The 57,671-nt window shown below is 54.1% G+C and carries 52 protein-coding genes, 5 tRNA genes, 2 pseudogenes and 2 riboswitches (2 of these 61 cut by a window edge); of the genes and pseudogenes, 36 read left to right on the forward strand and 23 right to left on the reverse strand.

Annotated elements, in window-relative coordinates; all coding sequences use genetic code 11:
* The 4 genes from CGL_RS06270 to mgrA all read left to right on the forward strand — a co-directional run.
* Positions 1-422 carry the end of a bile acid:sodium symporter family protein gene (locus CGL_RS06270; RefSeq protein ID WP_003854741.1) on the forward strand. Its footprint begins 586 nt before the window's first position, so the window shows 422 of its 1,008 coding nt (coding positions 587-1,008); its start codon lies beyond the left edge, outside the window; the stop codon is at positions 420-422.
* 213 nt (positions 423-635) lie between these two features.
* Complete coding sequence (gene gatB / locus CGL_RS06275) at positions 636-2,141, forward strand: Asp-tRNA(Asn)/Glu-tRNA(Gln) amidotransferase subunit GatB (protein ID WP_011014238.1); 1,506 nt, start codon at positions 636-638, stop codon at positions 2,139-2,141.
* A gap of 214 nt (positions 2,142-2,355) precedes the next feature.
* Complete coding sequence (locus CGL_RS06280) at positions 2,356-2,934, forward strand: NADPH-dependent F420 reductase (protein ID WP_006285040.1); 579 nt, start codon at positions 2,356-2,358, stop codon at positions 2,932-2,934.
* 108 nt (positions 2,935-3,042) lie between these two features.
* Positions 3,043-4,128 carry an L-glyceraldehyde 3-phosphate reductase gene (gene mgrA, locus CGL_RS06285; RefSeq protein WP_011014239.1) on the forward strand — a complete coding sequence of 362 codons (1,086 nt, stop codon included), beginning with the start codon at positions 3,043-3,045 and terminating at the stop codon, positions 4,126-4,128.
* Here the strand turns inward: mgrA and lysE are convergent.
* Entirely contained in the window at positions 4,125-4,835 is a 711-nt protein-coding gene (lysE, locus tag CGL_RS06290) for an L-lysine exporter (RefSeq protein WP_003854734.1), read from the reverse strand. The genes mgrA and lysE overlap by 4 nt on opposite strands.
* Before the next feature lie 61 nt (positions 4,836-4,896).
* Between lysE and CGL_RS06295 the strand changes: the two genes are divergently transcribed.
* Positions 4,897-5,769, forward strand: a complete 873-nt coding sequence (locus CGL_RS06295; protein WP_011014240.1) for an ArgP/LysG family DNA-binding transcriptional regulator — start codon at positions 4,897-4,899, stop codon at positions 5,767-5,769.
* Here CGL_RS06295 and CGL_RS06300 read toward each other — a convergent pair whose 3' ends face one another.
* Positions 5,770-6,849 (reverse strand): glutathione S-transferase family protein, encoded by a 1,080-nt coding sequence (locus CGL_RS06300; protein ID WP_011014241.1) that lies wholly within the window; start codon positions 6,847-6,849, stop codon positions 5,770-5,772.
* Between the two features lie 134 nt (positions 6,850-6,983).
* Between CGL_RS06300 and CGL_RS06305 the strand changes: the two genes are divergently transcribed.
* Positions 6,984-7,760 (forward strand): HNH endonuclease family protein, encoded by a 777-nt coding sequence (locus CGL_RS06305; RefSeq protein ID WP_011265710.1) that lies wholly within the window; start codon positions 6,984-6,986, stop codon positions 7,758-7,760.
* A gap of 74 nt (positions 7,761-7,834) precedes the next feature.
* Entirely contained in the window at positions 7,835-8,893 is a 1,059-nt protein-coding gene (locus tag CGL_RS06310; protein WP_011014243.1) for a DoxX family protein, read from the forward strand.
* A 427-nt stretch (positions 8,894-9,320) separates the two neighbouring features.
* On the opposite strand, the gene ilvD is transcribed toward CGL_RS06310, so the two are convergent.
* The 3 genes from ilvD to CGL_RS06325 form a co-directional block, all read right to left on the reverse strand.
* Entirely contained in the window at positions 9,321-11,162 is a 1,842-nt protein-coding gene (gene ilvD, locus CGL_RS06315) for a dihydroxy-acid dehydratase (RefSeq protein ID WP_003854128.1), read from the reverse strand.
* Between the two features lie 128 nt (positions 11,163-11,290).
* Complete coding sequence (locus CGL_RS06320) at positions 11,291-11,926, reverse strand: PH domain-containing protein (protein WP_011014244.1); 636 nt, start codon at positions 11,924-11,926, stop codon at positions 11,291-11,293.
* Between the two features lie 47 nt (positions 11,927-11,973).
* The gene (locus CGL_RS06325; protein WP_011014245.1) at positions 11,974-13,575 is read right to left on the reverse strand and encodes a mechanosensitive ion channel family protein; all 1,602 of its coding nucleotides are present in this window, start codon (positions 13,573-13,575) and stop codon (positions 11,974-11,976) included.
* Positions 13,576-14,012: 437 nt separating this feature from the next.
* Between CGL_RS06325 and CGL_RS06330 the strand changes: the two genes are divergently transcribed.
* From CGL_RS06330 to ilvC, 3 genes are all read left to right on the forward strand, one after another.
* Complete coding sequence (locus tag CGL_RS06330) at positions 14,013-15,893, forward strand: acetolactate synthase large subunit (RefSeq protein WP_011014246.1); 1,881 nt, start codon at positions 14,013-14,015, stop codon at positions 15,891-15,893.
* Positions 15,894-15,906: 13 nt separating this feature from the next.
* A complete protein-coding gene (gene ilvN / locus CGL_RS06335; RefSeq protein WP_006286979.1) occupies positions 15,907-16,425 on the forward strand; it encodes an acetolactate synthase small subunit in 519 nt (172 codons plus the stop codon).
* Between the two features lie 180 nt (positions 16,426-16,605).
* Positions 16,606-17,622, forward strand: coding sequence for a ketol-acid reductoisomerase (ilvC, locus tag CGL_RS06340; RefSeq protein WP_003854117.1), 1,017 nt, complete (start codon positions 16,606-16,608; stop codon positions 17,620-17,622).
* Positions 17,623-17,838: 216 nt separating this feature from the next.
* Here the strand turns inward: ilvC and CGL_RS06345 are convergent.
* Both CGL_RS06345 and CGL_RS06350 read right to left on the reverse strand, forming a co-directional pair.
* Positions 17,839-18,609 (reverse strand): annotated as a pseudogene (locus CGL_RS06345) (ABC transporter ATP-binding protein).
* A gap of 69 nt (positions 18,610-18,678) precedes the next feature.
* Positions 18,679-19,557, reverse strand: a pseudogene (locus CGL_RS06350) (ABC transporter substrate-binding protein); the annotation flags it as partial.
* A 97-nt stretch (positions 19,558-19,654) separates the two neighbouring features.
* Here CGL_RS06350 and CGL_RS06355 point away from each other — a divergent pair.
* From CGL_RS06355 to CGL_RS06400, 10 genes are all read left to right on the forward strand, one after another.
* Positions 19,655-19,918, forward strand: a complete 264-nt coding sequence (locus CGL_RS06355; RefSeq protein ID WP_041625433.1) for a hypothetical protein — start codon at positions 19,655-19,657, stop codon at positions 19,916-19,918.
* Positions 19,915-20,349 (forward strand): acyl-CoA/acyl-ACP dehydrogenase, encoded by a 435-nt coding sequence (locus CGL_RS06360; protein ID WP_011014251.1) that lies wholly within the window; start codon positions 19,915-19,917, stop codon positions 20,347-20,349. The genes CGL_RS06355 and CGL_RS06360 overlap by 4 nt, the downstream gene beginning before the upstream one ends.
* The gene (locus tag CGL_RS06365; RefSeq protein ID WP_041625658.1) at positions 20,346-20,693 is read left to right on the forward strand and encodes a hypothetical protein; all 348 of its coding nucleotides are present in this window, start codon (positions 20,346-20,348) and stop codon (positions 20,691-20,693) included. Before CGL_RS06360 ends, CGL_RS06365 begins: the two co-directional genes overlap by 4 nt.
* A 123-nt stretch (positions 20,694-20,816) precedes the next feature.
* On the forward strand, positions 20,817-21,305 hold the full coding sequence (locus CGL_RS06370; RefSeq protein ID WP_011014253.1) for a flavin reductase family protein: 489 nt from the start codon (positions 20,817-20,819) through the stop codon (positions 21,303-21,305).
* Between the two features lie 62 nt (positions 21,306-21,367).
* Positions 21,368-22,324: a cation diffusion facilitator family transporter gene (locus CGL_RS06375; protein WP_011014254.1), complete on the forward strand. Its 957-nt coding sequence runs from the start codon at positions 21,368-21,370 to the stop codon at positions 22,322-22,324.
* A 15-nt stretch (positions 22,325-22,339) separates the two neighbouring features.
* On the forward strand, positions 22,340-24,157 hold the full coding sequence (locus tag CGL_RS06380) for a GmrSD restriction endonuclease domain-containing protein (RefSeq protein ID WP_011014255.1): 1,818 nt from the start codon (positions 22,340-22,342) through the stop codon (positions 24,155-24,157).
* Between the two features lie 58 nt (positions 24,158-24,215).
* Positions 24,216-25,961 carry a hypothetical protein gene (locus CGL_RS06385; RefSeq protein WP_011014256.1) on the forward strand — a complete coding sequence of 582 codons (1,746 nt, stop codon included), beginning with the start codon at positions 24,216-24,218 and terminating at the stop codon, positions 25,959-25,961.
* A gap of 775 nt (positions 25,962-26,736) precedes the next feature.
* A complete protein-coding gene (gene serA, locus CGL_RS06390; protein ID WP_003854094.1) occupies positions 26,737-28,329 on the forward strand; it encodes a phosphoglycerate dehydrogenase in 1,593 nt (530 codons plus the stop codon).
* 137 nt (positions 28,330-28,466) lie between these two features.
* Entirely contained in the window at positions 28,467-29,336 is an 870-nt protein-coding gene (locus tag CGL_RS06395) for a YbjN domain-containing protein (RefSeq protein ID WP_011014257.1), read from the forward strand.
* Between the two features lie 34 nt (positions 29,337-29,370).
* Positions 29,371-30,393, forward strand: a complete 1,023-nt coding sequence (locus tag CGL_RS06400) for a 3-isopropylmalate dehydrogenase (RefSeq protein ID WP_011014258.1) — start codon at positions 29,371-29,373, stop codon at positions 30,391-30,393.
* Between the two features lie 25 nt (positions 30,394-30,418).
* On the opposite strand, the gene CGL_RS06405 is transcribed toward CGL_RS06400, so the two are convergent.
* Positions 30,419-31,435 carry an ABC transporter substrate-binding protein gene (locus tag CGL_RS06405; RefSeq protein ID WP_003861456.1) on the reverse strand — a complete coding sequence of 339 codons (1,017 nt, stop codon included), beginning with the start codon at positions 31,433-31,435 and terminating at the stop codon, positions 30,419-30,421.
* Between the two features lie 135 nt (positions 31,436-31,570).
* Between CGL_RS06405 and CGL_RS06410 the strand changes: the two genes are divergently transcribed.
* The 4 genes from CGL_RS06410 to CGL_RS06425 are packed head-to-tail and all read left to right on the forward strand — an operon-like array spanning position 31,571 to position 35,554.
* A complete protein-coding gene (locus CGL_RS06410) occupies positions 31,571-33,439 on the forward strand; it encodes a CBS domain-containing protein (protein ID WP_011014260.1) in 1,869 nt (622 codons plus the stop codon).
* Complete coding sequence (locus CGL_RS06415; RefSeq protein WP_011014261.1) at positions 33,439-34,095, forward strand: exonuclease domain-containing protein; 657 nt, start codon at positions 33,439-33,441, stop codon at positions 34,093-34,095. Before CGL_RS06410 ends, CGL_RS06415 begins: the two co-directional genes overlap by 1 nt.
* Positions 34,096-34,140: 45 nt before the next feature.
* A complete protein-coding gene (locus tag CGL_RS06420) occupies positions 34,141-34,947 on the forward strand; it encodes a fumarylacetoacetate hydrolase family protein (RefSeq protein ID WP_003861462.1) in 807 nt (268 codons plus the stop codon).
* A 1-nt stretch (position 34,948) separates the two neighbouring features.
* A complete protein-coding gene (locus CGL_RS06425) occupies positions 34,949-35,554 on the forward strand; it encodes a class I SAM-dependent methyltransferase (RefSeq protein ID WP_011014262.1) in 606 nt (201 codons plus the stop codon).
* 492 nt (positions 35,555-36,046) lie between these two features.
* Here CGL_RS06425 and CGL_RS06430 read toward each other — a convergent pair whose 3' ends face one another.
* Positions 36,047-37,177: an isochorismate synthase gene (locus CGL_RS06430; protein WP_011014263.1), complete on the reverse strand. Its 1,131-nt coding sequence runs from the start codon at positions 37,175-37,177 to the stop codon at positions 36,047-36,049.
* A 65-nt stretch (positions 37,178-37,242) separates the two neighbouring features.
* Here CGL_RS06430 and gltX point away from each other — a divergent pair, with 65 nt between their 5' ends.
* The gene (gltX, locus tag CGL_RS06435; protein ID WP_011265718.1) at positions 37,243-38,733 is read left to right on the forward strand and encodes a glutamate--tRNA ligase; all 1,491 of its coding nucleotides are present in this window, start codon (positions 37,243-37,245) and stop codon (positions 38,731-38,733) included.
* Between the two features lie 71 nt (positions 38,734-38,804).
* On the opposite strand, the gene CGL_RS06440 is transcribed toward gltX, so the two are convergent.
* From CGL_RS06440 to CGL_RS06465, 6 genes are all read right to left on the reverse strand, one after another.
* Positions 38,805-39,020 carry a helix-turn-helix domain-containing protein gene (locus CGL_RS06440; RefSeq protein WP_011014265.1) on the reverse strand — a complete coding sequence of 72 codons (216 nt, stop codon included), beginning with the start codon at positions 39,018-39,020 and terminating at the stop codon, positions 38,805-38,807.
* Positions 39,021-39,494 carry a DUF2975 domain-containing protein gene (locus CGL_RS06445; protein ID WP_011014266.1) on the reverse strand — a complete coding sequence of 158 codons (474 nt, stop codon included), beginning with the start codon at positions 39,492-39,494 and terminating at the stop codon, positions 39,021-39,023.
* Between the two features lie 116 nt (positions 39,495-39,610).
* Positions 39,611-40,135 (reverse strand): SRPBCC family protein, encoded by a 525-nt coding sequence (locus tag CGL_RS06450; protein WP_011014267.1) that lies wholly within the window; start codon positions 40,133-40,135, stop codon positions 39,611-39,613.
* Between the two features lie 83 nt (positions 40,136-40,218).
* On the reverse strand, positions 40,219-40,668 hold the full coding sequence (locus CGL_RS06455; protein WP_011014268.1) for a TetR/AcrR family transcriptional regulator: 450 nt from the start codon (positions 40,666-40,668) through the stop codon (positions 40,219-40,221).
* Between the two features lie 88 nt (positions 40,669-40,756).
* The gene (locus CGL_RS06460; protein WP_227747761.1) at positions 40,757-41,047 is read right to left on the reverse strand and encodes a hypothetical protein; all 291 of its coding nucleotides are present in this window, start codon (positions 41,045-41,047) and stop codon (positions 40,757-40,759) included.
* Between the two features lie 48 nt (positions 41,048-41,095).
* Positions 41,096-41,278, reverse strand: coding sequence for an SRPBCC family protein (locus CGL_RS06465; protein WP_011014270.1), 183 nt, complete (start codon positions 41,276-41,278; stop codon positions 41,096-41,098).
* Positions 41,279-41,474: 196 nt separating this feature from the next.
* Here CGL_RS06465 and CGL_RS06470 point away from each other — a divergent pair.
* The 6 genes from CGL_RS06470 to CGL_RS06490 all read left to right on the forward strand — a co-directional run bounded on the left by CGL_RS06470 (position 41,475) and on the right by CGL_RS06490 (position 43,527).
* Positions 41,475-41,546 (forward strand) — tRNA-Gln (locus CGL_RS06470).
* A 38-nt stretch (positions 41,547-41,584) separates the two neighbouring features.
* Positions 41,585-41,657: transfer RNA gene (locus tag CGL_RS06475), tRNA-Glu, on the forward strand.
* Positions 41,658-41,723: 66 nt separating this feature from the next.
* Positions 41,724-41,795, forward strand: a tRNA-Gln gene (locus CGL_RS06480).
* Positions 41,796-41,832: 37 nt separating this feature from the next.
* Positions 41,833-41,905, forward strand: a tRNA-Glu gene (locus tag CGL_RS06485).
* A 1,143-nt stretch (positions 41,906-43,048) separates the two neighbouring features.
* Positions 43,049-43,171, forward strand: coding sequence for a hypothetical protein (locus tag CGL_RS15815; RefSeq protein WP_011265720.1), 123 nt, complete (start codon positions 43,049-43,051; stop codon positions 43,169-43,171).
* A gap of 283 nt (positions 43,172-43,454) precedes the next feature.
* Positions 43,455-43,527, forward strand: a tRNA-Glu gene (locus CGL_RS06490).
* Positions 43,528-43,766: 239 nt separating this feature from the next.
* Here the strand turns inward: CGL_RS06490 and CGL_RS15855 are convergent.
* Positions 43,767-43,952 carry a DoxX family protein gene (locus CGL_RS15855; RefSeq protein ID WP_020948564.1) on the reverse strand — a complete coding sequence of 62 codons (186 nt, stop codon included), beginning with the start codon at positions 43,950-43,952 and terminating at the stop codon, positions 43,767-43,769.
* A gap of 329 nt (positions 43,953-44,281) precedes the next feature.
* Between CGL_RS15855 and CGL_RS06500 the strand changes: the two genes are divergently transcribed.
* Both CGL_RS06500 and CGL_RS06505 read left to right on the forward strand, forming a co-directional pair.
* Positions 44,282-45,436 carry a TRAFAC clade GTPase domain-containing protein gene (locus CGL_RS06500; RefSeq protein ID WP_011014271.1) on the forward strand — a complete coding sequence of 385 codons (1,155 nt, stop codon included), beginning with the start codon at positions 44,282-44,284 and terminating at the stop codon, positions 45,434-45,436.
* Positions 45,433-45,759 (forward strand): hypothetical protein, encoded by a 327-nt coding sequence (locus CGL_RS06505; protein ID WP_011014272.1) that lies wholly within the window; start codon positions 45,433-45,435, stop codon positions 45,757-45,759. Before CGL_RS06500 ends, CGL_RS06505 begins: the two co-directional genes overlap by 4 nt.
* On the opposite strand, the gene thiC is transcribed toward CGL_RS06505, so the two are convergent.
* Both thiC and CGL_RS06515 read right to left on the reverse strand, forming a co-directional pair.
* Positions 45,756-47,519: a phosphomethylpyrimidine synthase ThiC gene (gene thiC, locus CGL_RS06510; RefSeq protein ID WP_011014273.1), complete on the reverse strand. Its 1,764-nt coding sequence runs from the start codon at positions 47,517-47,519 to the stop codon at positions 45,756-45,758. The two genes, CGL_RS06505 and thiC, sit on opposite strands and share 4 nt — an antisense overlap.
* A riboswitch (TPP riboswitch) is annotated at positions 47,516-47,628 on the reverse strand. Its footprint overlaps the gene before it by 4 nt.
* Before the next feature lie 229 nt (positions 47,629-47,857).
* Positions 47,858-48,208 (reverse strand): Abi family protein, encoded by a 351-nt coding sequence (locus CGL_RS06515; RefSeq protein ID WP_197526093.1) that lies wholly within the window; start codon positions 48,206-48,208, stop codon positions 47,858-47,860.
* Between the two features lie 213 nt (positions 48,209-48,421).
* Positions 48,422-48,538, forward strand: a riboswitch (SAM riboswitch).
* Between the two features lie 16 nt (positions 48,539-48,554).
* Between CGL_RS06515 and CGL_RS06520 the strand changes: the two genes are divergently transcribed.
* Complete coding sequence (locus tag CGL_RS06520) at positions 48,555-49,016, forward strand: hypothetical protein (RefSeq protein ID WP_011265721.1); 462 nt, start codon at positions 48,555-48,557, stop codon at positions 49,014-49,016.
* Between the two features lie 212 nt (positions 49,017-49,228).
* On the opposite strand, the gene malP is transcribed toward CGL_RS06520, so the two are convergent.
* The 4 genes from malP to CGL_RS06540 form a co-directional block, all read right to left on the reverse strand.
* Positions 49,229-51,616, reverse strand: a complete 2,388-nt coding sequence (gene malP / locus CGL_RS06525) for a maltodextrin phosphorylase MalP (RefSeq protein ID WP_011014275.1) — start codon at positions 51,614-51,616, stop codon at positions 49,229-49,231.
* Between the two features lie 411 nt (positions 51,617-52,027).
* Positions 52,028-53,437, reverse strand: coding sequence for an MBL fold metallo-hydrolase (locus tag CGL_RS06530; RefSeq protein ID WP_011014277.1), 1,410 nt, complete (start codon positions 53,435-53,437; stop codon positions 52,028-52,030).
* Between the two features lie 107 nt (positions 53,438-53,544).
* Complete coding sequence (locus CGL_RS06535) at positions 53,545-54,249, reverse strand: sulfite exporter TauE/SafE family protein (protein WP_208400692.1); 705 nt, start codon at positions 54,247-54,249, stop codon at positions 53,545-53,547.
* 95 nt (positions 54,250-54,344) lie between these two features.
* Entirely contained in the window at positions 54,345-54,824 is a 480-nt protein-coding gene (locus CGL_RS06540; RefSeq protein ID WP_003858864.1) for a hypothetical protein, read from the reverse strand.
* Between the two features lie 60 nt (positions 54,825-54,884).
* Between CGL_RS06540 and CGL_RS06545 the strand changes: the two genes are divergently transcribed.
* Entirely contained in the window at positions 54,885-55,451 is a 567-nt protein-coding gene (locus CGL_RS06545) for an HD domain-containing protein (RefSeq protein WP_011014279.1), read from the forward strand.
* On the opposite strand, the gene CGL_RS06550 is transcribed toward CGL_RS06545, so the two are convergent.
* Positions 55,434-56,141, reverse strand: a complete 708-nt coding sequence (locus CGL_RS06550) for an IclR family transcriptional regulator (RefSeq protein WP_011014280.1) — start codon at positions 56,139-56,141, stop codon at positions 55,434-55,436. The two genes, CGL_RS06545 and CGL_RS06550, sit on opposite strands and share 18 nt — an antisense overlap.
* 180 nt (positions 56,142-56,321) lie before the next feature.
* Between CGL_RS06550 and leuC the strand changes: the two genes are divergently transcribed.
* Positions 56,322-57,671: the 5' portion of a 3-isopropylmalate dehydratase large subunit gene (leuC, locus tag CGL_RS06555; RefSeq protein ID WP_011014281.1), read on the forward strand. Its footprint extends 96 nt past the window's final position; 1,350 of the gene's 1,446 nt are visible here — the first part of the coding sequence; it begins with the start codon at positions 56,322-56,324; the stop codon falls past the right edge of the window.

The raw sequence follows: 57,671 nt of genomic DNA on the forward strand, positions 1-57,671 counted from the left end.
TCATTGGCAAGGTTTTGCCTCTTTTGCCATGGATTTCAGTCATTGCGATTTCATTGATCGTTGCCATCGTGGTCGCTGGTTCAAGGGATAAAATCCTCGAAGCAGGACTGCTCGTGCTGGCTGCCGTGATTATTCACAACACCCTCGGCTACTCCCTGGGATACCTCGCTGCGAAATTCACTGGGCAGCCTGCTGCAGCTCGACGCACTACCGCGATTGAGGTCGGTATGCAAAACTCCGGCCTCGCAGCTGGACTCGCATCCCAGTACATGTCACCAATGTCTGCTCTGCCAGGCGCTATCTTCTCTGTCTGGCACAACCTTTCCGGAGCACTTCTTGCTGCATTGTGCAGGGCGTCCGATAAGAGGGCTGCGGAGAAGGTGGCTTCAGAAAAGGCTGCCTCGGAGAAGGCCGCTTCCTAAAAGGCTTCGCTCCTAAAACTCTTTAAGAGTCAGGCCAACTAGCCCGCCCGGTTTTCTCGTGAAAATCAGGCGGTCTTTGGCTTTTCTAAAGTGTTTCTAAAGCCACCTTCGACCTCAATTAAGCAGCAATCCGAGCCGGGGGAGCGCTGTCAGAAATGGACCGTGCCACCCCATGACAACATGCTTGCACAATGATGACTAGAATAATGACCCATGACTGCAGCCTTTTATGATCTGATGGACTTCGATGAAGTTCTAGAGAAATATGACCCGGTGATGGGACTTGAGGTCCACGTCGAACTGGGCACTGAGACCAAGATGTTCTCTGCATCTTCTGCACACTTTGGCGCTGAACCCAATAGCAATGTTGACCCAGTTTCTTTGGGTCTCCCAGGCGCACTTCCTGTGGTTAACGCCAAGGGCGTGGAGTGGGCAATTAAGATTGGACTGGCGCTGAACTGCAGCATCGCTGAGTCCTCACGCTTTGCACGTAAGAACTACTTCTACCCGGATCAGCCTAAGAACTACCAGATCTCCCAGTATGACGAGCCAATCGCATACGACGGCTACCTGGATGTTGTTCTGGAGGACGGCACCGAGTGGCGTGTGGAAATCGAACGCGCTCACATGGAGGAAGACACCGGAAAGCTCACCCACCTGGGTGGTACTTCTGGTCGTATTCACGGCGCAACCGCTTCTTTGGTGGACTGCAACCGTGCAGGCGTCCCTTTGATTGAGGTTGTCACCAAGCCAATCGAAGGCGCTGGCGCTCGCGCTCCAGAGATCGCTAAGGCTTATGTCTCCGCACTGCGCGATCTGGTTAAGGCGCTCGGTGTGTCCGACGGCCGCTTGGATCAGGGTTCTATGCGTGTCGACGCCAACCTGTCCCTGCGCCCGATCGGCCAGGAGGAATTCGGCACCCGTACCGAAACCAAGAACATCAACTCCCTGAAGTCCGTTGAGCAGGCCATCACCTTTGAGATGCAGCGCCAGGCTCAGGTACTGGACGACGGTGGTGTGATTGATCAGGAAACCCGCCACTACCAGGAGGCAGACGGAAGTACCTCCAAGGGTCGTCCAAAGGAAACCGCTGAGGATTACCGTTACTTCAACGATCCTGACCTGCCTCCAGTGATTGCGCCTCGTGAGTGGGTGGAAGAAATCCGCGCAACTCTTCCAGAGCTGCCTTGGGTTCGCCGTGCACGTATCCAGGAAGAGTGGAAGCTTTCCGACGCCGAGATGCGCGACCTCATCAACGCCAACGCGCTCGACCTCATCATCGAGACCGTGGAAGCGGGTACCACTCCTGATGAAGCTCGTGCTTGGTGGGTTTCTTACATCTCTCAGAAGGCTAACGAGTCTGGTGTCGAGCTCGATGCTCTCGGTGTTGCGCCAGCTCACGTTGCTCGCGTCGTTGCGCTTGTTTCTGAAGGCAAGCTGACCAATAAGCTGGCACGTCAGGCTATCGACGGCGTTATTGCTGGCGAAGGCGATGTGGACGCGGTTGTTGCTGCTCGTGGACTGGAAGTTGTTCGCGATGACGGCGCAATTGAAAAGGCTGTCGATGATGCCTTGGCTGCAAACCCAGACATCGTGGAGAAGTACCGCGCTGGCAACACCAAGGTCACCGGCGCCATCGTTGGTGCTGTCATGAAGGCGACCCGCGGTAAGGCTGACCCAGCTCAGGTGAACCAGCTGATCGCAAAGAAGTTGGCTTAAGCTTTTTGCCGTTGAGCTGCTAAAAGTCTCGCATTAAAGGACTGCTTCCCTTCGGGGGAGCATTTCTTTTTAACTAATTACTTGACACGTCAAGTAATTAGGGTCTAGTGTTGTGTTCATGATCAAAGAACTGCTCAACAAGCTCTTCGGAAACAAGAAGGCTTCCCCGGCAATGACACAATCTGAAACCATTTCACACAAGGAGAACAACACAATGACCACTTACACCATCTTCGGCCGCGGCAACATGGGCACCGCAATCGCAGGCGTCCTCACCAAGGGTGGTGCAACTGTAGAACACATCGGTTCTGCAGATTCTGACATCGCAACCATCAACGGTGACGTTGTTATCCTTGCTGTTCCTTACCCAGCAGTAGAGTCCATCATTGCAAGCCACAAGGATGCTCTCGCAGGCAAGACCGTTATCGATATCACCAACCCACTTAACTTCGAGACCTTCGATTCCCTCGTCGTTCCAGTTGGTTCTTCTGCAACCGCTGAGATCCAGGCTCAGCTTCCAACCTCCCGCGTTTTGAAGGCTTTCAACACCAACTTCGCAGCCACTTTGGCTACCGGAAAGGTTGGCGATATCACCACCACCGTTTTAGTTGCAGGCGATGATGAAGACGCAAAGAACGCTCTTATCACCGACGTCAACGCTGGCGGCCTCGACGCCCTTGACGCTGGTTCCCTCAAGCGTGCACACGAGCTTGAAGCAGTTGGTTTCCTGCAGCTCACCCTTGCAGGTTCCGAGAAGATTGGATGGACCGGCGGATTCGGCCTGGTCAAGTAACACCCAGCCTCAAAAGCACTGATAAAAGCAGTCAACCCACCTCGGGTTGGCTGCTTTTTTGCATCCAGATGCACAAAGCCGTGGCACAAACGAGACAAACTGAGCACAATGGCTGTCATGGCATATCAACCAGCAGACAATCGCTATGACGACATGATCTACCGCAGGGTGGGAAATTCTGGGCTGAAGCTTCCGGCAATTTCGCTTGGGCTGTGGCACAACTTCGGTGATGACAAGCCGCTTTCAACGCAGCGCAGCATTATTCACCGCGCGTTTGATAGGGGAGTCACTCACTTCGATTTGGCTAATAACTATGGACCTCCAGCAGGTTCCGCAGAGACCAACTTTGGCAGGATTTTGCGTGAGGATCTCAAAAGCCACCGCGATGAGTTGATCATTTCTTCCAAGGCGGGTTGGGATATGTGGCCTGGACCTTATGGTTTTGGTGGTTCCCGAAAGTATCTAGTGAGTTCCCTTGATCAGTCCCTGACTCGCCTCGGCTTGGATTACGTGGATATTTTCTATCATCACCGCCCGGATCCAGATACTCCTTTGGAAGAAACCATGTACGCATTGCGTGACATTGTTGCGTCTGGAAAGGCTCTTTACGTGGGTATTTCTTCCTACGGTCCAGAGCTCACAGCGGAGGCGGCTGAGTTCATGGCGGAGGAGGGCTGCCCGCTTCTGATTCATCAGCCAAGCTATTCCATCATTAATCGTTGGGTGGAGGAACCGGGCGATGACGGTGAGAACTTGTTGCAGTCAGCTGCCAACAATGGTCTTGGCGTCATTGCTTTCTCACCACTTGCGCAGGGCCTGCTCACGGACAAATATCTCGATGGAATTCCAGAGGGTTCCCGCGCCAGCCAGGGTAAGTCCCTGTCTGAGGGCATGTTGAACGTGAACAATATTGATATGGTCCGCAAGCTCAATGACATCGCCCAGGAACGCGGGCAGTCACTTGCGCAGATGGCGCTTGCATGGGTGCTGCGCGAGCAAGGAGAGTACGGCGCGGATACCGTGACCAGTGCATTGATTGGTGCTTCGTCAGTTGAGCAGCTGGACAACAGCCTTGATTCACTCAACAACTTGGAGTTTTCTGACGCCGAGTTGGAGGCGATCGATGAGATTTCCCACGACGCCGGCATCAACATTTGGGCGAAGGCCACCGATTCCAAAACCCGCGAAAACTAACCCATCAACATCAGTTTGATGGCCAATGCGGTCATCACAACTGCCACGACGACGTTGATCCAGCGCCACACCTTGGGGCTGGACAGCGGGCGTGACAATGCTGCTGCGCCGAAACCCACCAGCGGGAACCAGATCAGGCTTGCCGCGAACGCGCCAGCGGCGAAAATCCACCGTCCGGTGTCGCCGTATTGCGCGCCGACGCCGCCGATAAACACAAACGCGTCCAAATACGCATTCGGGTTCAACCAGGTCAGCACGATTGCCATCAACATGGGCTTTACCCAAACCCGCTGCTTATCGACGCTCACCTCCACCCGCACCCGGTTGCGCGTGTCAGTGGCCACCGCCGAACCGCCCAAAGGCGTGTCATCGGGCACGGTTGGTTCTGTTTCTTCAATGATCTGTGGCGCTTCCACCTTGTTTGTCATGGCGTCTTTCGCTGCCATGACGGCAAACCATAACAGGTAAGCGATGCCACCCCAGCGCATAATATCGAGCACGATCGGCGCGGCATTGGACAAAAGATCAACGCCCAAGGTGCCGGCGATGAACAAAAAGACGTCAGAAATTAAACACACGAGAAGAACCGCAATGAGTCCTTCGCGCTTAATTCCTTGTTTAATCACCAGTACATTCTGCGGTCCGATGGACAGTAAAAGACTGGCCCCCAAAAGCAGACCTGTAATGAAGATTTCCATGATCACCATCGTGACCTATGGAAGTACTTAAGTAAAATGATTGGTTCTTAACATGGTTTAATATAGCTTCATGAACCCCATTCAACTGGACACTTTGCTCTCAATCATTGATGAAGGCAGCTTCGAAGGCGCCTCCTTAGCCCTTTCCATTTCCCCCTCGGCGGTGAGTCAGCGCGTTAAAGCTCTCGAGCATCACGTGGGTCGAGTGTTGGTATCGCGCACCCAACCGGCCAAAGCAACCGAAGCGGGTGAAGTCCTTGTGCAAGCAGCGCGGAAAATGGTGTTGCTGCAAGCAGAAACTAAAGCGCAACTATCTGGACGCCTTGCTGAAATCCCGTTAACCATCGCCATCAACGCAGATTCGCTATCCACATGGTTTCCTCCCGTGTTCAACGAGGTAGCTTCTTGGGGTGGAGCAACGCTCACGCTGCGCTTGGAAGATGAAGCGCACACATTATCCTTGCTGCGGCGTGGAGATGTTTTAGGAGCGGTAACCCGTGAAGCTAATCCCGTGGCGGGATGTGAAGTAGTAGAACTTGGAACCATGCGCCACTTGGCCATTGCAACCCCCTCATTGCGGGATGCCTACATGGTTGATGGGAAACTAGATTGGGCTGCGATGCCCGTCTTACGCTTCGGTCCCAAAGATGTGCTTCAAGACCGTGACCTGGACGGGCGCGTCGATGGTCCTGTGGGGCGCAGGCGCGTATCCATTGTCCCGTCGGCGGAAGGTTTTGGTGAGGCAATTCGCCGAGGCCTTGGTTGGGGACTTCTTCCCGAAACCCAAGCTGCTCCCATGCTAAAAGCAGGAGAAGTGATCCTCCTCGATGAGATACCCATTGACACACCGATGTATTGGCAACGATGGCGCCTGGAATCTAGATCTCTAGCTAGACTCACAGACGCCGTCGTTGATGCAGCAATCGAGGGATTGCGGCCTTAGTTACTTCTGAAAAGGTTCAGGGTTTTTCACTTCTTCGCCCGCAGGAATTGGGCCAGGCAGAGTAACACCTTCAGCAAATGGGGATCCGCCGAGCTTTTCACGGCCGTGTGGTGTCGCGAAACCAGACAGATCTGGTCCGACTGGAACGATCCGGGTGGGGTTAATCTCCGCGTGGGTGATGTAGTAGTGCTGCTTGATTTCGGTGAAATCGGTGGTGTCGCCAAAGCCTGGGGTCTGGAAAAGATCCCGCAGGTAGCCCCATAGATTCGGCATTTCGGTGATCTTGTTGCGGCCACACTTGAAGTGTCCGTGGTAGACGGCATCGAAACGCACGAGGGTTGGGTAGAGGCGGATATCCGCCTCGGTGATGTGATCCCCCATGAGGTAACGTCGCGTCGATAAGCGATCTTCTAGCCAGTCCAACGCAACCCAAAGCCGCTTGTACGCCTCGTTGTGCGCTTCCTGGCTACCGGCAAAGCCGGTCCTGTATACGCCGTTGTTGACCTCAGTGAAGATGCGCTTCATCACCGGCGCCATCTCCTCGCGCAGCTCCGCGGGGTAGAGGTTAGGCGCACCCTCACGGTGGAACTGCTTCCACTCAAGATTGAAATCGATGGTGATGGAAGGGTAATCGTTGGTGACGACCTTCTTAGACGATTCCTCCACGAGCGCTGGGACAGTAATGCCGCGCGGGTAATCGGGGAAGCGGTTGAAATACGCGTCCTGTAGACGAGGAATCTGCAGCACGGGATCAAGATGGTTTGGATCTAAATCGAAAGTCCAGGAACGAACGTCGTGAGTCGGGCCGGTCAGACCAAGCGAGATCACGTTCTCCAGGCCGAGAAGACGACGGGTGATAACAGTGCGGTGTGCCCATGGACATGCGCGGGCAGCGACTAAACGGTAGCGACCAGCCTCGACAGGCCAATGGAAAGTGCCATCTTCCTGAGCAATTGGTTCGGATCCCGCTGGAACGTCTGCGACGATGCGGTCATCGATGTAGTTGGTATCGCGAACGAACTCGCCGTCTGCTGATGCATTTTGTGGGGCGCCTGCCCAATCGGATGACGTGTTAGCCACTGTGTGGTGTCCTCTCTTGGAAATTTAGATGATATGTCAACAATATTACGAAGTGGAATGAAAATCAACGATTGAACAAATGTTCGGGGTGATTGCAGACGTGTCCTGCACAGTTGATATGGTGTGAAACCATCATGGCTCGATCACAAAAAAGAACACCTGCTATCAGGTCAACCAAAAAAGTTAAAAGTGTAATATCCAGCATCATCACGATTGCCGTGGCTGCAGTCGCTTTTGCAGCTTACGTTATAGATGGTGGGGTAGAAGAGGCGTCTGGAACACCGACGTCTTCGGAAAGCTCGGTAGCGGCAACTGCTCCAGCGGCATCTAGCGAGACTGCGGCTGAATACCGTGCGATGCTCGCTTCCCTTGACGTTAAAGGTCGTGCGCCAGGAACAGGATATGACCGCGAATTATTCGGACCAGCATGGACCGACACTGTTTCCGTGGAATATGGACACAATGGCTGCGATACCCGCAACGACATCCTGCAACGCGACCTGGATGACATCCAACTTCGCGAAGGCACCAAGGATTGTATCGTCACGAGCGGCCTGCTCAGCGATCCATTTTCTGGCGAACTTATTGATTTCGTTCGCGGTGAACGTTCCGGCGACGTGCAGATCGATCACCTGGTCCCATTACATGACGCATGGGTCAAGGGAGCACAGCAGTGGGATGAGCAAACTCGAAAGAACTTTGCCAACGATCCCGACAACCTTCTCGCCGTTAAAGGTACGCTTAACCAGCAAAAAGGTGCAGGCGATGCAGCAACCTGGCTTCCACCAAACACAGCTTTTAGGTGCGATTACGCAAAGAAAATCATCACCGTTAAAGATCGCTACAACGTGTGGGTGACTGAGGCTGAAGCAAGCGCCCTGGAACGCCAATTAGATACGTGTGCTGCATAACAGTCACATAAGCATTTGGGGCGCGCCGAAGTTATATCCACATTGCGGAAGTTAATTCGCATATTCTGGGGCACATGACTGATAACTCGCGAAATTCAAATCAGAATTTTGATCAACCAGACCTGAACGATCTCGATGATGATTCGGCCATCCCTACTTACAAGGGACCATCGCCTTCCGCGAATTCCTCCAACGCTACCGAGCGCCTCGGCAGTGTTTACGACCGAACTGGCCGTGCAGCGCCCCAGAACATTCCGCCGGCATCAAATGCTGCTGAAACCACAGCATTTGAGCGTCCAGATAATCAATCTGCGAAGCCAGTGGCTTCCGAAGCTCCAACAACTATTACGCCGGCAAGCTCTGGTGCATTAGCATCCGATGCTCCGACGTCTTATGTTCAGGCGCAGCCTTCCCAGCAGCAGACTCCTCAGCAAGTTCCGCCAGCTCCGCCGACACAAGTTACTCGTCAGATTAGCCGTCCTGAAGAGCCTGGTTACCAGCCAGAACCGTCTTATTCGGAGCCTTACACTGACTCTGATTTCGCGCCAGCAGGTGCGGCCGCTGCGGCAGCTGCAGTAGCTCCACCAATGATTGCGGAACAGCCACAAATTGTTGAAGATGCCCGCCGAGGTACCCTCGATTTCGGCCTGTTGATTATCCGCGCAGTCATTGGTGTCTATTTGATCGTCCGTGGAGTCTTTACATTCTTCACCCTTGGAGGATCTGCCGGTCTTGCTGGCCTCGAGGCAGAGTTCGCTGGTTACCAGTGGCCTGAAATCCTCGCGATCCTGCTTCCATCTATTGAACTTGCGGCTGGTGTCTTCCTGCTCCTTGGTCTGATGACCCCAGTGGCAGCAGCGGTAGCCACGGTGGCGACATCCTTTACCACCCTTCACCAAGTCAACACTCATGAAGGTGGTTGGGGTGAACTTAGTGAGCCATTGATGCTGGCACTGATCCTCACTATCGTGGTTGTCGGACTTCAGTTCACCGGCCCCGGCAAGATTTCCCTTGACTCTGGCCGAGGTTGGGCAAAGCGTCCACTGGTGAGCTCGTGGATCTTCGTGGTCATCGGCATCGCAGCGGCAGTTCTGCTGTGGTGGTTCGGTGCGGGTGTGAACCCAATCGCGTAGCCAAAGTTTTAGAAAAAGACCCTCCTGGTGAGGGTCTTTTTCATGCCTGGGTTCGGTTTGGGGCATGGTGCTGTAGAAGGCTGTTTAAGGATTCGTAATTGCCTAATGGGTCAAGTGTGGGGAGAGGTGTTTGAGGCGCTTAAACGGAAGAATAGGGCCTATCCACTTTGGGGTCAGTGGGGTAGTTGTGGTTCCTGAAAGCTTCCAGGGCAAGGATCCACCACAAACAGGGCTTTGCCCTTTGGAATCGGTCCGAAAGTTGCACGCATAGGGCTATAAAGCGGGAAAATCCACCACAACCAGCAGAAATCCTGCAACTTGTGGTGAGTATTTGCAACGGGGAGCTCCACCACGCCCACACAGGCCAAGACATGAAAAAGCACCGGAACCCAAAGTAGGGAACCGGTGCTCAAACACTCACAAAGGGTTAGTCGACCTGACGGACTGCACCCTTATCAGCGGAGGTAGCCATCTTTGCGTATGCGCGCAGTGCCTTGGTGACAACGCGGTTACGGTTGACTGGCTGCCATGGCTTCTCGGAGGCGTTCATAGCGTCGCGGCGGCGCTGGAGTTCCTCGTCGGAGACCTGAACTTCGAGCTTGCGGTTGTGAACGTCGATGGAGACGATGTCGCCGTTTTCGATCAGACCAATGACTCCGCCGTGTGCTGCTTCTGGGGAGACGTGGCCGATGGACAGTCCTGAGGAACCTCCGGAGAAACGGCCGTCGGTGATCAGTGCACACTTCTTGCCCAGGCCGGATCCCTTGAGGAATGCGGTTGGGTGAAGCATTTCCTGCATGCCTGGTCCACCTGATGGGCCTTCGTAGCGGACGACCAGAACTTCGCCAGCTTGGATGGTCTTGGTCAGGATGACAGAGACTGCCTCTTCCTGGCTTTCGACAACTCGTGCTGGTCCGGTGAAGTTCCACAGCTCTTCTTCGATACCTGCGGACTTGATCACTGCGCCGTCAGGGGAGATGTTGCCGCGAAGAACAACCAGGCCGCCGTCGGCGGTGTAGGCGTGTTCAACGTCGCGGATGCAGCCCTTGGCAGCGTCGGTGTCGAGTTCGTCCCAGCGGTTCTCGGTGGAGAATGCTTCGGTGGTGCGGATGCCACCTGGGGCTGCGTGGAAGAGTTCGGTTGCTACTTCGGTGGTCTTGCCAGAGCGGATATCCCAGTCATCCAACCAACCTTCAAGGTCGTTGGAGTGAACGGAGTGGACGTCCTTGTTCAGCAGGCCACCGCGGTTGAGCTCGCCGAGCAGTGCTGGAATGCCACCGGCGCGGTGGACGTCTTCCATGTGGTAGTCGGAGTTTGGTGCAACCTTGGACAGGCAGGGGACGTTTTTGGACAGTTCGTCGATGTCTGCGAGGTCGAAGTCAACTTCGCCTTCCTGGGCAGCTGCGAGGATGTGGAGGATGGTGTTGGTGGATCCACCCATGGCCATATCCAGTGCCATTGCGTTTTCGAATGCCTTCTTGGTGGCAATGCCACGTGGCAGAACGGATTCGTCTTCTTCACCGTAGTAGCGGCGGCACAGTTCAACGACGGTTTCGCCGGCCTTTTCAAACAGTGCGCGACGTGCTGCGTGGGTTGCCAGAGTGGAGCCGTTGCCCGGGAGAGAAAGTCCCAGAGCTTCGGTGAGGCAGTTCATGGAGTTCGCGGTGAACATACCGGAGCAGGAGCCACAGGTTGGGCATGCGGATGCTTCAACGGCTGCAAGGCCTGCGTCGTCGACTGCATCGCTTGCGGATGCGGAGATCGCGGTGATGAGGTCGGTTGGTGCGTGTGCAACGCCGTCAACGACGACAGCCTTGCCAGCTTCCATTGGGCCACCGGAAACGAAGACCACTGGGATGTTCAGGCGCATTGCTGCGTTGAGCATGCCTGGGGTGATCTTGTCACAGTTGGAGATACACACCATGGCGTCGGCGGTGTGTGCGTTGACCATGTATTCGACGGAGTCGGCGATGATTTCACGGGATGGCAGGGAGTACAGCATGCCGCCGTGTCCCATGGCGATGCCGTCATCGACGGCGATGGTGTTGAATTCCTTTGGAACGCCACCGGCTTTGCGCACTGCATCTGCCACAATATCGCCGACGTTCTTAAGGTGAACGTGTCCGGGCACGAACTGGGTGTAGGAGTTTACGATGGCAACAATTGGCTTGCCGAACTCATTTTCCTTGGTGCCGGTGGCACGCCAAAGGGCGCGAGCGCCAGCTGCATTGCGACCGACGGTGGTGACTTTTGAACGAAGTGGGATCATGATGCGCTTTTCAAATCTGCTCTAAAGAGCGGCGGGTGGTTGTCAAGAATCAACGGCACTTTGAAAACTTGGGTGAGCTTCTACTCGTGCAGAGGTGTGGACCTTTGGTTCGGACGGCTTATTACACTCTAGTGCTGTGACGCAGGGTTATCACGATGTGAGGTTTCAGACGCGGCTTGTCCGGTCTCTTGGGATTCAACGCTTTCTGTTTGTGTTGTATTCCCATCGGTGTCGTCATCGAAGTTCAACTGAACTGGCTTGCCCAGTGCCTTTTGGCGCTCCAAGTACTCTTCCTTGGACATCATCACGGAGTAGCCGTCTTCTTGAACGACTACAACCTTGCCGTCGGCTGCTTCCTTGCTTGCGGTGATCGCATCGGGGATGCGGCCGTGGGAAGCAGCTTCAAGGCGGGGAAGGGAGTTGAAGGTGACGCCGGGGAGGGTGACTTCTGCATCGGAGGTGGTGCGAGCGAAAGTGCGGGCACCCTTGAATCCGATTCCTGCGAGGTCTTCCCAGGCCACAACCTTTTTGCCCTTGAAGGCGTAGTTTGCGGTGATGCCCTGTTCATCAACGATCGTGGATGATTTTAGAACCCAGTAACCGAAGATGACAGGGAGCGCGAGCAGCCAAAACAGGTACTGAGGGGCTGCGCCGATGACTAATAATGAGATCAGGCCAAAAACAACGGCGCCCAAAATATGGGTGCGTTCTGGGTGAAATTTTTCGGAAAGCTCCACGGATGCCTTTTCTGCGTCTGAACTCATAATTTCCAATAGTAGTAAAGAAATGGGACACGTCTGTAATCAGCGTCCTAAGGGGTGGACGTCGGCGCAACTGTCTCTTGGACCGCGGTTGGTGCTTCCACTGCTGGAGACTGCGTCTGCGACGCAGTCGTTTCCTCCTGCGACGTGGCTTCCTCGGTCGGTTCGATGGTGTCGGCTCGCTGGGGCGTTGCGGTTGCAGGGGTTGAGGTTTCCTGCTGCGTTTCGACGTTAGATTCCATCGTTGGGGTCTCCTCCACCGTAGTGGGCACTGTCATCGAAGGCGTGCTTACTGGCGCGGAAGTTTCGGAGGTGGTCACCGCAGTTGAGGTGGCAGTGCTTGGTGACAGCCATCCACTGGAGTTTTGCCAATTCTCACTTGGTTCCACAGTCATGACCTTAAATAGTGACAGCAAGAGCAGCGCACCCAACAACAGGGACGTGCTCATGCGGACACGTCCGCCAAACGACAGGATCTTCTGCCACCGATTTGGGTAGTAATCAGTGCGGAAGAAGCCTCGGAGAGAGTGATCTGGTTTTGCTGTTTCTTCCGGTTCTTCGCTGGAGAGTTCTTGTTCCAGCACATCGGAATCAAGTTCCTTCTCTGGATTGCCTGCATTGATCACCGAGGCGTCTGCATTGTCTGCATCGTCGTTAGAGGATGCAGCTAGCGATGCAACCGTCGCCGCAGCCTCCGGCTTCGGTTCCTTAAGAGCCTGGGGGGAGGCGTCGATAAGCGAGGTCTTTGGCTCTTCATGCTCAACGTGTAAGGAATCAATGAGGGTTCCCGATGTAGTGGTTGCGCTGCCGTATTCTTCCCAGAATTCGCTGATGATTTCTGTGCGGATGGCGCGTTCGACCAGCCATTGATTGCCGGCGGTGACTTGCACGAGGAAACGCATGGTGACCATCCACGGCATGCCGACCACCGTTGGCGGCGTGACTTCCGTGGCTGGGTGCACATCGAGTTCACCGAGGATTTCCGGTGCGATTTTCTCCTGGCCAAGTGCGCGACGAGTCGCAGCTTCAGAGCGCGCGATGACATCTGTGATGTTTTCAGAACCCAACATGGGGATCGGAATAACGACAACCGCACGCGACCAGTTATTAGAATTGTTGATGCACACTTTCGCCGTGGAGTTGGGGATGATCACGGTCTCTTGTGCAATCGTGCGAATTTTGGTCGCGCGCATGGTGATCTCAATGACGGTGCCTTCGACAACGATGCCGTTGCCCTCAAAACGCACCCAGTCACCCACGCCGAATTGCTTTTCCGTCAGGATGAAAAATCCGGCCAAGAAGTCCGCAACAATCGACTGCGCACCAAGGCCAATGGCAGCTGACGCAATGGTTGCCGGAATCGCAGCGCCCGCGAGAGAGAAACCAAAAGCCTGCATCGCGGAGACGGCAAGCATGAAAAACGCCACAATTTGCGCGATATAAACGCCAACGCCGGCGAACGCGAGCTGGTTCTTAGTGGTGTCCGCATCGGCTGCAGACTCCACTCGGCGCTTGATAATACGCATGGCCAGTCGGCCGATACGTGGAATCAAAAACGCCAAGACCAGGATAATTGCTACATCAAAACCGGTATCGACAATCCAATTCCACAATGAATAGAGCAAATATTGAATGGGTACGCCTAAAATCATGAGCCAAGATTAGCGCTGAAAAGTAGCGGGAGCCTGCCTGAACTTTGTGAGAATCCTGATTCCTTAACCGAAGTGGGGGAGTTTTGGGGGTGGGAATTTTCGTGCGTTGTGGAATTGGAAACTCGATGTGTGTAGCATGACACACCATGACCATTATTCGACTTGTAGTAGTAACCGCGCGGCGCCTGCCGTAACGGCCTTCCAAGTCGTCTCGTCAAGCGCCCTCGACAACACTCACCACAGTGTTGGAACGAGGGCTTTCTTGTTGGTTATGACCCAAGTAGCCAACTTTGCAACAGACATCTGTCGCACTGCGTGCACACGCATCCGCGTCGGAACAATTTTAAATGAGGGCTTTGTCTTTAGGCTGAGTTGAAATCGGCTTGGCTTGGACGGGTCCTGTGAAAATCCTTATTTAGTAAAGGAGCCAGAAAGTCGTGAATGTGGCAGCTTCTCAACAGCCCACTCCCGCCACGGTTGCAAGCCGTGGTCGATCCGCCGCCCCTGAGCGGATGACAGGTGCAAAGGCAATTGTTCGATCGCTCGAGGAGCTTAACGCCGACATCGTGTTCGGTATTCCTGGTGGTGCGGTGCTACCGGTGTATGACCCGCTCTATTCCTCCACAAAGGTGCGCCACGTCTTGGTGCGCCACGAGCAGGGCGCAGGCCACGCAGCAACCGGCTACGCGCAGGTTACTGGACGCGTTGGCGTCTGCATTGCAACCTCTGGCCCAGGAGCAACCAACTTGGTTACCCCAATCGCTGATGCAAACTTGGACTCCGTTCCCATGGTTGCCATCACCGGCCAGGTCGGAAGTGGCCTGCTGGGTACCGACGCTTTCCAGGAAGCCGATATCCGCGGCATCACCATGCCAGTGACCAAGCACAACTTCATGGTCACCAACCCTAACGACATTCCACAGGCATTGGCTGAGGCATTCCACCTCGCGATTACTGGTCGCCCTGGCCCTGTTCTGGTGGATATTCCTAAGGATGTCCAGAACGCTGAATTGGATTTCGTCTGGCCACCAAAGATCGACCTGCCAGGCTACCGCCCAGTTTCAACACCACATGCTCGCCAGATCGAGCAGGCAGTCAAGCTGATCGGTGAGGCCAAGAAGCCCGTCCTTTACGTTGGTGGTGGCGTAATCAAGGCTGACGCACACGAAGAGCTTCGTGCGTTCGCTGAGTACACCGGCATCCCAGTTGTCACCACCTTGATGGCTTTGGGTACTTTCCCAGAGTCTCACGAGCTGCACATGGGTATGCCAGGCATGCATGGCACTGTGTCCGCTGTTGGTGCACTGCAGCGCAGCGACCTGCTGATTGCTATCGGCTCCCGCTTTGATGACCGCGTCACCGGTGACGTTGACACCTTCGCGCCTGACGCCAAGATCATTCACGCCGACATTGATCCTGCCGAAATCGGCAAGATCAAGCAGGTTGAGGTTCCAATCGTGGGCGATGCCCGCGAAGTTCTTGCTCGTCTGCTGGAAACCACCAAGGCAAGCAAGGCAGAGACCGAGGACATCTCCGAGTGGGTTGACTACCTCAAGGGCCTCAAGGCACGTTTCCCGCGTGGCTACGACGAGCAGCCAGGCGATCTGCTGGCACCACAGTTTGTCATTGAAACCCTGTCCAAGGAAGTTGGCCCCGACGCAATTTACTGCGCCGGCGTTGGCCAGCACCAAATGTGGGCAGCTCAGTTCGTTGACTTTGAAAAGCCACGCACCTGGCTCAACTCCGGTGGACTGGGCACCATGGGCTACGCAGTTCCTGCGGCCCTTGGAGCAAAGGCTGGCGCACCTGACAAGGAAGTCTGGGCTATCGACGGCGACGGCTGTTTCCAGATGACCAACCAGGAACTCACCACCGCCGCAGTTGAAGGTTTCCCCATTAAGATCGCACTAATCAACAACGGAAACCTGGGCATGGTTCGCCAATGGCAGACCCTATTCTATGAAGGACGGTACTCAAATACTAAACTTCGTAACCAGGGCGAGTACATGCCCGACTTTGTTACCCTTTCTGAGGGACTTGGCTGTGTTGCCATCCGCGTCACCAAAGCGGAGGAAGTACTGCCAGCCATCCAAAAGGCTCGAGAGATCAACGACCGCCCAGTAGTCATCGACTTCATCGTCGGTGAAGACGCACAGGTATGGCCAATGGTGTCTGCTGGATCATCCAACTCCGATATCCAGTACGCACTCGGATTGCGCCCATTCTTTGATGGTGATGAATCTGCAGCAGAAGATCCTGCCGACATTCACGAAGCCGTCAGCGACATTGATGCCGCCGTTGAATCGACCGAGGCATAAGGAGAGACCCAAGATGGCTAATTCTGACGTCACCCGCCACATCCTGTCCGTACTCGTTCAGGACGTAGACGGAATCATTTCCCGCGTATCAGGTATGTTCACCCGACGCGCATTCAACCTCGTGTCCCTCGTGTCTGCAAAGACCGAAACACACGGCATCAACCGCATCACGGTTGTTGTCGACGCCGACGAGCTCAACATTGAGCAGATCACCAAGCAGCTCAACAAGCTGATCCCCGTGCTCAAAGTCGTGCGACTTGATGAAGAGACCACTATCGCCCGCGCAATCATGCTGGTTAAGGTCTCTGCGGACAGCACCAACCGTCCGCAGATCGTCGACGCCGCGAACATCTTCCGCGCCCGAGTCGTCGACGTGGCTCCAGACTCTGTGGTTATTGAATCCACAGGCACCCCAGGCAAGCTCCGCGCACTGCTTGACGTGATGGAACCATTCGGAATCCGCGAACTGATCCAATCCGGACAGATTGCACTCAACCGCGGTCCGAAGACCATGGCTCCGGCCAAGATCTAAACAGCAATTAATCTGATTGCACCTGCTGCATAAATGTGACTAGTCAAACACCGTCTAATTACATGTGTGTGGTAGAACAATAATGTAGTTGTCTGCCCAAGCGAGTTAAACTCCCACGATTTACAGTGGGGGGCAGACATCTTTTCACCAAAATTTTTACGAAAGGCGAGATTTTCTCCCATGGCTATTGAACTGCTTTATGATGCTGACGCTGACCTCTCCTTGATCCAGGGCCGTAAGGTTGCCATCGTTGGCTACGGCTCCCAGGGCCACGCACACTCCCAGAACCTCCGCGATTCTGGCGTTGAGGTTGTCATTGGTCTGCGCGAGGGCTCCAAGTCCGCAGAGAAGGCAAAGGAAGCAGGCTTCGAGGTCAAGACCACCGCTGAGGCTGCAGCTTGGGCTGACGTCATCATGCTCCTGGCTCCAGACACCTCCCAGGCAGAAATCTTCACCAACGACATCGAGCCAAACCTGAACGCAGGCGACGCACTGCTGTTCGGCCACGGCCTGAACATTCACTTCGACCTGATCAAGCCAGCTGACGACATCATCGTTGGCATGGTTGCGCCAAAGGGCCCAGGCCACTTGGTTCGCCGTCAGTTCGTTGATGGCAAGGGTGTTCCTTGCCTCATCGCAGTCGACCAGGACCCAACCGGAACCGCACAGGCTCTGACCCTGTCCTACGCAGCAGCAATCGGTGGCGCACGCGCAGGCGTTATCCCAACCACCTTCGAAGCTGAGACCGTCACCGACCTCTTCGGCGAGCAGGCTGTTCTCTGCGGTGGCACCGAGGAACTGGTCAAGGTTGGCTTCGAGGTTCTCACCGAAGCTGGCTACGAGCCAGAGATGGCATACTTCGAGGTTCTTCACGAGCTCAAGCTCATCGTTGACCTCATGTTCGAAGGTGGCATCAGCAACATGAACTACTCTGTTTCTGACACCGCTGAGTTCGGTGGCTACCTCTCCGGCCCACGCGTCATCGATGCAGACACCAAGTCCCGCATGAAGGACATCCTGACCGATATCCAGGACGGCACCTTCACCAAGCGCCTCATCGCAAACGTTGAGAACGGCAACACCGAGCTTGAGGGCCTTCGTGCTTCCTACAACAACCACCCAATCGAGGAGACCGGCGCTAAGCTCCGCGACCTCATGAGCTGGGTCAAGGTTGACGCTCGCGCAGAAACCGCTTAAGTTTCACCCCTTTGACGGCTTAACCGCCGCATAGGAAATGCCCTCCGGACTAATTGTCTGGAGGGCATTTTTGCTACCTGCTGTGCACTTTGTACATAAGGCAACAAGATTTTGGCAAAATGGTGGCCAAAATCAGGAAATCTTGGTGCCGAAAGTACGCGCGGAAGAAAAAGGCCACCCTTTTCAAAGGGCGGCCTTTAAAAGACGTGTTAGAAACTAGTGCTCCAGCAGATGCAGCATCCGCTTACGCAGGGCTGTGGTCTCGGCTTCAACAGAAGCGTCTTCACTCAGCTCGTGTCTGGGGCGGGGAAGATTCACTGGAATATCGGTGATGATGGTGGCTTCGGGGCTCTTGGACATCACGAGAACTCGGTCGGAGAGCAGGATGGCCTCGTCGACGTCGTGGGTGACCATGACGACGGTGCGGCGGGAGGCTTCCCAAATGTTGAGTAGTTGGAGCTGGAGTTCGCGGCGGGTGAGGGCGTCGAGGGCGCCGAAGGGTTCGTCGAGAAGCATGATTGGTGGGTCGATGGCGAAGGCGCGTGCGATGCCGACTCGCTGTTGCATGCCGCCGGAGAGGCGGGCGGGGCGCCGTTCGGCGGCGTCGGTGAGGCCTACTTGTTCGAGGTGGGTGCGGGTGATGTCGGCGCGTTCGGTTTTGCTCAAGGAGGGGCGCGCGGAGCGGAGGCCGAAGTCGATGTTGCCGCGTGCGGTCAATCAGGGCAGGAGGGCGTGGTCTTGGAAAACCATGCCTCGGTCAGGTCCTGGTCCTTTAATTTCTTCGTTGCCTGCGCTGACTGTGCCGGTGGATGGGGAGGCCAGTCCGGCGATCATTTTGAGAATTGTTGATTTTCCGCAGCCGGAAGGGTCGAGGAGGGAGACGAATTCACCGTCGTTGATGGTGATGCTCGTATCGCCAATGATAGTGGTGGAGCCGTAGGACTTGGTGATCGTATTCAGCTCGACGGAAGCGTTTGGTTTAGTCATAGCGAACTACTTTCTGCAACTCACCGATGAGGTGGTCAAGGATTAAGCCGGTGATGCCGATGATTACGACGGTCCATCCAGCAACGTGGCAGGCTGGTTGAGGTATTTTTCCTGCGACAGCGTGCGTGCCGAGGAATCAAATTGTGCCGGATTGCTCAAAATTGCGGAGGCTTCCTCCAGCGCATTAAGCACACCCTGAGCCGCCGTGGGGTGTTCAGCTTTCCACTCTTTGGCCATCGCCACGGCGCAGCATGGATGTTTGTCCCACAGTTGTTTGGTCAGCAGCCAAATCCGGCCGGAGCCATTGCTGATGGCGCGTTCATTAAACGGCCCAGGCCCAATGAATCCATCGATGCCCTCAACTGTCAATTGTGCGACCATATCGGCAGGTCGGAGCAGGCGAAGCTCAAGATCGGCGATGGGATCAACTGCGTTTGAGACGAGATAATCGCGCAGGAGCAGCGCATGGACTGAATATTCAAAAGGAATTCCCAGCACCATGCCTTTAAGATCCGCCGCTGAATTGACGGAACCATAGTGCTTTGACGCCAAGGTAATTGCTTGCCCATTGGTGTTCTGGGTAAACGACAGCTCCGTCGGGCGCGACGCGTTGGTCACTCCAGCATTAATCGCCACAGTCATCGGCGACAGCATGTGCGCAACATCAAGCTGCTCTGTTGCATAGGCGGTCCACAGGTCGGACCAGCCTGAGTACTTCTTCAACGTGACATTCACGCCGTGTTTCTTAAACAGCCCTAGCGCATCTGCGATAGCAATCGGCGCCGAGCCCGCAATAGGCACGTAGCCAATGGTCAGGGGAGTGTTATCCGCAGGTTCATTATTGCTTGTCGACGTCACGTAGCGGGCCGCTCCGGCCAATGCGGTGCTCAAGGACGCAAAAGCGCCCAGTTGCAGAAAACGCCTGCTGTCGAAGAGGATATGTGTCACGATTGCAGCATCCTTAAATCAGGTGCCATACCGAGTGTTCTTTGAATTTGAATAGGCTAGTCTGTATTCATTAGGCGATGTCTTGTGAGATTAGTAAATGGCCACAGCTCTAGCCCCTTATCCACTTGACTCCCCGGTTCTAGAAAAAGACCTCATCGACACAGTGGTTGCTAACGCAAAAGCTGTAGACAAAGCAGAACTTGATGCCCGCTACATCCTGAAACTCCTTGCGGAGCAGGGGAAGATCAGCGTTGGAGCCCTCGCAACACCGACGGTAGCCTCTTGGAAATGGCGCGCATCGTGCGTGAGCTTTCCCGCTAGGACCTGTCTACTGCCTTCACTTTGTGCGAACACCGCATGACCTTGGATTACTTCAAGGCATCCGGCACTGACTATGCTTTGGGATTGGCTGCAGAGTCGGAAGGGGCACGACGCACTGGTATCACCGGCATGGCGAGTGCATTCAAGGAGTTTGCTGGTTGTGGTGAGATCGACCTTGAAGCAACCAGGGTAGAAGGTGGCCTCAAAGTTAGTGGAAAGCTTCGTTGGGCTTCCAACTTGTGCGAAGATCCAGTGATTGTGCCTGCTGCAAAGACCGCAGAGGGCTTACAACTACTGTTCGCATTGGGCGCAGAAACCGAAGGTGTCACCCTCGGTTCTTCACTTGCTCTACTCGGTTTGAACGCAACTGCTTGCGCTTGGGTGAGCTTTGAGGATGTCTTCATTCCTGGGGCTCAGATTCTAAGCCACGATTTCCTTACCTTGTGGCATCGGTGCGCCCAACCTTCGTGATCCTACGGATCTCCGAATACTTCGGTGTCGCTGAAGCTGCGATTAATGCAGCCACTGGACGTCTGACCAGCCTCAGCGAAGTGTTTATCGACAACGCTGCCGAGATCCAAGACAACCTTTCTTCGCTGGTCGCGCTTCAGAAAGATTTGGCAGAGCGAGTCAACGTTGAAGGAGTCAATCCTGTTACTCCAGTTGATCTACTGGAACTTCGCCTCGGTTCCGCGCAGCTGGCCGTTGCTGCAACTGCCATTGAGGTTCGTGTTGCTGGAGGAGCAGGTTATGTAAAGTCTTCATCAACGTCTCGTCGTTTCCGTGTTGAAATGGGAGCTTGCACGGGTCCGTGATCTACAGGCCACGCAAAACTAAATCACTTTAAATATCAACACCCTGTTCACTGTCTGGTGCTTTTTGGGCAGCGGATGGGGTGTTTGTTCTTCTTATTCAAGTTTTTGGAAAGATAATTAACTATGACTTTAAAAACAGTAAACGGAACGCAGCTGCGAGACACTGTCGGATCGTTCCCTTCAGGTGTCACGGTGGTCACCACTACCGATGGGGAAGTGGACCACGGGTTGACTGTGAGTGCGTTCGTGTCCTTGTCGTTGGAGCCTGCCATGGTGTTGGTGAGTATCGATAAGAAATCAAGCGTTGTGCCGTTTTTGGAGCAGGGTTCACCAGTTGCTGTGTCTGTGTTATCGGAAGAGCAGAGCGATTTGGCCATCACATTTGGCCGTCATCTGGAAAACAAATTCGACGGCGTTTCCATTAAGCGTTCAACAAACAGGGCAGCGGTCTTGGAAGGTGCGTCAGCATGGTTGAGTGGCGCTGTGGTGGATAAATACCCAGGTGGAGATCACTTTATTATCACCATTGCCGTGGAAGAGTGTGCTCACGACGAGGAGCAAAAGCCACTTCTTTACCACCGTGGCAGGCTTTTTCAGTGGCAAGAAGATTAATTCTCCACCCCTTCATTTTCAATAAGCTTTCAATAAGGGGAGAAGTGTGCTTAGCTGGGGTCATGGAAAGCCACGATCTTCAGCAGCGCAGTTATGCGCACAATCCCGATGGCCACGACCACAGCCATGACGGACTCGGACACTCACATGCTCCCAGCTCCCTCAAGGCTCTTTTTGCGGTCATCATTTTCACCTCGATCATCTTCCTAGCGGAACTAATCGCCGGCCTTATTTCCGGATCTTTGGCACTGCTGGCTGACGCCATGCACATGCTGTCCGACTCCACTGGCTTGATCATTGCGGCTGTCGCCATGCTCATTGGCCGTCGGGCACGCACTTCTCGTGCGACCTACGGATACAAGCGTGCGGAAGTCTTGGCAGCGATGGTTAACGCCACCGTTGTTACAGCACTGTCTGTGTGGATCGTCGTTGAGGCCATCATGCGTCTGGGCAAGGACCTGGAAATCCAGACCAACCTGATGCTCATCGTCGCGGTCATTGGTTTTGTCACCAACGGAATTTCCGCCCTGGTGTTGATGCGCCACCAAGATGGCAATATCAATATGCGTGGAGCATTCCTTCACGTTCTCAGTGACATGCTGGGTTCCGTTGCCGTCATTATTGCGGGCCTGGTGATTCGCTACACGGGATGGATGCCGGCCGATACCATTGCTTCGATTGCGATTGCTGCGATTATTATTCCTCGCGCATTCAGCCTCCTGAAGGAAGCTCTCAATATCTTGTTGGAGCGTGTTCCTACAGGTGCGGAGCCTGCAGAGGTCGACGCAGCCCTTCGTAAAGTCCCAGGTGTCAGCGATGTGCATGATCTTCACATTTGGAGCATTGACGGCAAGGAAATCCTGGCCACGGTGCATTTGGTGGTGGATTCGTCTACAAATCAGCTGCATAGTTGTGGCGTGTTGGATCGGGCAGAAGCGGAACTATCCAAACTTGGGATCTTGCACTCAACAATTCAGCTGGAAAGCGCAGATCACAGTGATCATGAAAGTGTGTGCTGATATAGAGTATGTCCCATGGGGTTTTCCACACCAAGCTATCCGCTAAATGATCTGTTCGCCCGCATTGACCGAGGCGATATCCAACTTCCCGATTTTCAACGGGATTACGCTTGGGATGTTGATCGCATCCGAAGCCTTATAACCACTGTTCTTCGTGGTTTTCCAGTAGGTGTGCTGATGGCACTAGACACCCGCGGCGAGGAAATGCGTTTCCGGCCACGCGCGCTGTCCGGCGCCCCAGATACGGGCAAGGATCCAGGTCTTTTGCTTCTCGACGGACAACAGCGCCTCACCACCCTTTATCATTGCTTCAGTGGCGATGGCTATGTAAATACGGTGGACTTCCGATCAAAGAAAGTGACCCGGAAGTTTTATATTGATGTTGCTAAGGCTGTTGAATCTCCGGTCATGTCCGATGAGGCTATTTTTTCAGTCGACGAAACCGGCAAAATCATCTCCCACTTCGGTCCAGTGATCGACGGCGGCATCACCGATTTAGAAACAGCACTTGCTCATGGTTGCCTTCCAGTTTCTGTGCTGCTGGATGATAACGGCACTGATTTCCTCTTTGACCTCGCCGATATGGCAGGAGAAGGCGCTCGCGAACACGCGAAGCGCTTCCAATCACAAATCGTTAAGACCTTAGTTAGTTACGACATCCCAATGATCCGACTGGATCGTGAAACCGCCAAGGGTGGAATTGGTTCCATCTTTGCTCAGGCCAATAGCTCTGGCTTGCAGATGGATGTCTTTGATTTGCTCACCGCGGTGTTCGCAGCCGATGAATCGGTGGAGACCGAATTCTCACTGCGTGATGACTGGGTGCGGGTTGAACGAAACCTTCGCCAACACTCCGCACTTGATGGCATCGGCAGCACGGAGTTCCTCACCGCAGTAGCCCTGTTGGTCAGTGCCCGCAAGGGACATGCGTCTGGTTACCGTGAAGATATCTTGAACTTGACGCTGGCTGAATACATTCCTGCTGCCGATGAAATGATCAAGGGCTTCGACGAGGCGGCTGAATTCCTGCGTCAGCGATGCATTTTGAGTCTCGACCAGGTTCCATACACCGCGCAGATTGTTCCACTGGCCGTGATCCTCACCCTGCTTGATGCAGAAGAAATGGCCACCGCACGTTCATGGGATCGTTTGAATCAGTGGTTCTGGAGCGGTGTCTTGGGTGAGCTTTATGGCTCGCCTGCTGTGATCGCACGTTCCGGTCGCGATACCGATCAAGTTGCTGCGTGGATTCGTGAAGGTGCCGGCGAAACTGCGGTTGTGCCAAAGACTATTCGCGATACCGTTTTCCACGAATCACGTCTTCTCAGTGCAACCCAAGACACCGGAGTGTGGAAGGGTATCTTCGCACTGCTCATGGGCAGGGGAGCACGCGACTGGCGCACCGGACAGCAGTTTGATCGCTGGACTTTTGATGAGCTGGGTTGCAATTTCCACCAGATTTTCCCCACCAAATGGTGCAAGGAACGCGGCATCGATCCTGTCCTTACGGAATCAGTACTGAACCGCACCCCGATGGGTCGCCGTACCGAAGTAGTCATCGGCGATACCCCTCCATCCCGCTACCTGTCTCGTGTTCAATCCAAGTCGCTCATGGGTGATGAGGAATTCGATCAGATGCTGGATACCCACCTGCTCAGCGCGGAAGACCTGCACAGTTCCAACACCACGCACTTCTTTGCTTCTCGACGCACCAACTTCATCGACATGGTCGAGGATGCCATCGGTAAAGCGGTGATCAGGGACGTCAACGAGTCAGATCTCACCGGTGGACACGATGGTCCCGATGCATTTGGAGACGCTGCCGAGGAGTAGTGTCCACCTGCTCGGTTAGGATTGACCGAAAGAGTACTTCAACCTTTAGGACATCCATTTGACACATCTTGTTTCTCCGGTACGTCGCATTATTGCAGCAACCACCACAGCAGTGGTGGCGCTAGGCCTGGTTTCCTGTTCAACGGACAGCAGCCAGGAAGGCGCCAACGGTGCTGCGGAGGTGATGGCGGAGGGCGCGTCGACAAGCGAAGTTGTCGACGATTCGCCCTACCGCGAAGCGCGCGCTGAAAACGTGGCGCGTGTGGTGTCGGAGGATTTTCCGAGTACCCCGACGGTGATCAGTGACGCCGACTACTCCGGAATCAAGGCTAGCGAGTTGTTTTTTGATTCCTCTGACAATGTTGTTGTCGCTGGCAATGGTATTGCAGAGGAGCTGCGCGCGGCCTCGATCGGTGTGGTTGCGCATGCGCCGGTTCTGCATGCGCGCGGTGATAATAACGCCGCAGTCATGGCGGAAATTGAGCGTCTCGGCGCTTCAACGGTGTTGTTGATTGGCGATGCGCTGCCAGAACTTGCCGAGGATGAGACGATCACCAAAGTCATTCATGACGACGGTACCGAAGAAGGATTAGCGCAGCTCACCGCTTTGCAATTTGAGACGAAACAGGTTGACACGGTGGAGGATCTGGTTCGGGAAACCGCCAGCCTCACCCCTGAGGATCAAACACTGCTCGCACCTGCATGGGGTGGTGTGGCGCCGACGCCTTCCGACGACAAGCTGGCTGCCTTCCCGCTGCAGTCCAAACGTGACGGTGAAATGTCGCCGATCGTGATTGCCAGCCCAGAATCTGGAATCTCCGCTGTGGCGACTGCGCGTGCATTCGGCGCAGAAATTCGATTCATGGATTATCCCGACCCGCGATTCAACCAAGAGCAGATGAAGATGGTTGCCGGCCTGGCTGATCGTCCTTTGCTTGCACTCGGTGATCAATTTGGGACCGGCGAACAGCTCGCGGAAAAGATCAAGCGTGGGGAAGAAGTAACCACTGAACTACCCGGCGGTGGAGGACTTGTTTTCCCAGGTCGACGCATGGTGGCACTGTACGGACACCCATCCGGACCAGCTTTAGGCGCACTTGGTGAACAACCAGCCGCCGAAGCCGTGGCGCGCGCGACCGACATGGCTGCGCAGTACCAAGAGTTCGAAGACCAGCCCGTGATTCCGGCATTCGAAGTAATCGCAACGGTTGCCTCTGAATTCGCAGGCGACGACGGCAACTACTCCAACGAATTCCCCGTGGAAGATCTAGTCGGATACGTTGACGCCATCACCGAAGCCGGCGGATACGCAGTCCTGGATCTTCAACCCGGACGCGCCAACTTCCTCGACCAAGCCAAAATGTATGAAGAACTCCTCAAACGACCAAACGTTGGATTGGCGCTAGATCCCGAGTGGAAAATCGGACCCGATGAGCAACCCATGACACGAGTGGGCTCTGCAGATGCCGCCGAAATCAACGAAGTATCCCAGTGGCTCGCCGACCTGACCGCCGAGAACGATCTTCCACAAAAGGCATTTGTACTGCACCAATTCCAATTGGAAATGCTCACCAATCGGGATCAAATCAATACCGATCACCTGGAACTGGCTGTCGTGTTGCACGCAGATGGACACGGAAACGCAGGGGATAAGTACGCAACTTGGAACATGCTTCGCGAGGGACTGAGCCCGAACTACTTCATGGCGTGGAAAAACTTCTACGACGAGGATTTCCCGACCTTCACTCCGCAACAAACCTATGAAGAGGTCGATCCGCGACCATGGTTTGTGTCGTATCAGTAGTTTCGGGGAGCTTCGGGCTCGCTTGTTGGCAATGTGAGCGGTGAGTTAGCTTTCGACCAAACCACACTGCCCACGAATCCTAGAAATGGGATCCGTGGGCATTCGTGTCTGGTTTAACGGCCTTGAAACCGGACAGGATTGCCCAAAGTAGTCGAATTTCCAGTTCGTGGGCATGTGTGTTTGGTCAGGTTTAGTCGGGTCGAAAAATGAACTCGGAATCGGTAAAAAGTGACCTCACAGAATCGCTTCTAAGGGCCGTTCAAAGTGTTGCCTATACAAACACATGTTCTGACTGCCCGACCTCTTAAAATGGCGTTAAATGGCGCGAAATGGAAAACGCCTCGTGGCCTGGATGGAGCGTTAGTACGAGACCAGTACGAGACCAGACACACGTGACAAAAAATCCTGAAAAGTGGAATCATTGTCACGCCTGTCTGGTTTAGCTCTGGTTCGGGACGGGCGTGGAATGGAGGCAGTGCACCGAGACCTTGACCCGCGGCCCGACAAGCCAAAAGTCCCCAAAACAAACCCACCCCGCCGGAGACGTGAATAAAATTCGCAGCTCATTCCATCAGCGTAAACGCAGCTTTTTGCATGGTGAGACACCTTTGGGGGTAAATCTCACAGCATGAATCTCTGGGTTAGATGACTTTCTGGGTGGGGGAGGGTTTAGAATGTTTCTAGTCGCACGCCAAAACCCGGCGTGGACACGTCTGCAGCCGACGCGGTCGTGCCTGTTGTAGACGGACATTCCTAGTTTTTCCAGGAGTAACTTGTGAGCCAGAATGGCCGTCCGGTAGTCCTCATCGCCGATAAGCTTGCGCAGTCCACTGTTGACGCGCTTGGAGATGCAGTAGAAGTCCGTTGGGTTGACGGACCTAACCGCCCAGAACTGCTTGATGCAGTTAAGGAAGCGGACGCACTGCTCGTGCGTTCTGCTACCACTGTCGATGCTGAAGTCATCGCCGCTGCCCCTAACTTGAAGATCGTCGGTCGTGCCGGCGTGGGCTTGGACAACGTTGACATCCCTGCTGCCACTGAAGCTGGCGTCATGGTTGCTAACGCACCGACCTCTAATATTCACTCCGCTTGTGAGCACGCAATTTCTTTGCTGCTGTCTACTGCTCGCCAGATCCCTGCTGCTGATGCGACGCTGCGTGAGGGCGAGTGGAAGCGGTCTTCTTTCAACGGTGTGGAAATTTTCGGAAAAACTGTCGGTATCGTCGGTTTTGGCCACATTGGTCAGTTGTTTGCTCAGCGTCTTGCTGCGTTTGAGACCACCATTGTTGCTTACGATCCTTACGCTAACCCTGCTCGTGCGGCTCAGCTGAACGTTGAGTTGGTTGAGTTGGATGAGCTGATGAGCCGTTCTGACTTTGTCACCATTCACCTTCCTAAGACCAAGGAAACTGCTGGCATGTTTGATGCGCAGCTCCTTGCTAAGTCCAAGAAGGGCCAGATCATCATCAACGCTGCTCGTGGTGGCCTTGTTGATGAGCAGGCTTTGGCTGATGCGATTGAGTCCGGTCACATTCGTGGCGCTGGTTTCGATGTGTACTCCACCGAGCCTTGCACTGATTCTCCTTTGTTCAAGTTGCCTCAGGTTGTTGTGACTCCTCACTTGGGTGCTTCTACTGAAGAGGCTCAGGATCGTGCGGGTACTGACGTTGCTGATTCTGTGCTCAAGGCGCTGGCTGGCGAGTTCGTGGCGGATGCTGTGAACGTTTCCGGTGGTCGCGTGGGCGAAGAGGTTGCTGTGTGGATGGATCTGGCTCGCAAGCTTGGTCTTCTTGCTGGCAAGCTTGTCGACGCCGCCCCAGTCTCCATTGAGGTTGAGGCTCGAGGCGAGCTTTCTTCCGAGCAGGTCGATGCACTTGGTTTGTCCGCTGTTCGTGGTTTGTTCTCCGGAATTATCGAAGAGTCCGTTACTTTCGTCAACGCTCCTCGCATTGCTGAAGAGCGTGGCCTGGACATCTCCGTGAAGACCAACTCTGAGTCTGTTACTCACCGTTCCGTCCTGCAGGTCAAGGTCATTACTGGCAGCGGCGCGAGCGCAACTGTTGTTGGTGCCCTGACTGGTCTTGAGCGCGTTGAGAAGATCACCCGCATCAATGGCCGTGGCCTGGATCTGCGCGCAGAGGGTCTGAACCTCTTCCTGCAGTACACTGACGCTCCTGGTGCACTGGGTACCGTTGGTACCAAGCTGGGTGCTGCTGGCATCAACATCGAGGCTGCTGCGTTGACTCAGGCTGAGAAGGGTGACGGCGCTGTCCTGATCCTGCGTGTTGAGTCCGCTGTCTCTGAAGAGCTGGAAGCTGAAATCAACGCTGAGTTGGGTGCTACTTCCTTCCAGGTTGATCTTGACTAATTAGAGATCCATTTGCTTGAACCGCCTTCCCATCTTTGAATTCATTCAAGGTGGTAAGGCGGTTTTCGCTCTTTTAATACAGTTTTAAAGGTAGATTTGGGAGAGAAGATTTCCCTTAAGAAAGGTTCTTAACAACCATGCCGCCTGCGACGCTGTTCAATGTTTTGACTTCAGCTGGACTTGACCCTCACCAGTCAGGTGATGCCATTGTTGTCGAGTCTGCCCATTTCACATTGACGTTCACGTGGGATGAGTGGCTGCGAGCTCAAGCGACGTGGGTGGGGGAGTTGAGTGCGTCGGATTATGTGCGTTCTATTGTGGCGATTAACTCTGCCCATGATGCACGGGCAACGCCGAAGATGATGTTGGATGCCCCGACTGGTCTGACAACGGTGCTTAAGGCGGATAAGGGTCAGTTGCAGGCGTTTGCCGTGGAGGCGCTGCCGATTGGCGATGGCCTCAGCGAGGCTCAGTTGGCGGGGTTTGTGGCTGCCGCGTTTGATGGCGCCATCGACCTCACTCGTGAGTTTCATGCACTTTACCCGGAGCGCTCGCCGCAGGAGCGCGGCGCAATGCTCAACATTAAGCTTGTCGACGCCTCCCCCTCTCAAACAGTTACGCCCGTGCGAGTAGCTAACTGGTTCATGGATCAGGGGGTGGAGGAAGTTCCTTATGATGCAGCTTCTGGGCGCATCAGCTTTGAGCTGGGTGACACCCCAGTGGATGTGATTTTGGATGATCCCGAGTTGTTGAAGATCCAAGCCGTGGTGGTTGCTGACCGCGATGTGGAAGCCACTGAAGTTTTACATTTGTGTAATCGAGCGAACCTGGATTCTGATCACTCCACCATTTTTATGCGTTCGGATGGGGATGATGTGGATTTCGTCGCCACGGTTGCGGTGCCGATTCGTGCTGGTCTGAACGATTTCCAGTTGAGTCAAGCCCTGCATGATGGGGTAGTGGGGGTTGTTGGGCAGGTACGAGCTGTGATCAATCAGCTACACTAGTGAAGTCCATATAGTGAGAAGGGAATCCCACAACATGAAACTTGCTGTTATTGGTGGAGATGGTATCGGCCCAGAGGTTACTGCAGAAGCCCTCAAGGTTCTAAACGCTGTCCGCGACGACATCGAGACCACCGATTATGACCTTGGCGCACGCCGTTACCTCAAAAATGGCGAGCTGCTCACCGACGAGGATCTGGCATCCCTGCGCGAGCATGACGCGATCCTTCTTGGCGCTATCGGTGCACCAGGTTCCGTCCCTCCAGGAATTCTCGAGCGTGGTTTGCTGCTGAAGATGCGATTCGCACTGGATCACCACGTGAACCTGCGCCCATCCAAGCTGTACGACGGCGTGGAGTCCCCACTGCGTAACCCAGGCAAGATTGATTTCGTTGTGGTCCGCGAAGGTACCGAAGGCGCCTACACTGGCAACGGTGGAGCAATCCGCGTGGGAACCCCTCACGAGATTGCCAATGAAACCTCCGTGAACACTCGCTACGGCGCTGAGCGCGTTATTCGCTACGCATTCGAGCTGGCACAGAGCCGCCGCAAGAAGCTCACCCTCGTGCACAAGACCAACGTCCTGGTTCACGGTGGTGGCCTGTGGCAGCGCACCGTAGATGAGGTTGCAAAGGAATACCCAGAGGTAGCCGTCGATTACAACCACATCGATGCAGCAACCATCTATCTGGTCACTGATCCTTCCCGCTTCGATGTGATTGTTACCGATAACCTCTTCGGCGACATCCTCACCGATGAGGCAGGCGCAGTCTCTGGCGGAATTGGCCTCGCAGCATCCGGCAACATCGATGCCACGGGCACCAACCCTTCCATGTTCGAGCCAGTCCACGGCTCTGCACCAGATATCGCAGGCCAGGGAATCGCAGACCCAACGGCAGCAATCCTATCCGCTGCGATGCTGCTGCGTCACTTAGGTGATGAAGACAACGCAGTACGTATTGAAACAGCCATCGCAGCTGATGTGGCTGGCCGAGATAACTCTCAGCCGATTTCTACCACTGAGGTGGGAGACCGCATCGTCAAGGCGCTGCAAAGCTAAATTTCAACGCCGACCCCCTTGCCTTTTATGGCGAGGGGTTTACTTTTCGGTATGGGTTGAATTGGTTGGTGTAAATACTTGCTGGATTGATATCGGGGACGTCGTATTGGCGGTCAATCCAGTGGGACCACATGCTGAACTCCCTATCACTGAGCACTCCACCTCGGGTTGCGATGCCCGAATGCTCCCAATATCTAAAGCTGGATATTCTATCACTCTGACCATGGGCTTCGAGGTAGTTGAAATAAACTTCGCGCACTTCTTCAGGGGAGTGGGATCGTTCAAACTCGATTGCCTGAGCTACTCCATCCACTAATTCTCCAACCACTGCGGGGTGCTCGTCGATGAGTTTTTGCGACACCACCATGCAGCCAGTGTTGAGTTCCTGCACAAGGTCTGAATCCTCTGCCAAGATCCGAAAATCTCCAGTTTCAAGCGCTTGGTGTTTAGCGCTATCGGTGACCCAAATTGCATCAACTTGCCCCTGGTAGAGGCGTTGTTCTAAGTACTCACCGGGTAATGCACGTTGAGTGACGCTCACGATCTCAGGTTCGGTGAGACCGGCGTCGAATAGATGACGCTCAACCATCGCAGATCCCAGAGCACCGAGGGTGTTTATGCCAACTGTTTTGCCAATGAGATCGTGCACTTCGTGTATCTCACTGTCTTTAAGGACTAGAAGTGCAGAAGAAGAATCGTGGGAAATTCCGTAACTTGCGGCCACTGCTTTGATGGGCGCACCGGTGGCTATCTCTCCTGCAACAAGGCCAATGAAGGGGACTGCCGCGAAGTCAATGTCATCCTTTTTGAGCGATTCAATGGACTCAACGCCGCCTTGTACAGATCCGACTACTTGGAGCTCAATGTTGTTCAAATACCCAAGCGCAACTGCTAATTCCACGAAGTTTAGATTGAAATCAGAGACCTGATACCGCAGCACAGTGGATTCTTTAGTGTAGGAGTCAGGAGGCTCTGGAACGCATGACACTAACAACGTGATGCCAAAAAGTACGAAAAAAGTACGAATGAAAGTGAAGCTCATCGAACGTTGATGCATGGAAGTTACTTTCGCTAAAGCAATATAACGCACTTTAACATATTTCCCCCCATCTTTTTGTTCTCAAATTTATTTGTACTCGAATGCAGGATTTCGAGACAATGAGGCAGTTTTTCTTTTATGGTTAATCTCATGTCGGTCGAACTCGAAGAAATCCGCGATTTCTTAGCAGGATTTGAACCTTTCGCGCAGCTACCAGCCGAGGAACTAGATCAGTTACCTGGAAAAATGAGCTTGCGCTATTTTCGGCGTGGGGAAGAGATCATCCCAATTGGTGTGCCCAATCATTACATGGGGGTAATCAGATCGGGTGCCATTGATGTTCTTGATCAGGAGGGCGTACTGCTGGATCGCCGTGACGCGGGGCGCTCGTTTGGCTATTCCACGATGGGGCCAGAACGAAATTCTCGGTACCGTATGGTTGCCGTGGAAGATTCCTTGGTGTTGCGTCTGGGGCGTGATGATTTTGATGAGTTAGCCAAGCGCAACCCTGATCTGAACCGTTACTACTCCAGCTGGTCGAAGCGTATCCGCGCCGCTGCTGATCAATTGCGCCAAGAATCTAGTTCGAAGGTGCTGCGCACGAAGTTGGGGGAGTTCAAGATCGCCAACCCGATTTCCTGCAGCCCGGACACCACGATCATGGATGCTGCCATCAAGATGGATGAGTTCGGGGTGTCTTCGTTGCTGGTGCAGATCGATGGGGAACTCAAAGGCATCATCACCGATCGCGATATGCGCAGCAGGGTGGTGGCGAAGGATTTGGATATTCAGCTGCCGGTCTCTGAGGTCATGACGGTGGATCCGCGTTGCGCGACCTCGCAGGGGTTGGCTTTTGAGGCCATGTTGTTGATGTCGGAGCTGCGCATTCACCACTTGCCGATTGTGGATGATGGCCAAATCTCCGGCATCGTCACTGCAGCTGACATCATGCGCTTGCTGCGCCACGATCCGATTTACCTCACTGCGGATCTGTCGCGAAAAAATACCGTGGAGGAATTGGCCAACACCTTCCAGTCGGCAGCGGAGGTGGCTTCGAGATTTATTGATCGGGGAGCTTCTGCGGAAGAAGTCAGTAGCTTGCTCACCGTGGCTGCGGATTCTTTGGCAAGAAGGCTCCTTGTGCTGGCGGAGCGGAAATTTGGTGCACCGCCAGTTCCGTATTGCTTTGTGGTGGTGGGCTCGCAGGGCAGGAAAGAAATGGGACTGGCCTCTGATCAAGACAATGCCCTTGTTCTGGACAATTCCTACAATGACCGCGAGCATGGACAGTATTTTGCAGCGCTGAGTGAATTCGTGTGCCAGGGCCTCGACCGCGCAGGACAGGTGCTGTGTCCGGGTGACATGATGGCATCCAATCCGGAGTGGCGGAAAACTGCTGACCAGTGGATCTCCACCTTCCATTCCTGGATTACTGCGCCGGAGCCGGATGCGTTGCTGCATGCCCAGACATTCTTTGATTTCAGGGGAATTTACGGCGACACCGAGATGGCTAAGGATGTCCACCAAAATGCGGTGAATATGGCCAGGGGTGCGCGTCGCATGCATGCACACTTGGCTAGTCTTGCGGCCCGGCGCGATCCTCCGCTGGGGTTTTTCCGTGGTCTTGTGGTGGAGCGTTCTGGTGAATACGGCGCGACGATGGATATTAAGAAGGGTGGCACCGCGGGCATCGTGCAGATGGCGAGGCTGTATGCGCTGGCCACGGGTAGTGATGCGATTGGGACTCGGGAGCGGTTGATTGCTGCGTCGGGCCATGGTCAGGTGTCGCGTAAGGGTGCGCAGGATTTGTTGGATGCCTTTGATTTCTTAGCGGCGATGGCGTTCCAGCACCAGGCGCGGTTGATCAAGGTGGGGGAGAAGCCGAACTATCACATTGATCCCAAGACGTTGGGCAAGATGGATCGGGAGCATTTGCGCGATGCATTTTCCATTATTAAAGATATGCAGTCGGCGTTAGCTACTAAATATCCGGTGAGGAACATCTAGTGTTGGGGCGTCGAAAAGCGAAAATACGGCGCGCAACCGGCGCGTTGCAGGAGTTTTATTCCGTGCCGCGGCCGGGGGCGTCGACACGCATTGAAGACCTGAAGCTTCTGGCTGTGGACGTGGAAACGACGGGCCTGAAGCCCCACCGGCATCAAATTGTGTCGATTGGGTGGGTGCCGATTAACGGCGACGTGATTGATCTGAGCGGCGCGGGGTATGTGGTGATTCGCGGCAGCGAGGGGTTTTCGGTCGGCTCGTCTGCGGTGATTCACCAGCTCACCGACGATGAAATCGCCGCGGGTATCGACATCAAAGAGGCGCTTGGCCAACTACTGCAGGCGCTCCAGGGACGCGCCATGCTGGCGCATTTTTCACCCATCGAGCGCGATTTTATTTCGGCCGCATGCCTCAAGCATTTCGGAACGCTTCTCGACGTCCCCCTCGTGGATACTTTTGCCATGGAACGCCGCCACATGGAGAGGATGTCCACCTACCCACGTGGCGAAGACCTCCGGCTTGCACGCATTCGACAACGATATGGTCTTCCCAATTACTCCAATCACCAGGCATTAACCGACGCTTTGGCGTGCGCCGAGGTGTATTTGGTGCAGATCACGCACCTTCGGGCGAACACCCTCAAAGATATTTGGGAATAGGGGTCATCGTGCAGGCCCCCACACCCAACGCGTAACATAACGGTCATGCGTTTTGGACGAATTGCCACCCCAGATGGAATGTGTTTTTGCTCAATTGAAGGCGAAGGCGATGATGTAGCTAACCTCACCGCCCGTGAGATCGAGGGTACCCCCTTCACTGAACCAAAGTTCACCGGTCGCGAATGGCCACTTAAAGATGTACGCCTGCTGGCACCAATGCTGCCAAGCAAAGTCGTCGCGATTGGCCGTAACTACGCCGATCACGTTGCTGAGGTGTTTAAGAAGTCCGCAGAATCACTGCCACCAACCCTGTTCCTGAAGCCACCAACAGCTGTCACCGGACCAGAGTCCCCAATCCGAATCCCTTCCTTTGCCACCAAGGTGGAATTCGAAGGTGAGCTCGCAGTAGTTATCGGCAAGCCCTGCAAGAACGTCAAGGCTGATGACTGGAAGTCTGTCGTTTTGGGCTTCACCATCATCAACGACGTCTCCTCCCGTGACCTCCAGTTCGCTGACGGCCAGTGGGCACGCGCTAAGGGCATTGACACCTTCGGCCCCATCGGACCATGGATTGAAACTGACATCAACTCCATCGACTTGGACAACCTGCCCATCAAGGCACGCCTCACCCACGACGGCGAAACCCAATTGAAGCAGGACTCCAACTCCAACCAGATGATCATGAAGATGGGCGAAATTATCGAGTTCATCACCGCCTCCATGACCCTGCTCCCAGGCGACGTTATTGCAACCGGTTCTCCAGCAGGCACCGAAGCAATGGTTGACGGCGACTACATCGAAATCGAAATTCCAGGCATCGGCAAGCTGGGCAACCCAGTTGTGGACGCCTAAAATGGATCACCACCATCACGATCATGGGGAGAAGCGTCCGTACGACCAGGTCACCCCAGAATCCATGGAGAATCAATACACCACCACGGAACAAGTCTGGAGCGGCAACCCCAACCAAGCACTCATCGCCTACTTGGGTGAAGAGCCAGCTGAAGGCACCGCACTAGACATTGGCTGTGGCGAAGGCGCTGACCTCGTGTGGCTGTCCTCCAAGGGATACGTCACCACCGGCATCGACTTCGCACCAACTGCAGTGAAGCGCGCGAAACAAAACGCCCCATCAGCCGAAGTCCTCTTGGTATCATTCACCGAATTCGCCATCGAATCCGGTCGCCAATTCGACCTCGTCAGCTGCTCGTACGGCCAAATCCCAGCCAACGACACCTCCGTCGCGCAACTGGAAAACCTCGTCGCACCCGGCGGAACCCTCCTGTTCACCCACCACGACTTTGAATCAGAATCCGCAGCAACCCCAAAGTGGCTGTCGGAAAACCTGAGCGAAGCCTTCCGTGTCGAACTAGTGGAATCCTTCGAACGTGACATCAAAACCGGCGCTGGCGCACACCACCACGTGGACATTGTGCTCAAGGCAACGAAGGTTGATTAAGGTTTTTAGTGGGTTTTTGAGGCCATCCGGGATTACTCGGGTGGCCTTTAGTCACGTTTGGGGTCTCTATTAAGGGCTTATGGTGACTTGCGGGGCTTTCCGAAGCGTTAAGTTCGATTTCACGGTTTCGGTTTCTTATGCTCAATACCTTCCGCTCAATTTCTCAAGCTCAATTTCAGTCGGAAAATGGGGTTTTTCCTAGCGAAATCGCCGTTAAGAAATTGAGCGCGGGAAATTGGAATTGAGAAACCGCTCCCATGAACTCGCCAATGAGAAATCGTCACCGAGAAATCGAACTTAAGGAGGGGAGAGCTCCCCTAAACCCAGCTGCGGAACTGATACAGCTCGATTTCTCATGTGCTGACTTCACGTGCTCAACTTCTCATCACACGACATCAGTAGTGAAAGCCCGGAATCCGGAGTGCAGTCTGCCCACGAGAAGTTGAGCGTGAGAAGTCAGCTCACGTGAAGTCGGTGTTTTAAGACCACATCTCACAAACCAAGCGAGCGCATGATGGTTTGGAGCTTCGCGGTGGTTTCATCAAACTCTTCTTGGGCGTCTGATTCGGCGACGATGCCTCCGCCTGCCCATGCTCTGGCCCAGGTTCCGTCTTCGGATACTTCGGCGCAGCGGATGGCTACCATGTATTCGCCGTCTCCGGTGGAGTCACACCAGCCGACTGCTCCGGCGTAGAAGTTTCGGGGGGATTCCGCTTCGATGATGAGGGCTTCGGCGGCGTCGGTGGGGGTGCCACAGATCGCGGGGGTGGGGTGTGTGCGGATGGCTAGTTCTAGTGCGGTGATGTGTGGGTACTTGAGGGTGCCAACGATGGGTGTTGCGAGGTGCCACATTTCGTTGGTTTTGGTCAGTTCAGGAACTGTTGGGGCGTCGAATTGTGAGCACAGTGGTTCCAGGATGGTGCGCAGGTGGTTGACCACGTAGGAGTGTTCTTCTAGGTTTTTGGCGCTGGCCAGGAGGTTTTGTCCTTGGGCTTCATCGCGCACTGGATCGGCAAGCCGTGGTGCGGAGCCGGCCAGTGGGTATGCGGTGATGGTGGAACCTTGGCGTTTGATTAACACCTCCGGGGAGGATCCAACCAGCATGTGGCCTGCAAAGTCTGGGCCTGCAGGGGTCAGGTCGGCGATGAAACCGTCCTTGTTGTGGGAGTTATCAATCAAACGTGCGGCCACCAGCAGGGGATCAACGGGTGGCTCGAAGGAGATGTCCACGGCGCGCGCGAGCACAACTTTGTTCAGGACAGTGTTGTTGATGGTATTGATGGCTGCATTGACGCGTCGTAAATGCTCAATCGGTGAGGGATCAATTCCTGCGACGCTGGCGTGCAGTACTGAGCCTGGTCCAAACCTGTAGTAGGCGTGAGGTTCTAGGGGGCCGTCTTCGCGGATGATGTGTTCTGGGACAGTCAGTGCTGCTGGTTTGTCCCGTTCGAAGGGCAAAGCACCCACCACCATGGCTACGCGCCCTTGTTTAAGGGCGTCTACTGCCTCCCAGGGATCGGTGAATACTTCTTTTGATCCTTGGGTGCGCACAGACCCGTGGCCTCTGGATAAGAGGAAATCTGGGGCGGTGTTGGGGGCAGAGGGGTTGCGGTGGGCAGACATGGTTAGCCATTCTAATCCCAGTAGAACTGGGGTAAACGCGCGGGCGGTGGGTGCGGGCTATTAACATGGCCTGCATGACTGATGTTCGTGTTCGTTTCTGCCCATCGCCCACCGGCACCCCACACGTTGGACTTGTGCGCACCGCGCTGTTCAACTGGGCATATGCTCGCCACACTGGAGGCAAGTTAGTTTTCCGCATTGAGGACACTGACGCTGCCCGCGATTCCGAGGAGTCTTACTCCGCCATCATCGATTCCCTGCGCTGGTTGGGAATGGACTGGGATGAGGGTGTGGAAAAGGGCGGCCCGCATGAGCCCTACCGCCAGTCGCAGCGCAAGGACATCTATCAGGATGTGTTGAAGCAGCTTATCGACGCCGGTGAAGTCTACCCAGCTTATTCCACCGCGGAAGAGGTTGAGGAGCGACACAAGGCTGCTGGCCGCGATCCAAAGCTCGGCTACGACAACTTTGACCGTGATCTCACCGAAGAGCAGGTCGCAGCATTTGAGGCTGAGGGGCGTAAGCCTGTGTGGCGTCTGCGCATGCCAGAGCAGGATTGGAAGTGGACTGACCTGGTCCGCGGTGAAGTTGAGTTCAAGTCGTTCACCCAGCCTGACTTCGTGGTTGCTCGTTCCAACGGTGAGCCTTTGTACACCCTGGTCAACCCTGTTGATGATGCGTTGATGGAAGTCACCCATGTGCTGCGTGGTGAGGATCTTTTGCCATCGACTCCTCGTCAGCTTGCTCTGTATGAGGCGCTCAAGCGCATTGGCGTGGCAAAGGCCACCCCAGCCTTTGGTCACCTGCCATTTGTGATGGGTGAGGGCAACAAGAAGCTGTCTAAGCGTGATCCACAGTCCAGCCTGTTCAACCACCGTGACAACGGCATCATCCCAGAGGGCATGCTCAACTACCTGGCGCTGCTGGGTTGGTCACTGTCTGCTGATCAGGACATTTTCGGTGTCGATGAGTTGATCGCTAACTTTGATGTCGCTGACGTGTTGGGCAACCCAGCTCGCTTTGACCAGAAGAAGCTTGAGGCCATCAACGCGGATCACATCCGACTTCTGGAGCCTAAGGATTTCGAGGCTCGCCTGCGCGCGTACATGACTGAGTACACCGAGTTCCCAGCGGATTACCCAGCTGAGAAGTTTGCCATTGCTGCGGAGCTGGTTCAGACCCGCATCAAGGTGCTCAGCGAGGCGTGGGATCTGCTGAAGTTCCTGGTCACCGCTGACGAAGATCTGGTGTTCAATGAGAAGGCTGCCAAGAAGAACCTCAAGGAGACCGCTGTTGAGCCTCTCAACGCCGGTATCGCAGCGCTGGAGGCAGTGGAGGAGTGGACCACTCCAAACATTGAAGCAGCATTGAACAAGGCTCTCATTGAGGATCTAGGCCTGAAGCCTCGCGTGGCGTTCGGTGCGTTGCGCATTGGTATCTCCGGCGAGGCTGTATCCCCACCACTGTTTGAGTCCATGGAGCTTTTGGGCAAGGAATCCACGTTGGTTCGTCTGAAGGTTACTCGTGAGCAGACCCCATTCGTGGTCGCTGAGTAAAACCTGTAGATGAACAAAAGCCCGTCTCCGTTCAGAATTTCTGAGGGAGGTGGGCTCTTTGCGTTTCGGGTTTAGTTGTGGAGGGAGGCGTCGTAACGCAAAATGTCGCCCGGCTGGCAGCCGAGCTCGCGGCAAATGGCCTCCAATGTGCTGAAGCGTATCGCTTTTGCGCGCCCGTTTTTTAAGACCGAGAGGTTGGCTGGGGTGATGCCGATTTTTTCGGCGAGTTCGCCGACGCCCATTTTGCGGCGGGCGAGCATGACATCGATGTCGACGATGATGGCCATTTAGATCACCGATTCCAGTTCCGTGGAGAATCCGATGGCGCGGGCCAGGAGTGCGCGCATGATTTTTACCAGCAGGGATACGCCCGTGATGAGCATCGCGAGGATGAGACCGAAGACGATGGCTCCGGGGGCGTCGTCGACTTCTGCGACGATGTAGGCCATTGGGAGGAGTAAAACGGCGCCGGCTGCGATGGTGATGGCAATTCGATCAACCCAGGCGAGCGAGTGGGCGTCGAAGATTTCATCGTCTTCCACGAGACGCAGTAGCGCGAACAGACAGACGATGATGAACTGCACGAGCCCGAAACCGATGATCACGAAGCTCGCGAGAATGGTGAGCGGGATGGGGGAGAGCTCGCCGGAGTTGAGGCCATCGCGCACGATTTTGATGGCGAGCAGGACTTGCAGCACCAACAGTGCGAGGAAGGCCGCGCCGAAAATGATGCGAAGCAGCATGAGGATGCGGGGATTCATGGGGAACCTTTCAGACATGCGCCGTGGATGGGCGTATCGTTTCAAGATGTAAATCTATCGAAAAACGATATGTCTACGCAAGCTTAAAACCCCCACGTTATGTAGGGGTTGGAGGTTTACTCGGCTTCGATCAGTGCTTTCAACTGGCGGTTTGAGTTCTCTTTGATCCTGCTGATGCTGGCCAAAAAGGGCACTCCGGGGGATAGTACGCCACTAAAGGACATTGATTGATCCACCTCAGTGCGACCATCTTCCAAAGGCTTCAGCTCGATCGTGTCGGTGACGGTGAGCAGCCAACGCGCAACAATTTTGGTGGACCACGTCAATTCACGGTGTGGACGCAGCACGTCGATGGTGGGGCGAAACTTCAAAGTGAGGCGATTGGTCTCTGGGTGCCTTGTTTTCATCTTGAGCTTCATGCCCTGCTCGATCTCACCAGGCGCCTGCACGTACAGAATGTGCTCATTCCACTCCGGCACGCGGTTGGTCTCCTCGATGAAATCCCAGACCTTTTCCACCGGCGCATCAATCTCAATGGAATTATCGGCGCGCAGCGGAAGTGCACGGCTGACCGCCCAAGAGGACAAAGCTGCAATTCCTGTCCAGAAAATCAGCGGCAACAACAGTGCTGGAAACGGCATTGGGGGAGTTTCCCTTCAACTTCGGGGCTTAGTAGAGGCCGGATAGGGGCTTGCGATCTCCCCACAGCTTAGCGCCTTTTTGCTCAGCCTTGGTCGAATACTTGTGTGTCAAATGCCCGCGCGCCGATCTCCCACACGCCATCCGCGGGGGATCCATTGTTGGGGCCGGCGAATCGGGCGTCGATTTCCAGGATGGCCATGCCGTGCGCGAATGCCCACAGTGCTTGACCCTTGATCGGATCGTGGCCGGTGACCAGGTAGAATGGCGTTCCTGCCCAAGTTTCTAGGCCTTCTGGAAGTAGCTCGCGGGGGAACTCTGAACTGGTGAGAAGCCGGTAAATATTTGGATTTTCCCGAGCCATGGAGCGGTATTCCGCAAGCAAATCCTCCACACTTTCACAATGTTCATGCAGGCTTTGCCCCAGCTGAATAAATGCCTTCGTGGCGATGTGTGCGGCGATATCCTCGCGCGTTTTTACATGCTTGTACAGCGACGGCGCCTTGATATTTAGCTCCGCGGCCAGGGTTCGCATGCTCACATTCGCCCAGCCACGTGTTTCCACCAACCGCCACGCGGTATCAATAATTTCCGCTAGGCGGCCAGGGGGGGATCGGGAAAAATCACTGCTCTTTAGACTCCACAAAATTTGCAAGTGCTTTATTGGATGCCTCAAATGATGCCCCCAAATCCATAAACAGTGGGGCAAACATCCCGAGAATCCCCGTAAAACTCTCCGACTGCGTCACCTTCGTGCTCTCGCCTGCAGGCTCCAGCACAAACGAATGGTTGCCGTCCATCAGCCCGGGAAACGCCACATGTCCCAGCCAGCGCAGCTCGCGGGCGGGTTCCGCCGCGAGGATGGTCGGAGTAGAGCTTATCGACGAACCCCCCTCCTTGTTTGTAAACGCCACGGTGTTCCCAACCACCGCTTCACCACTGAAAGACGTGATGGTGGGATGTCACTGCGGGAAGGGCTCTAGATCACTCAACACCTCCCACACCTGATCTGGTTGGGCATCGATGGTGATTTCTCTGGTGGTGGTTGCAGGTAAGAGCTGGCTTAAGCCAAAGGAGAGTGCAGGTAGAGCTATGACAAGGCCAAGTGCGATGAACAAGATGCGGGACTGCTTCTTTGTTTTCATGAGCTTTCATCTCTGGTGATGTGTTGGGCAACTAATCTCCGGGCTAACGGTGTTGGCTAATTTTGGCTAGAGGGTATTTCCTGCAATTTTCTAACCCGGCAACCTGCAGATTTGGCCGTATTGCATGGTTGTGGTTATAGTATTCCTCGTTGAACAGCGCGCCATGCGAGTTGCTTGGAGCTTAAGTTTTAAACATTGGCCTATGGTGTAATTGGCAACACAACGGTTTCTGGTACCGTCATTCTAGGTTCGAGTCCTGGTAGGCCAGCTGCGATCAGCTGGATAAACAATTGATCGTGTCCTAATGCCCCGTTCGTCTAGCGGCCTAGGACGCCGGCCTCTCACGCCGGTAACACGGGTTCAAATCCCGTACGGGGTACTCCGCATCATTTATTTGCGGTAAGTTTTTAAATGTTTTACAAGGTTTACAATCTTGAAAAACGATTGGCCTATGGTGTAATTGGCAACACAACGGTTTCTGGTACCGTCATTCTAGGTTCGAGTCCTGGTAGGCCAGCTGCGATCAGCTGGAAAACAATTGATCGTGTCCTAATGCCCCGTTCGTCTAGCGGCCTAGGACGCCGGCCTCTCACGCCGGTAACACGGGTTCAAATCCCGTACGGGGTACTCTTAAAAGCATCCACCCTTCATCAATTGAGGGTTGGATGTTTTGTGTTTGCTAACACATCTGACATCACCCCCTCCCAGGACAAATGTACGGGCTCATGTAGCAGGGGATTTTAAAAATGCGGGGGTGAAAGATCTCCAGCGGTTGCGGAGTTAAATCGCAAAAGCCTTTACCGAGATTCGGTCTCGGGTTAAAGTCAGGTTCATACAGAGAAGTTCATAGCCGATCACCAACAAGTTGTTGCTCTAACCAGCACAAATGCAACTTTGGAGGCTTCGGAAAGGGCGCTCTGGAGTCAATGGAACCGACCAGTAAAAGGAGAGTGTATGGCAGTAAGTGGAATGAAAAAGAAGTTCGGACGCAATGACGCCGTCCTCCCGGCAGCTGGCATCGCCATAACCAAAGATTCCAAGCGCTAGAGATGCGTGAATCAGGAGCTCGCCCCGACATGACACATCGTTGCAGTCAACTGACACCCAACTTCTCCTTCTTCAACAACCCACACTCGGCACATTAAGCCCGCAGCGGGCAACAGCGGACGCAACGACGAGAACAATTAACTCGAGTTGACGAAACCTCCGCACCGACGCCGGAAAGCGGTGGCAGCAGGTTGAAGCCACTGTGAGGAGTTGAGAGGGTCAGTCAGAGAACTACACAACGACCCTTATAAGCCCAGACACCTTCATTCGAAACCATTATTCGAAAGAGGGTGTCGTTACAGGTTTTAGGGGCCTCTTATCTTCATTGGGTATCGTCACAGTGTGGATTATGGGCAGTTTGGGGGAGTGCTCGAAATGGGGCCTGGGAGTTCATTTAAGCAGTAGCGCCGGAATACTTTTTCAACCAGAGCGTGCAGTAACTCAATAAGATCTCCACGCAATTCGAGCTCGATGCCCGCAGGCGCGATTTAAGAACTGTTCTAATACTTGTGGCTTTGAATTTTGCTGAACGTCCTGCAAATCAAAAAACAAGCCATGCGGAAGTATCGGTATTCGTCATTTCACGAAGAGATAACGACAACTAGCGATCACCGACTCTGAGATCTGTGCTGGGGCACGCCATAATGGGGCTTATCCATCACGGATCTAGTTAAATTCCAGGATGGGAAACCGGAGCCGCTAAGAAATTCTTCATCAGCCAATGTGCAGAAGTTACTTCGCGACGGTGAATTCTTGATGGAGCAAGTTGTTGGTCTGGGCGCAGAGCTGCATGCCCTAGGATGTGAAAACCCAACGTTGATCGCGATGGGCAACGTTGTTTTCTAGGCATTGTCCAAACCGGATGTGATTGATGAGCTCAGAGCAAAGCTCGGTTCAGATACAAGGGCTGTCAAAGTAACGCATTACTCGAAAGGCGCTGGAATTTATCACGATGACTATATGGCACGAGTTTTTGGAGAGCTGAAGCATCATGGGATCATGTGGGGTGCGGAAGGGTCTAGGTGTTTTTACGGGTTTATAACTCACTGGAAAAAAGTCACCTGACCTCGTTATTTGTATGAATAGCATTTCGTGGTTTATTGTTATTGAGTCGTAAAAACACGAACAAGCCCCGTTCGTCTAGTGGCCTAGGACGCCGGCCTCTCACGCCGGTAACACGGGTTCAAATCCCGTACGGGGTACAATCGAAGAAGCCACTCAGTGAATTTCACTGAGTGGCTTCTTTTTTCATTGGGTAACTCTATCGACTTCAGAACATTCTAGATAGAACATGGTTATAGATAAGGAGTGTCTCACGCCTTCAATAAAGGTGTTGTGCTGACTCCATCAACAAATTGCACCACTCGAGATCAACCATTCAGAGCGCAAATGGAAGAACGAGCACTGCAATTGAAAGCGCAAGCAATCCAAGGTAGTTAATTCAAAATGCCTGTCCAAGGAAGCGCGCTCGTATATGAGCAACGGCAGGAATTAAGAAATAGGCGATCACTCCGATGTTGGCTGCTAGGGCAATATCGGGTATCCAAATCCCAGCGATAAGTCCAGTTGCAGGGAGTAGTTTGATGGCAATTAGTGTCCACCACCAATCGCGTGGGGGAGCCGGCACGCTGGGTATGTTCGCTCTCGATCATCGTGTCGAAAATCTAGTACTACTAGTGCATTTTTGTCGCCTACTGCCATTAACTGTTTCAGTGCTTACACCAGCTAATTCAGCGATTCCTCGAATTGTTATGGCAGCAAAGACCAGTTCCTGGAAAAGTTGCACTGCAGCCTTGAGAACACGTGCCTGCGTCGCCTGTTTAAGCCGCTTGCAGTTGGAATCTGCTATTAGTCATCCTTTGAATGAACATGTTCATTTTAGTATCAGGTTCGAGACAGAGATAGCCCATCACTTTCGGGAGGATTTCAATTATATGGTGGCCAATTACAGCTAGCATGAAGCACATGAATAACTCCGTAGATCAACAAATCGCCCTCTTTGGTCAATCTGGTAGTGGCAAAACCGCCCTACTTTGCTCTTTTTATGGCGCTGCACGAGATTCAACTCAAAGTGAAGGTCAGCTATTTGAACTCAGTGCAAAAGATGATCGGCATACCAAACTAATGAAGATGTATCTGGGAATGAAAGAAGATTCCCTAGCGCCACCCCAAAATAGATTCGAGTCTCATAAGACTGTCTTTTCCCTAAAACAGAAAAACATCCCAATTAAGGATGCTGCTAAATCTGATCAGGTGAATCTCACTTGGCATGATTATCCAGGTGAATGGTTTGAGGGTGGAGCTGTAACGGACTCGGAAAAGCAGGATAAAGTTGAAACGTTTAGAAACCTGCTGGGCTCAGATGTAGCGCTATTTTTAGTTGACGGTCAAAAGCTGCATGATTACGCCAATGAAGAGGAGCGCTATCTTAGCTATTTATTTGATGGATTCATTGAAAACCTAAATCAGATCAAAGATGCAATCCTGGAGGGTGGGAAACAGCTCCAACAGTTCCCACGAATTTGGGTAATTGCTTTATCCAAAGCTGATCTATGGCCAGATCTCCAAGTAAAAGATTTTGAGAATCTACTTAATAAGAAAGCTGGCAATGAAATTATTGCGCTGCGTTCAAAGCTTTTGGAGTTTATCGATAACGACGAAGCTTTCTCCTTCGGTAAAGATTTCCTTTTGCTCTCTTCGGCGAAGTTCACTCCAGGCCATATTGATATAAGCCAGCGCAAGGGTGTTGATGTCCTCCTCCCGTTGGCTTGTGTATTGCCCATGCAACGCCATTTGTGGTGGCAGGAGCTGAAAGTTTTGCCAATTAACCTGGCTGATATACTTTTGGGAAATGAAATTGCCCAAATGGGTTTCAAGATCGTTTCCAAAGTTTTGAAAAACAAAGTATCTGGAACAAATAACAAGGCGATGGCGGCATTGGTTTTCGCTGAACTTGTGAGGGATATGGTTGATCAGCCAACTGAATTGCTTCAGAAGGCTCGTGAGGAAGCCGTCGGAAGGCGTGAATTCCTTAAAGCGATTACTGCAGAATTCACCAGGAAGCTGAATCAAGCCGAAGCTGATCAGGTTTTAGTTCGGGACTTTGCATGACACTCATGTGGGCAACCCGTGGAAAAGACTGGGGTTTCCGATTTCTTGATGATGGTGGGGAGCTCGATCCACTCCTGATCTATAAGCAGGCATTTGCAGACCGCGAATTGGCCGGTGAATTTGTGCTAATTCGCCCGGAATTCACGGCCACGCGCATGTTTGATCCTCTAGGACGCACCGACCATGCTGGCCGCATAATTCCACATGACTTTGTCCTTCGGGGGCAGTTCGCGGAAGGCGTCACCACATTGGAGGATGTTCAGGAAATTATTTGGCCATTGGTCGAAAAACGATATGAGGCTATCTGGGATCGCTCTGTCTAACGCCGATAAACCTCCGCACCACCAGCAATAAATTCCCGGGATTTCTCAGCCATCCCCTCCCGTGCCCCACTAGAAGCAACAGCACTAGAAGAATCCCCAACCCCAGGCATCCCCAATTCCGCGATTTGATCGCCAAACATATCGCGAATGTCCTGGCTAATTCGCATGGAGCAGAACTTCGGGCCACACATTGAACAGAAGTGTGCGGTTTTCGCAGGCTCTGCCGGCAGGGTTTCGTCGTGATAAGCGATTGCAGTGTCGGGGTCGAGGGAGAGCGCAAACTGATCATTCCAACGGAATTCAAAACGCGCTTTACTCATGGCGTCGTCCCAGGCACGCGCGCCGGGATGACCCTTGGCCACATCTGCTGCGTGGGCAGCGAGCTTGTAGGTGATTACGCCGGTTTTGACGTCGTCACGGTTGGGCAGGCCAAGGTGTTCTTTCGGGGTGACATAACACAGCATGGCGGTGCCACCCATGGCGATGTGAGCTGCACCAATGGCAGAAGTGATGTGGTCATAACCTGGAGCGATGTCGGTAACTAGTGGTCCAAGAGTGTAAAAAGGTGCGTCCGCTGCCCACTTTTGTTCCAGCTCGTTGTTTTCCTGGATCATGTTTAGTGGCACGTGTCCAGGTCCTTCGACCATTACTTGTACATCGTATTCCCAGGCGCGTTGGGTGAGCTCACCAATGGTTTTCAGCTCGGCGAATTGCGCGGCGTCGTTGGCATCGGCAAGCGATCCGGGGCGTAGGCCATCACCGAGGGAGAATGCGACGTCATATTGTGCAAAGATTTCGCACAGCTCGTCGAAATGCTCGTAGAGGAATGATTCGCGGTGATGCGCCAGACACCAACCGGCCATAATGGATCCGCCGCGGGAGACAATGCCGGTGACACGACGGGTAGTCAGTGGGATATAAGCCAGCAGGACGCCGGCGTGGATGGTCATATAGTCCACGCCTTGTTCACACTGCTCAATGATGGTATCGCGGAATACTTCCCAGTTAAGGTCTGCGGCCACGCCATTTACTTTTTCCAGCGCTTGGTAGATCGGGACGGTGCCGATAGGAACGGGGGAGTTGCGGATAATCCATTCGCGGGTGGTGTGAATATCATCGCCGGTGGATAGATCCATCACGGTATCGGCACCCCAGCGCGTGGCCCACTGCAGCTTGGACACCTCTTCCTCGATTGAAGAGGTGACCGCAGAATTGCCAATATTGGCGTTGATTTTGGTCAAAAATTTGCGACCAATAATCATCGGTTCAGATTCGGGGTGGTTGACGTTGTTGGGAATAATGGCCCGACCGCGCGCCACCTCAGAGCGCACAAACTCCGCATCAACGTGTTCGCGCAGCGCTACAAACTCCATTTCACGAGTAATCACGCCAGCACGTGCATAGGCCATTTGGGTGACTCTTTTGCCAGGTAGCGCCTTCAAAGGAGCTGGTTTTTGGCCTTTCCACTCAGCCGAAGCTTGACCTCGACGCATTGCCGAGCGGCCGTCGTCGATAAGCAAACGCTCGCGCCCCTGATAGGTGGCAACGTCGCCGCGGGCGGTGATCCATGACTCGCGCAGCCGCGGAAGTCCCTGCTTGGGGTTGGTTTCTGGGCCACGGGTGCGGTAGATGCGGAAGGGTTCGTTGGGGCCGCTTGGCGAGTCATCGAGGCGGATTTCGGTCTCCGGGACCTCGAGACCGTCCTTGCGGATGGGGGAGTAGCTATGTTTCGGGTGGATCTCATTTTGGGTAGGCGTCATTGCACCATTCCTCTCTTCCTTCGCCGGTGCTAACCGGACAGGTTCAAACGGTGCTCGCGCAGCAATCAGCGCGATCTCAGCCCGTGCTCGGGCGCCCGTGGGGACTGCCTTCAAAACTAGCGCGTTGCACGCGTGCGCGTAAAAGTTACCCCCTTGCGGGGGTTAAGAGAGGGCGCTTTTCGACGCGGTGATGGTGGGGTACGCCTACGTAGTGGTTCTAACTCGGCCGTTGCTTGCGAATCTCAGACACCCGTGAGTGGTCTTGAATCCAATTAGTGGCATCTTTCTCAATCCAAGAGGCGACATTAAAAACTGCTGAATCAAACATATTGAGGTTCCTATCGTCGACGTCTAAATGTGACTTGCTGAGCGGTGATAATTTTCCCAGGAGAATCGTTTGTTTTAGTTCTTCTTTTGGCGGTTGTTAGAGCTTTTTTGAACTGTTGAGCAAATCTAAAATAGCTATCATCTTCAAACCAGAAGGGGCCACGAGCAGATCGTAATTGGGCGTCAACCCTGTTTCTTAAAAGCACTTCTACATGTTGTATATCTTCTAAATATGCTTTAGATAACTGGGTATTCCAGATGTAAAAACCTTCGGGATTTTCAGAATTTCGGTATGTATTCATTCTAGGGATGGAGAACCACTGTTCGAGCTCTGCGATAGATGTAGGGGAGTTGCCAGTCACGTCGCCAAGGTCTTACACTTAGGATTCCTAAGCCCCGGAGTGATCCCTACCATTTTGGTACGTCACCGGGGCTCTTGTTTTTTCTTCAAGCGCTCGTCTCTGATGTCCTGAAAGAGTGGCTAGGGTATCGGTGAATCCATCGACACAAAAGGATTGGGACATTATAAATTCGGCTTGCATCTAGACCAAGCTGTCTGCTAATGTCGATTTTACGATCAAGAAGATCAGCCGCAAGCCCTTCGGCAGGCTGACTGGCAACCGCGCATCGCGCACGGTGCCCCCGAAGGAAGATCGGCTCTGTACTCAAAAGAATGCAGAGAAGAGCGATTTTTTGAAGGAGATTCCCATGGGGAATATTTCTGCTAAGCCTCCATTGCCCAATAGCTGCGGACATCATTTACCAGGACACGAACCCTACTACCTACAAGTAAAGGTTTTGCGCGAAAGGGCGACATGGGAGCCAGTTACTAACCTGCGTATGGATGGCCAGTTCGTCGAGTTTGATGCTGGTGGGGAACATATTCGTGGTTGGAATCATGATCCGGCTCGGATGGAATGGTTTGTAAAAAATGGTGGTCTGGCTGAATGGAGTGGATCTAGTCCAACCAGTCGCCTCATGCGTTTTGAGTCCAAAAATGGGCATTACATGGTCAGTATTGGTCCGAAGTACGACCGCAATGGTTGTTATGGCAATATTTCCCTGGGGATAGTGCCAACAAGCCCGGGCCTGGATTTTCACGAAGGATTTAAACAGGCTTTAGAGGCTTTCAAGTATGTTGAGCGGGAATATGGCACTGAACAGGATTAGGTAGAAATAACCGCGCGGTTTGATCAGGCGCCTCCCGCGCGGGAAACTATTTTTCAGGGGCACGAAGCGCGCTTTTCGACGAAGCCCCTTGCCATTGTGGGAAATAAGAATGCCCACCAACACTCGTCGAAAAGCCCTCTTTTAAACCCCTTAACCCCAAAAAACGGCTAACCCAAAAGGGTTAGCCGTTTGTTAGAAGCGGAGGTTAAAACCTACTTCTTAACAGCAGGAGTTGGCTCGAGCTTCCAGATCTCGGTGGCATAATCGCGGATGGTGCGGTCGGAGGAGAAACGGCCGGACTCGCAAATGTTGATCCAGGCCATGCGTGCCCAACCCAGGGGATCGGAGGCGTAGTCGGCGGCCATACGGTCGCGGGTCTCGCGGTAATCTGCGAAATCGCCAAGCACGTAGTAGGTGTCGCTGGCGTCTTTTCCATAACCGTGGATCAAGGAATGCTTGAGGTCGTAGAACAAACCACTGTTGTTGTCGTTGAGGGTGCCGTTATCCAGGGCGTCCAATGCGCGCTTGAGGCCAGGGACGGTCTCATAGAGCTCATATGGCTCGTAGCTTTCGCGCAGGGCTGGCAATTCTTCCACGCGAGCACCGAAGATATAGGCGTTTTCCTCGCCCACAGAATCCACGATCTCTACGTTGGCGCCGTCCATGGTGCCCAGGGTGAGGGCGCCGTTCATCATGAACTTCATGTTGGAGGTACCGCTGGCTTCCTTGCCGGCGGTGGAAATCTGTTCGGAGACATCAGACGCAGGCAAGATGTGCTCAGCAGGGGAGACGTTGTAGTTCTCTACAAAGACCACCTTGAGCAGCGGGGAGACCTCAGGATCGTTGTTTACCAAGTCAGCAATAGAGTTGATGAGCTTGATAATCGCCTTGGCGCGGACATAACCCGGCGCGGCCTTGGCGCCAAAGATGACAGTGCGTGCTGGGATGTCGGTGAGGCCATCTTCCTTAATACGGAAGTAAAGGTCTAGTACGTAGAGCGCGTTCATGAGCTGGCGCTTGTACTCGTGGAGGCGCTTAATCTGCACGTCAAAGATGGATTCTGGATCAATCTCAATGCCCTGGCGCTCGAGGATCCACTCGGCGAAGTCTTGCTTATTAGCAGCCTTGATAGCGCGGAGTTCTTCAAGCACGGACTTATCGTCGGCATAGGAGCGCAGCTTCTTCAGCTCATCCAGATCGGTTACCCAATCATCGGAACCGGAAAGTCGAGTGAGCAGGTCAGACAGACCTGGGTTGATCATGCGCAGCCAACGGCGTGGGGTAACACCGTTAGTCTTGTTGTTGAACTTCTCTGGCCACAGTGCGTACCAGTCAGCCAAGGTCTCGGCCTTGATGATCTCGGTGTGCAGCGCTGCCACGCCATTGATGGAATATGCCGCGTAACAGGCAATCCATGCCATATGAACAGTGCCGTGCTGGATTGGAGCCATGCGGTCGATGGTCTCTTCATCCAGTCCATCGGCTGCGCGCTCCAAACGGAAGCGGCGATCGATCTCTGTGATGATTTCCCACACGCGCCAGAACAGCTGTTGGAAGATCTGCTGATCCCACTGCTCAAGAGCTTCGGTGAGCACGGTGTGGTTGGTGTATGCGAAGGTCTTGGACACGATTGCCCAGGATTCTTCCCAGCCCATGTCATGCTCGTCCATGAGCAGACGCATAAGCTCAGGGATAGCCAACACTGGGTGAGTGTCATTGAGCTGCACGGAGTGGAACTCGGCAAAGTTGCTGAGGTCCTTGTGGTGCGCCAGGTGGCCCTGAATCATGGCCTGCAGGGAAGCAGAGGTGAAGAAGTACTGCTGGCGAACGCGCAGCTTCTTGCCCTCGTAGGTGGTGTCATTAGGGTAGAGCACGCGGCAGATATCGGAAACGCGCTCGCGCTCGATGATGGCGTCGGTAAAGCGCTGGGAGTTGAAGGCATCGTAATCGAATTCTTCCCACGGCTCCGCCTTCCACAGGCGCAGAGTTCCCACGTTGTGAGTGCCATAGCCGGTGATCGGCATGTCATAAGGAATAGCGCGGGTTTTCATATCGTCAAAGCACACAACCAACTGGTTGGATGCACGACGAATGGTAAAAGGATATTCCTCTTCGCGCCATGGGTCTGGCTTTTCTACCTGGAAGCCCTCGTTAAAGGACTGACGGAAAAGACCGAAGCGGTAGAGCAGACCATAACCAGTAACGGGGTAGTCCTGGGTAACAGCAGAATCCAGGAAGCAAGCGGCGAGGCGGCCCAAGCCACCATTGCCCAGTGCTGCGTCATTTTCGATTTCCAGGATGTCGGTGATCTCATGGCCCAGCTCACGGGTAGCAGCTGCAGCCTCATCAACCAGACCTAAGTTGGTCAGGTTGTTCAGCAGTGCACGGCCCATGAGGAATTCAGCGGAGAAATAATGTTGCTGGCGAGCAGCACCATAAGCTTCGCGGGTGCGCTCCCAATCATCGGCAATGCGCTCCTGGACTGCACGGGAAAGACCAGTCCAGAACTTGCGATCAGTAGCGAGGTCGGCGGGGGTGCCAGCAGCGGCACGAACATGGCTGCCGACGAGGTCGGCGGGGAGTGGCTGATTTTCAGTCATAGCAGATGAGTTTAAAGGAAAATGCCGGAAAATGAAGCCCAATCGGGCATAACCGGGACTATTAAATTCAATAATTGCTTCCGATTGCTAAAAACACTGCGCTTTTCGACGAAAAACTCTTGCCTGCGGCGGTGGGTTTGCGTCGAAAAGCAAAAAACGGCCAACCCCCGGAAGGATTGGCCATATCCGGCATGCTTAGCCGAAAAGCTTGGAAAGGAAGCCCTTGGAAGGCTCTGCCTTGTGGCCCTGGCAACGCTGGGAGCTCGGAACATTTTTCATAACCTGATCAACGTGCTGGCCGCAGCCTGCCCAGGTGGTCTTTCCGCACTTCTTACAAGTAACTGCGCGACACATAATGTGGCCTCTCTTAAAAGGGGTGATTGTTTAGTTGATACAGCGCCGGATCTAAAACTAGACGGCAGTCTGCAAGTTTTTAGGATTGGCAGCTGATTTTTCCCACGCGGCGTAGCTGCCCTCGAGCTCGATAACGGTGAATCCGGCGCGTCGCAAAGCATTGGCTACCACGGTATTTCGCGCTCCTGATTGGCAGAAGGTTACCAAAGTGCCACCCGCAGGCAGCTCATTGAGGCGCCACATGGCCGAACCTCCAGAAAGCTGCTGCGCGCCGGGAATGCTGCCAGCGGCAAATTCGGACTTTGCACGGATATCAATCAGTGCGTCATAGTTGGTCTCAGCTAGCTCAGCGGGGGAGATGAGTTCTGGCACAAAGGTAGGCAATCCATCGATACTGTTGGTGAAATAACGCACAGTGTCGATGCCAACCCGCAGCAAAGCGTCGCGGAAATCCGCAGCGGTATTGGCGTCCGGAGCCAAAACAATAAGGTCCTGAGCATCCTTTTGAGGATCAATAACCCACGCCGCAAAATTGGACGCCTTGGCGCCGCGCGGAATATTCAATGCCCCAACAACGGTTCCGAGATGGACTTGGTTTTGCTCGCGGGTATCCACAAATACTGCTTCAGAACCAAGCTTTTCGACGACTTCCTCGGCTTCTAGCTTCACAAGCGGGGATAATGTACTAAGTACTGCAGGTCCCTGCTTGTTCTGCTTTTTCATGCGAGCAAAGTAAGCGTGGGCATCTGGCTGGCCGTCGAGAAGCTCTTCCACAAAGCCGGCTTCATCATCACTGCGCAGATATGGAGCCCACCACGCATTAGCCTTTTCATATCCCACGGTGGTGCTAGGGATCGCGCCCAATGCCTTGCCACAAGGGCTGCCAGCACCATGACCTGGATAAACCTGAATGTGGTCGGGGAGTGCAAGGAACTGCTCTTTTAGGCTATGGAAGAGTTGCTGTGCTCCGGCGAAGCGGGTGTCCACGCCGCCAGCTGCCTCATCAAGTAAATCTGGACGTCCCACGTCACCTACGAAGACGAAGTCACCGCTGAGCATAAAACCGGGATCCTTTGAGACCGCACCATCAGTAATCAAAAATGACAGGTGCTCTGGAGTGTGTCCGGGAGTGTGCTTGGCTGTGATGGTGATATTTCCCAGCTTGATGGTGGAATTGTGCATCAAGGTGGTGCCTGTAAAGCCATATTGCCAATCAGCTCCGCCTTCGCCAGAGAGGAAAATCTCGGCGCCGGTGGCAGCTGCAAGTTCGCGAGTACCGGAGAGATAATCGGCATGAATATGGGTTTCGGTTACGGCGCTAATGACCATGTTGTTTTTTGCTGCAAGGTCCAGATAGGTCTGGATATCTCGGCGAGCATCAACAACAATCGCTTTGCCTTCGCGTTGGCAGCCAATGAAATAGCTGGCTTGGGCGAGGCCTTCTTCGTAGATGCGTTCAAAAAGCATGTGACACCTTAGATCAAAGTTGAGGGGATACCCGTGGGGGTATATGTAGAGCCTAAAACATCGAGCTTTAATCTGTCAAGATACCCTGGGGGGTATATTTTGAAGTTTTAAAAAAGGTCCGGGAAATTCTGAAATCCCATATAGATCGAAATGAAGATCAAGAAGCCAGCAAAACCTAGTTGCAGTGATGATGCTTTGACCTTTTTGGCTAGTTTTACGCCACTAAAAGCGCCCAATACGGTGGTGATGATAATTGGCGAGATCACTGACCAGTCAATACTTGCCAAATCGGAATATCTAAATCCCATGGCAATAGCGCTGTTAACGGCGATCACCACTAGGGAAGTGGCGCTAGCCTGCCGCATGGAAAAACCGAGCGCAAAAATCAAGGCTGGCACAATGGCAAAACCGCCACCCACACCAAAAAATCCCGTCAAAAATCCCACGCCGGTGGCACTAAGAGCAATGGCAAGGATGCTTGGCCTTCTGGTTATGTATTCTCGGGTGCTTCTTAATTTAGAAATCATGGTCAACGCCACCACGAGCGTGAGGATGGCAAAGCCGCTCAGGAGTAGGGAATCGGGGATATTGCTAGCAAGGTGACTGCCCACAAATGAGCCGACCAACCCTAAAAGGCCAAAGCTTAGACCCTCTTTAAGGCGGACGTGCCCGGCAGCGTATTGGCTGATCAGTCCAATGAGGGCGCCAAGTCCGATGATGATTAATGAAGCTGCAGTAGCTTGCGTGGCGCTAAAAGAAAATCCATAAATAAGCAGCGGAATGGCAAGGATGGCACCGCCACCACCGAGCATGCCAAGAAGTAGGCCTATTATTAGGCCGCCAAGAAGGGCTAGAATCACCTGGCTAACAATACCCTGGGGGGTATTATGAAACCAAGCTCACGTTCTTAGTAAAAATAAACGCTGGCGTTAGTGTTGCTACGGCATGCACTTACTTTCGCACTCTCATTAGTGCAGCTCATCTGATATTCCTGGCCAGTGACGGGGCTGGTGACATTAATGTCCATCGGTAAAAAGTCGCGGATATCTTCAGTGGTGGCATTTACTCCGGTTACTAATTTTTGATGCACCGCGCCGACAAACTCGCAGCTGGTATCCGTCCCTGCGAGCCAGGTAGTGGTGCCGTATCCATCGCCATAAATGCATACTGTGGCTCGCGAAACTTCCAGGTCTACAGAATCGCCCAGCTGTGCATCTGGGGGAACTGGGTTCGGGGCGGATGTAGTGACCGTTGTGGTGAGCATGGTCGTGGCGGTTGTGGTGATTGTTATTGGTGACTGAATGGGATCGGATTCCTGGCTGCATCCACTTAAAGTTGCAAGCATAGAAACTGTGAGGATTAAGGCTCTAGACTGGAATTTCAACATCTATTCCTCCTGCGATTTGCATGGGATATATATTAAAAATTCTAGCCGAAAGTTTCCTGCGTGAATACACTTTCCCCGCGCCTTCGCAAAGCTATGAATACTGCCGCGTGGGCACACCGCCACCACGTACGCAAAGGCGGTGGAATTCCGTATGTCAGCCATCTTTATTCAGTGATGTACTTGCTGGCCAGCGTCACTAATGATGAAGATGTGCTCATCGCCGGGCTGCTCCACGACACCCTCGAAGACGTACCCGAGGAATACAATTCTGCCCAACTTGAAGCTGATTTTGGTCCGCGGGTGCGCGAGTTGGTGGAAGAGCTCACCAAACAGCCCTTAAAAAGCTGGAAAGCGCGTGCCGACGCTTACCTCCTGCACCTCAGCGCAGGTGCCAGCTTAGAGGCTGTCTTAATCTCCACCGCAGATAAACTGCATAATCTCATGTCCATCTTGGATGACCTTGAAATACACGGTGAAGATTTATGGCAACGCTTTAACGCTGGCAAAGAGCAGCAAATCTGGTGGTATAGCGAGGTTTATCAGATATCTCTCCAGCGCTTAGGGTTCAATGAGTTGAATAAACAACTGGGGTTGTGCGTCGAAAAGCTCTTAAAGCAAAGCGCCTAGGCGCTCGGCGGCGTCGATAAGCTCGGTGCCCCACATGGCGGCGGGGTGGGGCTTGAGGCGCTCGGCCACGCCGGAGATGGACAGTGCCGCGATCATGGATCCGTTGGAATCAAAAACAGGGGAGGAGAGGCTAGCAAGGCCGAGCTCACGCTCGCCCACGGACTCCGCTAAGCCGCTGGCGCGCACCTGGTCAAGCTCCTCGCGGGAAAAGACGCTGGCAGAGGGGATGGGGAGGTAGGCGGCAAAAACGCGCGCTGCTGACCCTGCATTTAAAGGCATGCGAGTGCCCACGGGAACCACGTTTTTTAGCCCGGAGCTGGGCTCTTGGCTGGCCACACACGTGCGGGTGGTGCCGGTGAGGCGATAAAGCTGAACGGATTCGCCGGTGCGCTCCATAAGGTCGGCCATAATTGGTACGGCCGTATCGATGAGGGTGTCAGCGCCGCGTGCACCCAATGAGGCAAGCCGTGCGCCGATGGTCCATCTATTATCGCGGGAGCGTGCCAACATGCCGTGTACCTCAAGCGCTGAGGCGAGGCGGTGGGCTGTAGCCCTGGGCAGATCGGTGGCAGCTGCGAGCTCTGCCAACGATCGAGGCTGTTCTGCGATGACATTGAGGATTAATACAGTGCGGTCTAAAACCTTAATACCGCTCTCGGTGGAGTCCTCGATAATTTCTTGCTGTCCCATACCTTGAATTTAGCATTTCACCCAATGAGACGTGGTGAAGGGATTCACTGTGTGTGGGGGTATAAAAAGATTTTGGGCGGGAGGTGACATTTATGCCTCTTAATAGCTATACTGTCCCATGAAACGATATTTTAATCTCATATAGTGAGATTTACAGATTTTTAAAGGACGGTGAGTTCCATGACCAGCCCCGTGGAGAACAGCACCTCAACTGAGAAGCTGACCCTGGCAGAGAAGGTGTGGCGCGACCATGTCGTGTCCAAGGGAGAAAACGGCGAGCCCGACCTCCTCTACATCGACCTGCAGCTGCTGCATGAAGTGACCTCACCACAGGCATTTGACGGCCTGCGCATGACCGGCCGTAAACTGCGCCACCCAGAACTGCACCTGGCCACCGAAGACCACAACGTGCCAACCGAAGGCATCAAGACTGGCTCACTGCTGGAAATCAACGACAAGATTTCCCGCCTGCAGGTATCTACTCTGCGCGACAACTGTGAAGAATTCGGCGTGCGCCTGCACCCAATGGGTGATGTCCGACAGGGCATCGTGCACACCGTCGGCCCACAGCTCGGCGCAACCCAGCCAGGCATGACCATTGTGTGCGGTGACTCCCACACCTCCACCCACGGTGCTTTTGGCTCCATGGCATTCGGCATCGGTACCTCAGAGGTTGAGCACGTCATGGCTACTCAAACCCTGCCACTGAAGCCTTTCAAGACCATGGCCATTGAAGTTACTGGTGAACTGCAGCCAGGTGTTTCCTCCAAGGACCTGATTCTGGCGATTATCGCCAAGATCGGCACCGGCGGCGGACAGGGCTACGTTCTGGAATACCGCGGCGAAGCAATCCGTAAGATGTCCATGGATGCACGCATGACCATGTGCAACATGTCCATCGAAGCTGGCGCACGTGCCGGCATGATCGCCCCAGACCAAACCACCTTCGACTACGTTGAAGGCCGCGAAATGGCACCAAAGGGCGCCGACTGGGACGAAGCAGTTGCTTACTGGAAGACCCTGCCAACCGACGAAGGCGCAACCTTTGACAAGGTCGTAGAAATCGATGGCTCCGCACTGACCCCATTCATCACCTGGGGCACCAACCCAGGCCAGGGCCTGCCACTGGGCGAATCCGTACCAAGCCCAGAAGACTTCACCAACGACAACGACAAGGCAGCAGCCGAAAAGGCACTGCAGTACATGGACCTGGTACCAGGAACCCCACTGCGCGACATCAAGATCGACACCGTCTTCCTGGGATCCTGCACCAACGCCCGCATCGAAGACCTGCAGATCGCCGCTGACATCCTCAAGGGCCACAAAATCGCCGACGGCATGCGCATGATGGTCGTGCCTTCCTCCACCTGGATCAAGCAAGAGGCAGAAGCGCTCGGACTGGACAAAATCTTCACCGACGCTGGCGCTGAATGGCGTACCGCAGGCTGCTCCATGTGCCTGGGCATGAACCCAGACCAACTGAAGCCAGGCGAGCGCTCCGCATCCACCTCCAACCGAAACTTCGAAGGA

Source organism: Corynebacterium glutamicum ATCC 13032 (genome assembly GCF_000011325.1).
Classification (GTDB): domain Bacteria; phylum Actinomycetota; class Actinomycetes; order Mycobacteriales; family Mycobacteriaceae; genus Corynebacterium; species Corynebacterium glutamicum.

What these genes read in the sequence shown, in the direction of transcription:
- gatB (WP_011014238.1), top strand. Translation starts at nt 636, where the DNA reads ATGACTGCAGCCTTTTATGATCTGATGGACTTCGATGAAGTTCTAGAG.
- CGL_RS06280 (WP_006285040.1), top strand. Translation starts at nt 2,356, where the DNA reads ATGACCACTTACACCATCTTCGGCCGCGGCAACATGGGCACCGCAATC.
- mgrA (WP_011014239.1), top strand. Translation starts at nt 3,043, where the DNA reads ATGGCTGTCATGGCATATCAACCAGCAGACAATCGCTATGACGACATG.
- lysE (WP_003854734.1), bottom strand. Translation starts at nt 4,835, where the DNA reads ATGGTGATCATGGAAATCTTCATTACAGGTCTGCTTTTGGGGGCCAGT.
- CGL_RS06295 (WP_011014240.1), top strand. Translation starts at nt 4,897, where the DNA reads ATGAACCCCATTCAACTGGACACTTTGCTCTCAATCATTGATGAAGGC.
- CGL_RS06305 (WP_011265710.1), top strand. Translation starts at nt 6,984, where the DNA reads ATGGCTCGATCACAAAAAAGAACACCTGCTATCAGGTCAACCAAAAAA.
- CGL_RS06310 (WP_011014243.1), top strand. Translation starts at nt 7,835, where the DNA reads ATGACTGATAACTCGCGAAATTCAAATCAGAATTTTGATCAACCAGAC.
- ilvD (WP_003854128.1), bottom strand. Translation starts at nt 11,162, where the DNA reads ATGATCCCACTTCGTTCAAAAGTCACCACCGTCGGTCGCAATGCAGCT.
- CGL_RS06320 (WP_011014244.1), bottom strand. Translation starts at nt 11,926, where the DNA reads ATGAGTTCAGACGCAGAAAAGGCATCCGTGGAGCTTTCCGAAAAATTT.
- CGL_RS06325 (WP_011014245.1), bottom strand. Translation starts at nt 13,575, where the DNA reads ATGATTTTAGGCGTACCCATTCAATATTTGCTCTATTCATTGTGGAAT.
- ilvN (WP_006286979.1), top strand. Translation starts at nt 15,907, where the DNA reads ATGGCTAATTCTGACGTCACCCGCCACATCCTGTCCGTACTCGTTCAG.
- ilvC (WP_003854117.1), top strand. Translation starts at nt 16,606, where the DNA reads ATGGCTATTGAACTGCTTTATGATGCTGACGCTGACCTCTCCTTGATC.
- CGL_RS06355 (WP_041625433.1), top strand. Translation starts at nt 19,655, where the DNA reads ATGGCCACAGCTCTAGCCCCTTATCCACTTGACTCCCCGGTTCTAGAA.
- CGL_RS06360 (WP_011014251.1), top strand. Translation starts at nt 19,915, where the DNA reads ATGACCTTGGATTACTTCAAGGCATCCGGCACTGACTATGCTTTGGGA.
- CGL_RS06370 (WP_011014253.1), top strand. Translation starts at nt 20,817, where the DNA reads ATGACTTTAAAAACAGTAAACGGAACGCAGCTGCGAGACACTGTCGGA.
- CGL_RS06375 (WP_011014254.1), top strand. Translation starts at nt 21,368, where the DNA reads ATGGAAAGCCACGATCTTCAGCAGCGCAGTTATGCGCACAATCCCGAT.
- CGL_RS06380 (WP_011014255.1), top strand. Translation starts at nt 22,340, where the DNA reads ATGGGGTTTTCCACACCAAGCTATCCGCTAAATGATCTGTTCGCCCGC.
- CGL_RS06395 (WP_011014257.1), top strand. Translation starts at nt 28,467, where the DNA reads ATGCCGCCTGCGACGCTGTTCAATGTTTTGACTTCAGCTGGACTTGAC.
- CGL_RS06400 (WP_011014258.1), top strand. Translation starts at nt 29,371, where the DNA reads ATGAAACTTGCTGTTATTGGTGGAGATGGTATCGGCCCAGAGGTTACT.
- CGL_RS06405 (WP_003861456.1), bottom strand. Translation starts at nt 31,435, where the DNA reads ATGAGCTTCACTTTCATTCGTACTTTTTTCGTACTTTTTGGCATCACG.
- CGL_RS06410 (WP_011014260.1), top strand. Translation starts at nt 31,571, where the DNA reads ATGGTTAATCTCATGTCGGTCGAACTCGAAGAAATCCGCGATTTCTTA.
- CGL_RS06420 (WP_003861462.1), top strand. Translation starts at nt 34,141, where the DNA reads ATGCGTTTTGGACGAATTGCCACCCCAGATGGAATGTGTTTTTGCTCA.
- CGL_RS06425 (WP_011014262.1), top strand. Translation starts at nt 34,949, where the DNA reads ATGGATCACCACCATCACGATCATGGGGAGAAGCGTCCGTACGACCAG.
- CGL_RS06430 (WP_011014263.1), bottom strand. Translation starts at nt 37,177, where the DNA reads ATGTCTGCCCACCGCAACCCCTCTGCCCCCAACACCGCCCCAGATTTC.
- gltX (WP_011265718.1), top strand. Translation starts at nt 37,243, where the DNA reads ATGGCCTGCATGACTGATGTTCGTGTTCGTTTCTGCCCATCGCCCACC.
- CGL_RS06440 (WP_011014265.1), bottom strand. Translation starts at nt 39,020, where the DNA reads ATGGCCATCATCGTCGACATCGATGTCATGCTCGCCCGCCGCAAAATG.
- CGL_RS06445 (WP_011014266.1), bottom strand. Translation starts at nt 39,494, where the DNA reads ATGAATCCCCGCATCCTCATGCTGCTTCGCATCATTTTCGGCGCGGCC.
- CGL_RS06450 (WP_011014267.1), bottom strand. Translation starts at nt 40,135, where the DNA reads ATGCCGTTTCCAGCACTGTTGTTGCCGCTGATTTTCTGGACAGGAATT.
- CGL_RS06455 (WP_011014268.1), bottom strand. Translation starts at nt 40,668, where the DNA reads ATGCGAACCCTGGCCGCGGAGCTAAATATCAAGGCGCCGTCGCTGTAC.
- CGL_RS06465 (WP_011014270.1), bottom strand. Translation starts at nt 41,278, where the DNA reads ATGAAAACAAAGAAGCAGTCCCGCATCTTGTTCATCGCACTTGGCCTT.
- CGL_RS06500 (WP_011014271.1), top strand. Translation starts at nt 44,282, where the DNA reads ATGAAGCACATGAATAACTCCGTAGATCAACAAATCGCCCTCTTTGGT.
- CGL_RS06505 (WP_011014272.1), top strand. Translation starts at nt 45,433, where the DNA reads ATGACACTCATGTGGGCAACCCGTGGAAAAGACTGGGGTTTCCGATTT.
- thiC (WP_011014273.1), bottom strand. Translation starts at nt 47,519, where the DNA reads ATGACGCCTACCCAAAATGAGATCCACCCGAAACATAGCTACTCCCCC.
- CGL_RS06520 (WP_011265721.1), top strand. Translation starts at nt 48,555, where the DNA reads ATGGGGAATATTTCTGCTAAGCCTCCATTGCCCAATAGCTGCGGACAT.
- malP (WP_011014275.1), bottom strand. Translation starts at nt 51,616, where the DNA reads ATGACTGAAAATCAGCCACTCCCCGCCGACCTCGTCGGCAGCCATGTT.
- CGL_RS06530 (WP_011014277.1), bottom strand. Translation starts at nt 53,437, where the DNA reads ATGCTTTTTGAACGCATCTACGAAGAAGGCCTCGCCCAAGCCAGCTAT.
- CGL_RS06535 (WP_208400692.1), bottom strand. Translation starts at nt 54,249, where the DNA reads ATGCTCGGTGGTGGCGGTGCCATCCTTGCCATTCCGCTGCTTATTTAT.
- CGL_RS06540 (WP_003858864.1), bottom strand. Translation starts at nt 54,824, where the DNA reads ATGTTGAAATTCCAGTCTAGAGCCTTAATCCTCACAGTTTCTATGCTT.
- CGL_RS06550 (WP_011014280.1), bottom strand. Translation starts at nt 56,141, where the DNA reads ATGGGACAGCAAGAAATTATCGAGGACTCCACCGAGAGCGGTATTAAG.